Consider the following 54,844-nt stretch of genomic DNA (forward strand, 5'->3'; position numbering starts at 1 on the left):
TAGGCTGCCCAAAGCAAGCTCGCCAATAACTGCCGGATGGCAAAGCAGAAGATCGTTACCAATAATTTTTACAAGATCGTTATCACCTCGGCGGAAATGATCAATCCAAATGGAAGTATCTGCTAGTATCACTTATTCACTGAGCTCCGACGGCGGGGGGCGGCTTCAGCGTCCGGCATGGTACCTCCAAGAGCGATAAGCCGTTTACCAGTCTCGACGCGCACGAGTGCTTCTAACGCTTGGCGGACCAAAGCGGCTGTCTCCTTTGTGCCCGTCAGGGATCTGGCTTTTTCCAAGAGATTATCATCAAGATTAATGGTTGAACGCATAAAACTACCTCCTGCAGTTGAGTTAATTTATCACCAAATGGTGCTAATTTCAACACTTGGGTTGTCACTCTGATTTACATGCGTGGCTATCGTAAGTTGTTATGAGGAGGCTCGGCATTCTCACACTTCTGACTGGCAATCTAATGGAAGAATTGGCAATCAGACGTGAACGCCTCAGACGCTTTCAACCCGCAAAACCGCTAGGATATTCTATCCAAGAACGGAGTTGATGGCCGCTGCGACTGCTGAATTGCTTATGGGCTTGCGCACGATGGTTACGTCGCGAAGCTTTTCGGGGATGAGCACCCTGTCGCTATAGCCTGTCGTAAAAAGAAAAGGGATTTTCAGCTTTAGAAGCAATTCGGCGATATTTTCCGAAGTACGGTCTCCCAGATTAAAATCGAGAATTGCAAGATTGGGTTTGGAACGTTCAATCATCTCGAATGCCTCAGGCGCACTCGAGGCAAGATGAATATGCTCGGCGCCCAATTTTCGTAAGGTGTTTTCCATATCAAGGGCAATCAGGCTCTGATCTTCGACAACCAGAATCTTCATTCCATTGATGTGGGTTTTCTCGACAATGTCTTTTGGAATATCTGCCGTGATCAACTCGTCGTTTAATTGCGTCACATATACAGATGGAACAGAAAACTGCGCCTGAAGCCCATCCCGGTGGTATTCGATTTTGACTTTTCCCCGGAGGTCGTATTCGAAAGAATTTCTTATCAGCTTGCTACCGAATCCCGTTCGTGACGGCCACGTAACGGATGGCCCATTGGCTTCGTTCCAGAATACTTCGCAATCACCGGATGCTACCAGTTTCCACCTGATTTTCAGGCGTCCATTCGGAACCGAAAGCGCGCCATATTTCGCAGCATTTGTCATCATTTCGTGGAAGACCATGGCGATAACGCCAAATGCTCTTTGATCGAGATGGACCGGTGGACCTTCCAGAGTTATGCGACCGGGTGTGTCAATATAAAGATTGACTTCGGTTTTGAGCAAACTTGCTAGCGAACCGCCGTTTTCGCCGTCCAAAGACTGGTCGTGAGCTGATGCGAGTGCGCGTAATCGCCCTTCAAGCGTTTGAGCGTAGTCAGCAACATTCGCAGCGTTGGCTCCCGTCTGAAGCGCAATCGACTTGACCAGAGAAAGAATGTTCTTAACGCGATGATTGAGTTCGGCGTTCAAAACCCGACGTCGCTGTTCAGTTTTCGCTCTTTCCTGTTCAGACAGTTCATTTTGCCGAAGGATGACGTCGCGTAAGTAAGTGCCAATCGACTGCGCTACTGAGAGATCTGTAGTGGTCCAGGGCGTTGAACGCCCACGAACTTCTTCCCGCCAGGTATAGAAGCTGCCTCTGGGCGTTAATCGGGTACCGAAAGGTGTTTCGACAGTAGTCTTCACCGGCTCTCCCGCCCATTCGATGGCGTGGGCCTCCTCATTGCGGAACAGTACAAGATAATCACTGAACGCCATGGAAAGTGGAATTGCGAGCATGCCTGCAACGCTTCCGGCGTAGTCGGCCAAGTGGGTTCTGATTTCCTGGCTTGCCCAAAGCTCGCGTGGAGATTCATCGCCTGCAACTTTGAGTAGTTGGCGCGTTTGATGTTCGTTGAGCGTATCGCCACGTTGAAGCCACTGCCCGTTCATCAACAATGCAGCCCCGTTGCCTGCAACCAATTCGGGAAACCGGCTGAGTTGTTCCCCCAGACTGTCGCGAATTTCATCACCGATACTCAGTTGCGACACAATAGTGTCGAGCTTGGTTCGTGCGTCTGCTGTGATCTGCAGTGTTTTTCGTCTGTCACAATCGGCTATATGTAGCGAAAAATACTGCCCGAACAGTTCAGCTCCTATGCGCAGAGGAAGAGGGGTGACTTTCTGACTGTCGTGATGACAGGAAATCAGGCCCCATAGTTCACCATCAACAACAATCGAAATCGACAATGACGCGGAGACACCCATATTCTGCAGGTATTGGCAGTGGATCGGGGAAACACTGCGCAACTGCGCAAAGGACATGTCGACAGCAGGTTCGTCTGCTGCAAGTGAGGGACAAAGTGCAACGGGCTGATAGGATGTGTCGGAAATCATCCTGATTGTATTGACAAGATAGAGACGTCGAGCCTGGAGGGGTATATCCGATGCAGGAAAATGCTGTCCCATGAAGCTGCCAAGCGCGGGTGATTTTGCCTCCGCAATGACGCGACCTGCTCCGTTATGGAGAAATTGATAGATCATCACACGGTCGTAACCCAGCATGGCCTTGACGAGGCGCGCGCCCGTTGCAGCGACCCTCTCTACTGTTTCCTCGCGACCAATGCGATGGATGACGCTACGCGTGAGATCAAGTGCCTGCCGGGCACTTTGCCCTCGATCCGCGCAGGGCTCTATTTCGACAAAAGTCTTTCCCAGATGCGTGTGGATCACAGCGTCAAAAAGCGTGGATTTGCCTGGAAAGCGAAGCCCAAGTACCACTGAGGATAAGCCCGGCTCTCTCGCTTTGGCCGCGGCGTTACGGAAATCATGCGCATTTTTCTCGCCAACAATCAAAGAAATGTCGGTGCCAGGGATCAAATCCCCTCGATAGCCCGTTATGCATGGAATATTAGCAGAAGCAAAAAGGAAATTTTGGCCAGACTGATCCATAACGAGCATTGCGCCGTGCGGTTGGATCGAACCAGGAATGTGGATTGGTTCGAGATCACAATTGGTGAGATTAACAGGTTCGGACATATCCATTGCGGCAGAACTTTCCGGACTTAACCGTTCGTGAGCGCACCTTTTGCAGGATTGCTAAACTATCTGAGAGCTGAAAACGGCTAGACGTTGTGACCGCTGACAAACGAAAATATCCGTTGAGATGGTATTATCAACGATGGAGCATGAAAACAAACCCGTCTTTTCAATGGGTTAGGTTAATTGCGTCTAAAAGTAACATAGACCGAAAGGATCGTCCGTCCACTATTGGACACAACGGCCGCGAAAAGAGGAACTCGACTGTATGAATTTAACATCGACCCACGAGATGTCGGGCAATTTGCTTCTGATGATGCTCAATGAGGAAGACCGACAAAAGCTGCTGCCCCATACGGTCTTCTACGAACTTGAGGCGGAGGCTGTTTTGCAGAAGGCCGGAGACGATGTTGTTCACACTTGGTTTCCGTGCGGATCCGCGTTGGCGAGTTTTCAGCGCTGGGTCGACGAAGACAACAGCGCTGTCGAGATTGCGTTGATCGGGAGGGAAGGGGCTGTAGGAGGTATTGTGTCGAACGGCAGTTTACCCGCCTATGCCACTGCCATCGTTCGTAACTCGGGAAGTTTTATCAGGATCAAAACGGCTGCACTCGAACAGTTGAAGCTGGATTCCATCTCGCTTCGGCACTGGTTTGCGCGCTATTCCGATTGCCTGATGGCACAGGTATTTCAAACAGCTGCGTGTAACGCGACCCATACGATAACACAGCGAACCGCCAAATGGCTGCTGTCAGCGGCAGAACGAACTGGCACAGATCAGTTTGAAATGACGCACGATCAGTTGTCGGAAATGCTTGGAGTTGGCAGGACATTTGTAACGCGCATTGTCGGTCAATTGCGCAATGAGGGCATCATTGTCACCAGGCGCGGGTTATTTATCATTAAGGACAAGAGCGCTTTGAAGCGCAAATCGTGCAAGTGCACACAGGAAATCGAAGAGCATTACGATGCAGTAATGCATGGAATTTATTCATAAAGATAATATTTAGTCTTGGCCCGTGTAACGAATTATGGAAAATTTTGCTAATGAATCAACGCACCGTCCTGCAACGTCGTTGGGATTTGAAGGCGGCTACCGCTCCCTACCACGAACGGATTGACAGGCTTGTTTCGTTTTATGGCATGTTCATTTCGTTGGACGCCTACAGGAAATATCTGGAAGCCACCTGGCGTAGCAGAGTGGCGTTGGAAACATTGCTGGATGTCAGTGACCTGAGACGAGTATTCTCAGATTGGGACAATCATAAAATTCAATCTGAACTTCAAATGGATTATGCGGATCTGTCGGACGGGGAAGAACCGAAGAAGTCGGAATTGCAGTTCGACGCAGGGGCGCCTGTTGATCTGCCTTCAGCGATTGGTACGCTATACGTGCTTGAAGGTTCCGCTTTGGGGGCAACAGTGCTCATCCACAAGGCGCGATTGCTTGGTCTCGGCGCCGGGTACGGTGCGCGACACCTGGCAAAGCAGGTCGGAAACCTGGCCGGTTGGAAGAAGACGGTTGCTTTGCTTCAAACCATGTCGCTCGACAAAAAAGATGAAGAACGGTGCTTCGAAGCCGCGATTGACAGCTTTCGCACGTTTGAGATCAATTACGAGAAAGCGTTTGGTGAGCCATAAGATCGCGAGCAAAATAGGAGCTTGCTGAGCTGCTATGAATTCACTGAGCTGATGCGTGATTTATTGCTAAAAGGTCAGAGTTCGAGAGTGCTGCTTGCGATGACGCCCTACATTTGAAATCTGGTGTGATCCAGATTAAATCTGTTTGCGTATAATCCTGATGAACACAAAAGTTTCGTTCCTCTCGCAACAGTGGCACATGGAAGCTCAGCATAATTTACAGGTTCTGGCTTCGCTACATCTGAGCGGATGGGGTTTAATACGGATGAATGGACAGACCGCACCTGAAGATCAGCCCTCAATGGAGGAATTGATGCTGGCGGTCAGTTCCCGACGCGACGTGGACGCTTTCGAGGTGATTTTCAAGCATTTCGCACCCCGGGTGAAGACTTATATGGCCAAACTGTCTGCTGATACGCAAACAGCGGAAGAATTAATGCAAGAGACCATGATTGCAGTCTGGAACAAGGCAGATCAGTTCGATGTTGCCAAAGGAGCCTTGTCGACCTGGATTTTCACCATCGCACGAAACCAGCGCATCGATGCAGTGCGACGCGCCCGGCGCCCGGAGTTCGACCCAACCGATCCGGCCTTTGTGCCCGATGCGGAACAGCCCGCTGACTTGAGGATTGCCGAACGGCAATCCGCCAGCCAGTTGCGCGCGGCAATGGCTGACTTGCCGAAGGAGCAATCCACCTTGCTTGAACTCGCTTATTTCGAGGAAAGCACGCATAGCGCCATCGCAAAGAAGCTGAACCTCCCGCTTGGCACGGTTAAATCCCGCCTGCGGCTGGCATTCAACAAATTGCGCGCTGCGCTCGATAATTCGGGAGCGCACTGATGGATATCAAGCATCATCTGAGCGACGAACTCCTTTCAAGCTATGCTGCAGGCACGTTGGCCGAGGGTTGGAGTATCGCGGTCGCCACTCATATTGCGCTCTGCCCGGCCTGCCGTTCAAGGCTCAAGCAGTTTGAACAGATTGGCGGGCAGCTTCTTGACGCGGTTGAGCCACAGAAACTCGAAGCATCCACATGGGATAGTTTCAAGGACAGGTTGCAGAAGACACAGCAATCAATGGAACATTCGGCACCGCGCTTCGAGATAAAGCAGCCTGCCGTGATACCGGAACCGCTGCGATCCTATGTCGGTGGCGATTTGCCGGACCTGAAATGGAAATCGCTTGGCCGGGGTGCCTATCAGGTGCCAATCGAGACAGGCGACAGCGAAACGCAGGTTCGCCTTTTGCGAATTCCAGCGGGGAAGCCGGTGCCAGAACATGGGCATGGCGGTCGCGAACTGACATTGGTGTTGAGCGGTAGTTTCTATGATGGAACCGGGCTTTTTGCGCGCGGTGATATTGAGGAAGCGGATGCTGATCTCGTGCATCAGCCGATTGCCTCACCGGATGGCGATTGCATCTGTCTTGCGGTGACTGACGCACCGCTCAAATTCCAGAGCTGGCTTATGCGGCTCGTGCAGCCATTGATCGGCATCTAAAGAAAAGGCGGCATATTTGCCGCCTTTTTCATTAGTTCAACACGACAATTGCCGCATTCAACGCTGTCGCCAGCGATAGCCATATGAGGTATGGCACGAATAGCAGCGCCGAGATGCGATCTGGTTGCCACGCGCGAATGATAAACAAAAGCACGCAAAACCAGACGCCGATGATTACGACAAGCCCCAGCACGGTCATGTGAGCGCCGAAGAAAATAGGCGTCCAGATGAAGTTCAATACCATCTGGCCAAACCACAGTCCGCGCCGCTTCCACCCACGATCGCTTATCCATGTGTGCCAGCCTGCAATGGCAATGAAGATATAAAGTATCGTCCAGATGGGGCCAAAGGCTGCGTTAGGCGGGGTAAACCAAGGCTTTTGAAGCGCTGCATACCATTCGCCCGGCGGGAAACCGATACCGATTGCCATTCCTACAACAATGATGACGAAGACGAAGACGGCCAAAAGACCCCATCTTTGCATATGCTTACTCCAACCTAGCCGCTGCTCCGCGACGTAACCCAATAGCCAATATAGGCTGACGCGGCAGACAGGACAGTGCCCCAGACCACGTCTGCGATTGTCAGGGTCCAAGACCAGTTTTTCAAAGTGGCCTGATTGGTCAGATCATAAGTCGCATAAGCGACGAATCCGAGAAGCGCACCGTGAACGAGCGTGACTGTACCACTACCGGCCAGAAGTCCGGGCTTGACCGCAAAGAAAACCAGTCCAAACACGAAAATCACATAGAAAACGACTGCTGGCGCGAGACGAAAACCTGGCGCAAGCATGTCGCCCATGACAGGGCGGTAAAACACGTTCGCCATGTTGGATAACCACACGGAGTCGATTGCCAGAAATGCAACCGCTGTCACCACATAGGCTATGAGATAATCTTTCATCGATAACTCGCTCTTACTTGATTCGGGTCCAGCCCACATTGCGACACAGGAGGCCAGCCAGAACGCAGCCATTGCTCGTCATGGTATCGCCGTCAACTTTCACGCTGATCTTGTAGGTGAGGTTACGTTGCGGATCGAAAGCTGTGCCAGAATATTGTCCGTTCGCAGTTTCGTTGATGCTCATCACCAGCCGGTCGCCGGTTTTCTCTTTTGGTGTTCCGGGCTTGATCCAGGTATTGGTGGCGCAGATATCCTCGCCGCATTCAGCAATTTTCACTCGCGCATTCCCATCCCCGCGCACCCAGTTGCCGTTGATCTCAGCCGCCTGCGCTGTGAAGGGAAACGACACTGTCATTATGCCAATCGTCAGTATCCATTTCATCGACGCTTCCTCCGTTAGTGGGGGGGTGAAGCCTAAGCATGTTCAATCGTGTAGAGCCCAACATTGATTGCACCTTCCTCAAACCCACCTTCGCAATAGCAAAGGTAGTATTCCCAAAGACGTCGGAATTTATCGTCAAAGCCAAGCTTCGCGATTTCAGGCCAGTTGGCGATAAAGCGCTGACGCCATTCGGCAAGCGTAAGCGCGTATGAATGGCCGAAATGCTCGGTCTCCTTTAAAACCAAACCGGCCTTCGTAAGGTCGCGCTCAAGCACTTTATCTGACGGCAGAAAGCCCCCCGGAAAGATGAATTTCTGGATGAAATCGGCCTTGCGGCGATAATTTTCGTAGCGCGCTTCTTCTATTGAAATGACCTGCAGGACTGCTCTGCCGCCGGGCTTGAGACAGCGTTTCAGGGTTGTGAAATATTCCGGCCAATAGGCTTCGCCAACGGCCTCAAACATTTCGATTGATACAATGCGGTCAAACTGGCCCTGAACATCGCGGTAATCTTGCAAGCGAAGGTCAACGGCATCGCTGAGCCCTCCGTTTTCAACTGCGGCTTTTGCCCAAGCGAGCTGCGATGGCGACAGGGTTATTCCCGTCACATTGGCATTGTGACAGTTTGCGAGATAGCCCGCCAGGGCACCCCAGCCACAACCGATTTCAAGAATTCTTTCGCCGCCCTCAAGCGCCAGTTTTTCAGCAATACACTGCAACTTCTGCTTCTGCGCACTTTCAAGGCTATGGGTCGTCTCATTCCAGATCGCAGATGAATAAAGCATCGAAGGGTCGAGCCATCGGGCATAGAAATCATTGCCGAGATCGTAGTGGGCTTCGATGTTGCGCCGGCTGCCGCGGCGCGTGTTTGCATTGAGCAGGTGGCTGATACGGTTCAGCACCCGCATCCAGCCAGATCCGCGTAATGTGGATGTCAGCGTAACGCGATTGCGCGCCGCAAAGCGGATGACCGATGTGAGATGGGGTGATGTCCATTCGCCTTCGATATAGGATTGCGCAAAGCCAATATCCCCGCCCGTCAGCAGGCGACGCAGGCTGTTCCATTTGACAATTGCAATTTTGGCTTCCGGTCCGGGCAATAGACCATTAACAGCAATGACCTCACCGCCGGGCAGTGAAAGCACCAATCGCCCATGCTGGACCTGCTTCAGCAGCCGTTTCAACACGATAGTCGAAGGGCTGAAAGCTGGTCGTTCAGTCCGGCTTGATGCCGATAGTTGATGATACTCGTCGAGCTGGCTCATGCGGCCTTGTTCCTCTGCTGGGCGGTCTCGTTACGAACAGATGTGATGGAAATCTCTGGCCCTGCAGGTCTTCTGCGTAAACCGATGCCCTTCAACCATATTTTCAGCGCCTCCCAGTGAATGCCGCCAATCACTTTCAAGGTGAGAAACGGAATTGTAAGAAAGGCGCGTAGCAAGGCGGCGTCGCTCAATTCAACCCGGCGCGCCAGATGGCGGGCAGTCAAAAGCAGGCCTTCATCGTCAAAACTGTTGATGCGGATGGAAAGCCAGTCTGCGGGAGGCGTGACTTCAAACTCATATCGCAGCTTCATGTCCATGAAGGGCGAGACGTAAAATGCCTTGTCGCAGCTTTGTACGATGCGTCCGTTAACGCAGTTATGGACCGGGATCATATAGCCGTGGCGCTGGCGGAAAGTGTTATCAACTTCCCAAAGGATTGCCACAAGCTCACCGCCACAATTATAGCAGAAGAAAACACTGAGCGGGTTAAATGCCCAGCCCGCAATACGCGGCATAGTGAGCAGGCGGATCGCACCGCCATCAGGCAGTATTCCGGCTGCCTCCATGGCACGTTCCACCTGCTCACGCAGCGGCAGAGCCGATCCATCGCCTCTGTCTTTCCTGTAGAAAGAAAACAGATTGAAACGGTCAAGTGAAAACAGCTTCAATTTGCGATCGAGGGCTTCCAGTTCATCAAGGTCGAGCAGGAGCGAGTAGATTTTATAGGCCAGTTTGTGAACCTTCGGTCGTAAACGCGCATGGGTCACATGACCGGGAAACAGTGCCGACTGGAAGCTCTCGGTCATGCCAGTGCCCTTTCCCGGAGAGGCAAACTCTGGCGAACGATGCGCCCACTTTCCTGCTCGACCAGCCATGGGCGGCGCATACCGCCCAGATCTTCTGCCACGGCGAGACCGGCCTGAAGGCCGTCCTCATGAAAGCCGGAGCCGAAATGCGCGCCGCAAAACCATGTCCGGCGCTGCCCTTGCAAGGACCAGATTTCTTTCTGCGCACGATCCGTTGCCATGTCGAAAATCGGATGTTCATAGATCTCGCGACGGATCACCAGTTCCTCGCGCGGTGCACGACAAGGATTGAGCGTAACAAAAGTCTCAGGCGCGTTGCCCAGCGGTTGCAGGCGGTTCATCCAGTAAGTAATGGATGGTTGCGTCGGGCCAGTGGCTGCGTTGGTAAGGTAATTCCAACTGGACCACGCCGCGCGACGTTTGGGCATCAGTGAAATATCGTTGTGCAGCACCGCTTCATTTCGTGAGTATTGAAACGCGCCAAGAATGCGGCTTTCATCCCCGCTCGGATCGGCCAACATCCGCAAAGCCTGATCGGCATGCGTGGCAATCACAACATCGTCGAACACATGGGAAACGCTGTTTCCGTCGATCAACTCGACAGAATGCTCGGCACGTCGCACGGATTTGATCGGTGTTGAGAGCCTGATCCGGTCCGCGTAGGGCTTGGTGATCCGCCTTAGATATTCTCGGCTGCCGCCGGTTACCGTACGCCAGATTGGTCTGTCACGAAGAGCAAGAAGACCGTGATTACAGCAGAAGCGGACGAAGCTGGCAGCCGGATATTGCCCCACTTCCATGGCAGGGGTGGACCAGATCGCTGCCGCCATCGGATAAAGATGATCTTCACGAAAAGCCCGGCCATAACCATTGCGTGCAAGATAATCATCAAGCGAAATACCGCCCATGATACTCAGGTCTTTGGGTGCATTGCGATAAAATCGCAAGAGATCGCGGATCATCGACCAGAAGCGCGGGCTGACCAGATTGGAGCGCTGGGCAAAGAGGCCGAGGCCGGTACCGCCGGAATATTCGTAAGCGCCATTTCCGACTGAAACGGCAAACGACATGTTCGACGCGGCGGTTGGAACTTCAAGCGCGCGAAACAGGGCGGTCAGATTGGGATAGGTCACTTCATTATAGACAATGAAACCGGTATCGACGGCCACAGGACCGTGACTGCTCTCAAATTCTACAGTGTTGCTATGGCCGCCGATGCGGTCCGATGCTTCAAATAAAGTCACGTCGTGGCGTTGCGAAAGCAGCCATGCAGCAGACAATCCGGAAATCCCGCTACCGATAATCGCGATGCTGAGATGCTTAGGGCTGCCCGGACTGTTCGTGATATCCATAGTCCCTCTCTTCACCGCGGGTTGAGCTGCGTGTGTGCCGCATTTTCATCGTTTTACGTTTTGAGAAGAAGTTTGGTTCAGTCGGCGACCAAACTTTTTTAATTTTTTGCGCCGCTTAAGAAACCAACCAGTCAAAAAGAACGTATTGCATAAGGAAAAGCAAACTCCCCATTAAAGGTCCGCCATGCAACCCGGTCTGCTTTTAATTGTTGCCATCAGCCTGTCTGCCATCATGGCATTTGCCTGGGCGCTTGAACGAAAGACCGGCAAAAACGGCTGGATCGATGCCATCTGGTCGTTTTCGGTTGGGGCGGGCTCAATCATAGCCGTCATGCTTGCAGATGCGACCTGGCAACGGCGTTCAGTGATACTGATCCTCATTCTGGCGTGGTCTCTTCGCCTTGGCTTTCACATCGCCAAGCGCAGCATGGGCCATGGTGAAGACCCCCGTTATGCAAGGCTGATAAAAGAATGGGGCGAAAACGCATCCGTTCGCCTCTTCTGGTTTTTGCAGATACAGGCTCTCGCAGCCTTCATACTCGTTCTGGTAGTCTACATCGCAGCTGTAAGTCGCCCCGGTTTTCCATATTTCTGGGATATGGTCGGGATCGCAATCGTCGCCATAGCACTGACGGGGGAAGCGCTATCTGACGCGCAGCTTTCGCAGTTTCGCAAAACCTCGGAAGCCAAAACTGAAATTTGTGAAACCGGCGTTTGGGCCTATTCCAGACATCCAAACTACTTCTTTGAATGGCTGTTCTGGTGTGCGTGGCCGCTGATGGCAATCACCGCATCGTCATGGAGCTGGCTGTCGCTGCTTGCTCCGATCCAGATGTACTGGTTGCTGGTGCATGTCTCCGGCATTCCCCCGCTTGAAGAGCACATGCTGAAATCGCGCGGTGAAAAATTCCGCGCCCTGCAACATCGCGTCAATGCATTTTTTCTCGGGCCGCGAAAAGGCAAGGGAAGATCAAGGCGCTCGACATGAATATAGTGGCATCTGCGCGTCCGAAAATACGTTCTCCAACACATAAACCAAGGATCATTGAATGACCGCGAAAGCGCTTGTCTGGTTGCGCAACGATCTGCGCCGTGCTGACAATCCTGCCCTTCATGCCGCGTCGAAGCTGGGGGGGCACGGTCACGGCCCTTTTCGTACATGAAACCAATCCAAAATTGCGTGCACCCGGCGGCGTTGTCCGTTGGTGATTGGAGCAGAGCCTAAACTTGCTCGAGAAAAGCCTCAACCAACGAAATGTCGAATTGATTGTTGCCGATGGCGAAGCGCTCTATATCATCGAGCAGTTAATCGAGGAAACGGTTTTGATACCGTTGCCGGAACCGCCGTTATGCTCCTCAGGAACGTGAAGTCGATGTGTGCTCATCAAATTCATCTTAAAGGATAAAGGATTCCACATGGAGTCCTTCGCGGGCAATCTGCCGGCGGAGCCCTGGGAGATTAAAACCGGCAACGGCGGTTCTTATCAAGTTTTACTCCATATGCCAAATCGCTGCGCAGGCACGTCGTGAGCAAACCACTACCCTCACAAGACCAGTTGGTCGAGACATCGACCGTCAAACACAAGCCCAAGAGGGAAATTTACAATGAGGCAATCTGGGCTGGGAAGATGAGCGGTCTTTGGCGAATAGGCGAATCTGTTGCAAATGTTTCGTCAATGGGAATTGATATAGGGTTTCCAGCTTCTAAAAAGCTGGATTGTTCGATGTTCAAAGGCCGCCATTTCGATAAGTCCGTCATCCTTTTGTGTATTCGATGGTACCTGACTTACAATCTGAGCCTTCGCAATCTGAAAGAAATGATGGCCGGGCGCAGCATCGCGGTGGACCATTCCACGGTGCACCGCTGGGTTCTGCATTTCAGCCCCATGCTGCTTGAGTGTTTCCATCGAAGGAAGCGTCCAGTCACACGCAAATGGAATCTGGATGAGACCTATGTGAAGGTCAAAGGTGAGGGGCTTTATCCGTACCGAGCCATCGACAGCAACGGCGATACAGTCGGGTTTATGTTCAGCAGAAATCGCGACCTGAAAGCTGGCAAACGCTTTATCCGCAAGGGGCTGGCCCAACATGGCAGGCCAGAGAAGATCACAATTGACGGCAGCCAGACCAATCGGATGGCCATCATGCAATGTGATGCAGAGAACCGGTTGCGACATGGTGGCAAGCTCATCACCATCTGCTCGAGCAAATACATGAACAACACCATCGAGCAGGATCATCGCCGTGTCAAACGACGGATACGATCCATGCTCGGCTTCAAGGCTGAAGCCGCTGCCAGCATCACGCTCGCCGGTGTCATGCTCGTTCATATGATGCGAAAGCTGCAAGGCAATTTCGGATCAACCGCACCGCTTTCACTCAAACAACAATTCACAGCGCTTGCAGCATAGTTGCGTCCAACGGTTCGCCACGCTTTGCCTCACCGAAATTTTTGCAACTGATCCACCAGGAAGATAGAGAAGATCATGGGGCGGTTCAAATCGCCCCGCCAAGCACAGCGCTTCCTGTCAGCCCACGATCAGATAAATACCGTCTTTCGTCCCCGCAGCTACCACCTCCCATCCCACTCCTGGCGACACGCCAGGGCAGATGCCTTCTGCCTTTGGTCCGACTACGCCGCAGAAATGACGGCTTGAAAAGGCAACCGCCGCGCGCCCGTGCAACCAATCACAAACAGCTTGGCAACACCGTTTCCAGTATCTTGTCGTCAATGAGGTGCTCGCCAGTTCAGTGCGTATCGGGTGAATCGAAGCTGACCGCTGCGTATCAACGCGCCCTTGTCGACCAGATCCTGCAAATCGCGGGTGGCGGTAGCGCGTGAGGTCTTTGTTATGGCCAGATAGTTCTCGGCACTGAGGCCACCGATAAAGCCATCCGGTCCCGCTTCGAACAGACGCGCAATGACTTTCTCCTGTCGGGGATTGAACGCTCCCCTGAACCGGTCGTAGAAATGTGCCTTGGCGATGTAAAAGCCGACGCGATCCAGCGTAGTTTGTTGAGCAGTCAGCACGGTTTGGGAAAACCATACCAACCATTCGGTGACGTCGAGGGTCCGCTGATGGGTTTCCAACTGATCGTAATAAGCCTTCCGTTGCTGTTCGATGGTGAAACTGAGCATGATCAGGCTCGGTTGCCCCAGCGATTGGCCGAGCGCTTTCTCGGCCAGTGCGCGACCAAGTCGTCCATTGCCGTCTTCGAACGGGTGAATGCTTTCGAACCACAAATGGCTGAGCCCGGCGCGGGTAAGCGCGGGGAGGGGCGTACTGCCTGTCAGAGCACTTGCGTTGAACCACGATATGAACTGATGCATTTCCTCTGGTACCTGCGCTGATGGCGGCGCCTCGAAATGAATCGTCGGACGGTCCAACTGGCCAGAGACGATCTGCATAGCGTCGGAATGGCTGCGATAAGCACCTATACTTTCCAGATGCCGACTGCCTGTCATCAACATCGTATGCCACCGAAACAGAGTGGCGTCATCAAGCGGCAGGGCATAGGTGCCATAAACGTCGACCGTCATTTCCGCGATCCCGTGTTCACGCGGTTGCACCGAACGCCGGTCCGTGTCCAGGCCGAGTTGTCGCCGCAGTGATGACTGGACGCTCAAGCGGTCCAATGTTTCGCCTTCGATCGCGCTCGTCTTGATCGCTTCGTCGCTCAAGAGTTCGATGCGCAACCGGTCGCGGTCGTCGGGATCGATGTGACGCACAGCGCCGATGACTTCGCCGGAGGAGAGCAGAAATCGCTGTTCCAGTGCCGCGAGTGCAGACGCGTCATAGCGAAAATGCGGCCAATCAGGCTGTGTCCAGTTCCAGGGCATGAGCGATAACATCCATTTCTATCGCTCACTATATCAGATATTAATGAGTAATAGAAGTCGCCCCTGATACTCACCGCCCTGTTTGTGGAGAATATGTTGTGCGTCCGCTTTGCGCTTTTTTCCAGACATTAGCGTAGCATTCTCACGCGTTCCAGAGCCGGTCGTTCCGCTTTTTTGCTGCTAACTAACATGATGGGGTGGGAAGCGGATGAGCGGGTTTAGGGTTCGAGTCTTCGTAAGCGGACCTTTAACTGGTCGGTGGCCGCGGCAGACTTGAAAGCGCATTGCATATAATGACGTTCCAGGGCAGCTGAAAAACCCACTTCGATCTAATTGGGACGCAGCGCCTCAAAACTGATAATCTCGTCGTCCCTATGCGGTGCTCTTCCATGCTGGTAGTTGCCTGACACCACTATATCGACAAAGCCCGTGCGCTGCAGCGCCATCAAGAACTCTTCGACTCCCCACCACCGCAACTTAAACAAATCGAGTTCGGATTTCACAAGATTTCCATCTCGCCAGAGTTCATAGCGCAGATGGGTCAGTGTGGTTTGCGCGATATAGTCGGTTTCAACCCGATGATCTGTGAGTGTTAGCAGATCTCCGTCCTGGGTTTTCCAACTTCGGACCGAACCGGTCGGCCCAAGAAAACCGCCTATGGGATCGAGATCTATGATTAATTTTGCCCCTGGGACCAGGCAATCATAGAAGCGCCTTAGCACGCCGGTCGCCGATGTCAGATCCGTGACCAGCTGAAACGACCCCGCCGGAATGATGACGGCAATAAAGCTTTTGCTATAAGAAAACTCTTCGAAAGTCTGTCGTGTCACGCTTGCGTAAAGGTTTCTCTTCCTGCATTCGTCCTGGCAGTAACCAAGCATCTCGTCAGACGCATCGAACCCCTCTATCGAAAACCCGGACTCAAGCAGCGGCACATAAACACGACCGTTGCCGACAGCAGGTTCGAGGATCGGACCTTCGGACCCAGCGAGCCGTCGCTGATAATATTCCACGTCGCCGAATGAACGCCCGACCGGTTTATCCAGATTATAGACCCAGGAAGCCAGTTTTCCGTAACGATTATTCATTCCAGCCTCGTAGGATCGATTTAGCCGTAGCACTTTCACCATATGCGAAATCAACCGCGATATATTTAAAGGAAACGATCCTCGCAAGTTTTAAGTGACTAGAAGGGGCTGGAAACCCTGTCGGTGAAGCGGCCACTCTGGGTTTAAGCTACGTCCAATTCTTGACACTGCGTAATCTGATCTGCGCGTTTGCGAGGTGGTTCCCTGAAGAAGTTATAGTGGACGCAGACAGTCGAGCACGCACAACTCAACCGCGTCTGTTGTCTGACGCAATGGATAAATTCAATTAGCGACAATTACAGCGTTTTCGAATTCATGTATTCTGTATGTGTTTGTCGTCAATCGCCATTTAATTGTTCTTCTCATAGCTGGGATCGTGACATTGCAGAGATTGATCGTAACGGGCCCAAATGGCGCGGGAAAAAGTTACCTCGCGGCAAAATTGTCGGCAGTTCGTCCCGATGTGCCAATTATCTCCTTTGACAACATTAAGCTCATCAAAAACTGGGAACAACGTTCAAAATCACAAATTGAGGTCAAACTGATTCAGGCATTGCAAAGTGACGCATGGATATTGGAGGGTGGTCCAAGTTTATTGCCTTACGCAATACCATATGCTGACAGTCTTGTCTGGCTAGACCCACCCAGATGGGTGCGAGCGTGCCGTTTGGCCATCAGACCGTTGCTAAACTTCGGACGGGCTCGTCCAGAGCTTCCTGCAGGCAATATAGATTGGCCATGGGAACAATACCGTTTTGCAATCCGTAGCCTGAGACATCAAACCAAGTTTCAAGAAAACATTGCTAGCCAACTTGCTGTTGTCGATAATATACATGTCTGGCGCGTCAGGAAATCAAGCGAAATTTCCGCTGTAATCAATGCATGGCGAATGGCAAATGCTTAAATCACTCTTCGGATATTACCGCCATCCCGCCTGAACGTCTTCTGAATACGTTACTTAAATAGCAATCGCGGGGTACGGTTGCCGTAAGGCAATTTTTTGGAACGATATCTGGACCAATCGTCGACCGCATTTTCCGAGATGTGCCAAGTCACCTAAATAGTTTCACGGATGGCTGCTTCGGAGGTTGGACGAAGTTCGGAGAAGGTCTGCAATCAAGGTCGAAAGTTGTCGGTCTGTAATGTGCCGTCTTATTCCGCTGTTGAGACAAAGTCTCGCGTACGCCTGTAATCAGTCGGTTTGCTAACTGTTCCATGTATGTCCGTGAAGCGTCTTATTCCGGACATTAGCTTAGCATTCTCAAGCTTTCCAAAGCGGTCATTCCGCTTTTTCTTACTGCTAACGACCATTATGGGGTGGAGAGGGGCCTAAGCACTTCAAGCTGACAACCCGCACGAAGCCGGCAGCCTTGAGATCGAGGTCGTCAACGAAGTCCTCGATGAAGCGGACCAAGTTTTCCGGTCCCACATAATCATCGACTGCTCCCGGCAGAAGCAGTAATTGCGAGCGATCTGTTGCAGAAAGATGTGACATAGTAAAGTATAACCATCAGCCGCTATCTTAAGGAATCCACATTGAGTTTTCAGACCGGGGAACCGCATGGGACATTTTAAGCTTGTTTATCAGAGCTATCCGCTCGACCTTCCAGTCGAAGAGCCACGCATCACCTTGCGGGCCTCAAGTGGATCTTGGCCTGGTCAGCAGCTGGATGACTACGTCGTCTTGGATTTAGACGTGAAATCTCCGAAATTCTTCTTCGATCCTGACAATGACCCCGAGGATGACGTCTCCCAGTGGTTGAACCCGGGTCTGGATACACAGTGGCTCAAAATACCATTGAAGCGCTTCGAGAACGATGACTATCGCAGCCTCCAGGAAATCCGGGTCGACTTCCAAGGCGAAGGAACTCGAAACGCTTTGACGAGTGAAGATTGGTGGGAAGCCCCAGGTCTTATCACCACCTACAGCGATGAGTTTTTCGCTCGTGCGGAAATTTCCATCCGTCACGACGGTGGTGGCATGTTTTCGGTTCAGCTTTCAGGCGCCACCCAGTTTGCCACTGCCTTTGACATAGCCTTTAGTGCTCCCCTGACCGTCAAGCTGGTCGGATATCGCAACTCGTCGACCAAAGATGATCTTTTAGGCTGGTTCAACAGCTTTCTCAGAAAAGACGACTTCATTTTCACGCCGCTGCAGCGAGGTGAAGATCTCTATCTCAATGGTGCGGTCAAGTAACAGCCGCGCCAATCGCGCTGAATGCTTCGAGAATGACCGTCACAGCACTGTCCCGCTTGTGGCTTCATTCGGGTGTACCCGGCTTTGTTGATCATCATCGCTTCTCTCCTTCGGGCTGGCGCCCCTGTTGCGGCGGCGCGCCGCCGTGCAGTCCTGGGTAGCGATCAACGGGGATCGCCGGTTCAGGGTCAGAACATCAGCCCCCCTTCACGTAGCCCAGACCCTCGACGATCTTTCCGTCACGGACGCGCATAATATTGACGTCTCGACCCCGGTCCGCTACCCGGTTGCTCCAACGAAGTTGCCAACGGATGATTCCGCGATCGCCCATCGCGGAGATTTCCTCTGCTTTGAAGACGAGGTTGTCGGATGACGCGACGCCCTTCCAGAAAGCAAGGCAGGTCTCACGTCCTTCGTAGCGCGCGCCATCCGGGGCCGGCGCCGTATTTTCGAGAACACAGCCGTCGCCGATGAGGTCATCGAGGTCTTCGGGGTGATGCTGCTCGAATGCGTTGTGGAAGCGTTCCACAATTTCATGAGTAATTTTGCTGTCACTGGTCATCTTCTCACCTCATTGAGCGATGGAGCCGGGTCTATTCCGCGTAGACAGATGAACCACGGCTCGATTCGAACGGATATCGTCGGCTTGGTTCTCTCTCACGTGCTTTGCGACTGGCCGCATGCGACCGTCATTCCGGCAGCGGCGCCGACTCACCAGGCATCTTGGCGTAGGCCAGGGCTTCGATGATCCGCCCGTCACGAACACGTATCAGGGTGACGCCGCGGATCGAGCCGCTGTCGCCGAAATGGAACCGCCAACGGATGTTTGCGCGGTCACCCATGACGATAGTGTCTTCGACCTCGAAGCGGTTGACGCGGTCTGCGGCCATGGCCTGCCAGAACGCCAGGTTGACATCGTAGCCTTCGTAGCGCGTGCCGTTCGGTGCCGGCTGGATTGACTCCATGACGCAATCCGGCGCGACCAGGTCCTCGAAAATCTCGGGATCGTGCTCCTCAAACGCCTGGTTGAATCGGTGGATGACTTCGGCTGTGTCTTTCGCATGCATGGCTTCCTCTTATACAGACAGGTCTGTCTATATGTTGCACTATACAGACCTGTCTGTTAAGGTCAAGCGATGAAGCAGAAAAAATCTGAAACCCAGTCCGAAGCGGGTTCCGCGCGTCGTCGTTTGCTCGAGACCGCGACACGGCTTTTCTACGAAGGAGGCATCCATGCTGTCGGCATCGACCGCATCATTGCGGAAGCCGGCGTAGCCAAAGCGACCTTCTACAATCACTTTCCATCGAAGGACGACCTCGTCGTCGCCTATCTCCAAGAGATCGATAGGGTCGGGCGGGCAGCGGTGGCTGCGCTTCCGAAGCAATCGCCCCGGAAAATGATCTCGGCGATCATGGAGCGCATCAGCGAGACTGTGACTGCGGGCCCTTGGCGGGGATGTCCGTTTCTCAACGCGGCAGCCGAATATCCAGATCCGGCCAGCGCCGTGCGCCAGTCCATCGATGCGCGCCGCGTCTGGTATCACGATAGCCTCCAGAGCCTTCTCGCAAAGGACGGCGATCCGGCTCCTTCCGTCACCGCGTCCCTCCTCGTCGCGCTTTCGGACGGTCTCCTCGAAAGTGCCTATCTGGATGACGCCGAACGTGTCCCCGCCCTTGTCCGCGAGGCGGTAGCCAGACTGCTCGATCGCCGATGAACGCCACTCGCCAACAAAGCCGAACCGGTCTTCGCCAGTTCCTCGATTTCGAGCAACAGCGCGATTGGATGGAAGGCAAAACGATCCTGCGCGACGCCGAGGAGCGCCTGGAATCCCTCGAACTGCGTTTCAAATACGCCGCCCGGTTCGAGAAGCTGCTGCGCATGCCACAGGCTCCAGAGGTTCTGGAGATTCTTAGGCGCTACGGTCGCGACTGCATCCTGATCCCGCGCCGGACCGAGCGGCATTACTGGTCGATTTCCTGTCTGCCGTCGACCCCCGGCAAGGCGCTCGTCCGCATCAATGCGAGCTGGATGGAGTTTTTCTCGCTTTATGCGGATGGCGACGATATCCGTGCGCTTTTCGTGGTGCATCTTTCCGATTTCACCACCGACCATTCACGCGATCACGGCCAGGTGGACGACGCTTTTCTGGAACGTTGTGTCGTGGCCCCTGAAGACGTCAGCTATTTTTTTCCCCGCGGAGAGGACATGTTTGGCGTCAAGGTCCGTGGCTTTCCCTCAATTGGCAAATTTCTCGCGGCGAGCCGGGCGTTGCGGGCCATCCGGGCATTCAATCTGACGCACATGAACCGGGGCCGGAACGCCTATCAGGCGAGCCACTGTTGCAGTCTGGCCGATCACATGCTGGGCGACGAGGGACGCTGAATAACGGATCAGAACATCCGAGCCGGCGACGGCCATGTCCGGCTACGGGTGAAGACTGCTTTCCCGCTCTGCCTATCCGTAATCGAACAGGCCGCTCGCGGCCCCGAAGTCCCCCGGAAGCGCATTGCGAAGGAGTTGGACAAGTCTACAATTTATAGTCGGCGCAGCGGTCTCCACGTATTGGCATTGTAAATATGGATGGCCGCGAACCGCCGTTGAAAACTGCAGTTTAAATGGCCAAGGAATCATTGCTAGCCACGCAGCCCAGTCTGAGCTAGCAGCGCTGGTATTACAGCCTTATTTGCTTTCTTCTTACATAAGGCGCATGGTGGTCATCGATAGCAATTGAAACGGGTGCTGTCATTCGGGCTTCAAATGCCTGACCCGCAACAAAGGAGGACATAATGTCTTCCATCGCCTTGAATTCCAGAAACATTACTATGATTTCGCGCCTTCTTAGGGAGGCTCGTAAACCTGGCGACACGCAGGATTTGCGCACTGACGCTGCACGATATCTTGCACGCCGGTTTCAGGAGGGAACTCGTGATGAAGGTCGCCTGCAGATCGCCCTGAAACAGTTCATCCAGAAGCATAAGGCAATGGCAAAGTCCGCTGATCGCTATGATGATGGCGGCGGCGCGGTAGAAAGAGAAAAATAAGGTCCCTTTCATTTCCAGACCTAGCAGAAGTTTCGATGATTTTGAGGTCGGCGTAGGCTTTGTCAGCTACGACGGAATGACCTCGGTTCCGTTTCTAATCGATAAAACCGTACTGTAGAAAAATGGCGTCATCGCAGCAATGGAATTTTCGCTTCTTGCTGCTCCGACGTCTCGGAAACTGATCTACAATGTTGCCCGCGAAGTTTTTGCCCAGGCTCGGCAAACTTCTTATCGGATCGCTGCTGATGACATGAAGTAGCTTCTTTTGCAAATCTTGAAGTAGTAGGTGAACCTATCTGCCGTCACATCCCAGCCTCAGTTGCTTTGCTCAAAAATAAGGCGCATGGTGCATGTCTCGACAGCTTTTGAAACGGGCGCTGTCGGTTGCGAGTGCAGACTCCAGCCCCAATAAAAGGAGGATGAAATGTCTTCCAAAATTATCAAGCCCTACTTTGGACCTACCGACTTTCGAATGATGCGCGAAATATTGCGACGCGCTGGCTATCGGCTTTACGATACCGCAGAAAACCGAACCGCTCACCTAGTCGCAGCAAAGTTGCTCATTCAAGAGTTCCAATCTGGACGCTCGCAATCGCGACGACTTTCGAAGTTTTCTCGGCGTCATACAGTTGAGAATGTGGATGGATCTCCAGCCGTGATTTGAACCATCAACGGATTGGTCCGATACCCAAGGAATAATTAATCCTGAAAGACAGGAGGTTTTCAAAATGCCCCGCGGTCAGAAAAGAAGTAACCGAGAAATAAGAAAACCAAAGCAAGACAAGTCCAAGGCGAAAGTTGCGTCAACTGAAGTTGTTGCAGGACGCTTCCCTACCTCTACCAATGACTTGATCAAAACCAAACGGCATTAGTTATAGCTGTGTCGCCTCACCAAGAGAGACGAGGCGACAAGCTTCTCTGGAAACGCACTCAGTACGTTCATCTATAGCCCCTAAACACGAGCCGAACTCGCTTTCTCTCGTACTCCCGCTTAAACTGCAGCGCAAAAGACGTAATACCCCGCCGCTGCCTCATACTTCGTTCAAACTTCGAAAGTTGCGGCTGGTCGGAAGTTGTAAATCTCGACGATCCAAGTCCAGATAATTTGGGGTGCTTCGTTATCTCTTAATCTAATTAATTATTATTCATAATATCGCAACATCCGTTTGAGGATATAATCATGTCAAGCTCTACTTTTAGTTCAACAGGCAATCTGTATTGCGAGGGAAAGAATATTGGGTCTGTTCACTACAGCATCTCCCTGCTCACAGAAGGCGAAAAGACGTTTACAACAGGGACGATGTGGGCGAGCATGGAGATGCTCCGGCAGGCTTATTCAGGTGAGCTGGTTCAGTTATCATCGGAAAAAGGTGATGGCTTGCTGAGTGTGGACGTACGAAACGTCAGCATCCATGGAAGTGCAGACTTCATTCTGGTGGGAAAGCACACGCTTTAGAACCCTACTGTTCGAACTTAATAGATATAGGAACCCAGCACCCATGCCATCAATCCAATATCGATGCATATTATGAGAGTTGCGATCAAGTAAACACTCATTTTACGATCCACAGATTTGTGGGCTGACATTTTCTCCTCGCCAGATTGATCACGTGTCATTGAGACGATACCAGCCCCGACATACCCTCACGAAATAGGCCGCTCGGTCCCGATGCGAACTCGCCGCATTGGAGCTCAAGTAGGTTTTCAACCAGGGTAAATGCGTTGAGGGCATGTGTTTGGCCAAACACCTTGCACTGAACGGCTCGCGGACCCTATGTTCTATCCGCACAATATTCCGGATCGCGGGATAGAGCTGTTTGGAGCGAAATCCAACCCTTTGCTCGCTTAACACAACGCCTGATATTGAGGTACGCATAATATCAAGCCAATCTCAATCGGAGCTTCTTTCGAGGTGGCCATCGCAGGACCGAGGGCTTTGCCGCAACTTGCGGAGCGGTGTAGCCGCCTTCATTTTCCCAGGTTTCCAGTTCTCTTTGATTAGATTGCGACAAGCGTTGGGCGCGAACTGCCAAAAGCATGTCCAGCATTTGCACAGGAACATGGCGCCCGTCGCTGAATATCTCACAAAGGTGTTTGGCGGCTTCCAAGCGGGTCTCTGGTTTTTCGCACCCCTCCAACGAATATCCGGAGCGTTGCATGAAATCGCGGAGCGAAGGGAAATCTTCGGGGCCAAAGTAGGGTAGGTGTGAAGCGGAAGACATCCTGTGTCCCCCTTCATTTTTGGGGCAGGAGATTGTTCTCTCCCAACGACAGCGCCCGTTTCAAAAAGCTGTTGATGATATACCGTGCACCTTTTCGGAATAAATCACAAGCTAACATTTGATGTTTATTTAGGAATAAGCGGATCAAGAATCTTGGAATACTATCGTGAGCCGACGAAAATCAACGCGTCGCCTTATACTCTTGCATCCTCTCAATTTCATGAATGAATTGTTCCGCATACTGCGCTGTATTAACGTAGTTCTGTTCATTGGAGCCAAGAATATGATGGCGCGTGAATACCGCTTTTAGTCGATCCAGAAATTTGGGTTCAGTTTCAGCTAGATGCCCAATGAGAACCTGAAGTATTTGCTCGTGTGCAAGAACCTTTCGTTCCAGAGCTGTGGTGTCATTAGCCATTGCGTTTACTCCTCGGTGAAGAATGGCGCGGCGAGCGGGAACGTGAGAATCCGCCGCAAGAACGCCGAAGAATGTTCGCTAGCTGCGTCCAATCCTTTGATGGTGAGCTCATCTGTTCACGAGCATTTGTGAGATCACTTCTGCTAGCCGTCGTGTCCTCATCATGCCGCGGACGTACAGAAACAGTTTCCAATGCAATGTTACGGTTACGTTGTTTTTTCATTACAGCCTCCTCATTCAGCTTCCCCGCCCTATTAAAGCGCCTTAGCGAGTTCGTTGCCGCACGCTGTTGCCAGCGCGGCATTGGGTTGCTCTGCACCCAACGGTGTTGCCCACCCTGACTTCTCGATAAGGCTACGGCGAGAGTAAGCTGGGGCGGCCTTAAACTCAGCCAGGATGTTCACAACGGCCGGGTCGTTTCTTGATTTTTCAAGACAGTAAGGCGTCAGGGCAAGCGCCACCCCGTCGGACATGTTGGATACAATCAGGCGCTCAGAAGTACCGTGCGTGACCCAACCTCCGACGGAAAACCCGATAGCAATTGCCGCAATGGCGCCAATCAATGCTCCGCCGAGTGCGGGCTTTAACCATTCAAGCCTGTTCATGATGGTATCCGATCTTCAACGATCGAACGCACATAATTATGCGTTGGATTTTGAGTATAGCACCATTGTGATCAATTTCCGCGAGAATTCTTCTAGTTCACTAATTTAAGTTGCATGGCTGGATGTAGTTTTCGTACTCACCTAATTTTCGGAACAAACACATTTTCTGCAAGTAGGGTGTGCGGCGTCTGTAGCGGCTTGGCTCGCTTCGGCAGGCGCTACCCTCGTCGGTCACATTCTGGCCGGCGAGGACTTTGCGGGTTGATTCGGTTGGAGTCATCCATATAATTTCATGACGCATTCATTGTTTTGGGGGCGTTGCTTTGGCACTAGCTGAAGGGAGGCCACTATGCCGCTATTTAACGAAGCGAGCCGCATATATAACCCATTGGAAGTCAATTTTATGCGGAGTTGCTTTAGCAATGCAGCAATCATGCTCGAAGAGAGCGACCGCGACTATTCTCCGTCGGAATTAGCATCGAGCATCATCATGTTGTACGAGAGCGGGTTGAGAGACCAATTGTACATCTGTGAGCTAGCTGCCCGTCTTGCTCATCAGCGATATCAGACTCGACACGACATTCAGAGAATTCCAGCGGCAAACAACAATGGCTCGGCGCAGGCTGTGCCAACTGTTCCCACGGAATATAATCCGTTTGCTTGACGTGGAACAAAAATCTCGCTGGCGTAGTATCTCACGAGGCGATGACAGCCGCCACGCGCCAGAAACTCACTTAACACGGGGATATGGCGTAGCCCTACCCAGCTCGTCCCTAAGGCAGGGCATCTTTCCAATTATTCGCTGGGTGCGTACGAAGCTCAGCGGATAGAACGCTGGCAAGGACATGCACCACATTTGCCGACTGCTGCCCGGGATGTACCTGAATGTCCCGGGCTTTCTGTTGAAAACTTAATTCGGTTTGCCGGCATCGGAACATAGCCACCGCACGTTTGTTATACTGAGAATGAGAAAGCTTTGGGTGCATGCCAGAACGACCAAACATTTACCAAACCGCTAGACGTTTTGCCACCAGCGTGAGGCGTCGTGATCTTCCCTCACAAGCAATCGCAGATGCATTGAAAGACGGATTGATGATGACATCCTCCAACAATAACGAAGATATTTTTTTTGAACTTTTAGCGCGCCTCGAAGATACCGAGAAAAAACAGAGCGATTGAAAAGGTTCTTGATTTTCAAGTTTCCCTGAATAAAATTTGAATGCAGGCATATGATAACCTTCCAGCTAGCCCCGCGCGATCCCGCTGCGGGGTGCTTTTTATGTGGGGCTCGATTTCTGAAGATGAAATCACTCAGGATGTGTCAGATCGAGTATCCTGCCCCTAAGTGACCTTAATTGTTCGCTTGCTATCAAATCACAAACAGTCCATCCTAAATTGTCAGTGAATTGATTGAATACGGGCTCTGCTGACGTGGGTCGAATTACCCTTGCCCGCAATTTGAAAGGAGGACGCCATGTCTTCCAATATCTATAATGGCGATTTTCACTCAAACCATCGCATTCTGAAGCAGATGATTATTAAGGCCGGCTATCTCACGTCCAGGATGAAGCCCCTCCCAGGACCCCATTATAATGAGTCAGCGTTGATTCTGAAGAGTTTTATGGCTGGAGTAATGGGCGACATTCAAACGGACCCAGGTCCACAGACGGAAATGTCTTCCGCCTATGGCACGGCTTAACAATTATCGTTTGAGAGCGCCCAAACCGGGCCTCTCAAATAATAAATTTGAAATCGTTATTTCACTGTAAAAACAATGAAAATATTAAGCGATTTAAGTATTTTTCGTCAATTTAATGAACCAAAATATATTAATAGTTTGACAAATTTTATTTAAACAACTAAAATAAAACCATCGAGATTTTCTTGCTGAGCTTTGATCCCTGCGCGATTAGCACCGTGCGCTGAACGAAAACTCCCTTTAAAAAATCGTTTCATCTCTGCGTTTTTCAAACGCAGCTATCAATATTGCTAGGAAAGGGGTTCACATGAACACCGGCACAGTTAAATGGTTTAATGCAGCAAAAGGCTTTGGCTTTATTCAGCCTGACAATGGCGGCTTGGATGCATTTGTTCATATTTCTGCAGTTGAGCGCGCAGGCTTGCATACGCTCAATGAGGGCCAGAAACTGACTTATGACCTGGAACAGGATCGCAAGTCTGGGAAAATGACTGTTTGTAATTTGCAGGCAGCGTAAATGAGGCTTCTTCTTTCTTGTGACCACAGATGTACTGGCACAAGCGAAAAAACTAGCTTTGGGCCAAGCAATGCTTGGCCTTTTTATTTTTCTCATAAGGAACTTCTCACTTGACGGAAAATTCCCTGATTGCTTTTACGAAAGATACGCTTTTCAAGCGAATTCCATCGGGCAGAGAGTCGGTCGCCTCACGCACAGACAAAGCTGTACGTTCTATCTTGGACGCTGAGGTAAGTGAGCGGGATGCCAAGACTCTCCGCTTGCGAAAACAACGTCTTGAGAGAAAGAGCATTATGCCGTCAACCTCAAAAAGGGTGGGCGCAACGGCCGGTAGCGTTAAGCTCACAAGTTCATCTATGATCAAGGACAAAGGGAATGACACCAAAATGACCAAAGCGCGGCTCATTGTTGTCGCGGCATTCGATCGTAATGATGCGGGTGAATTAGTTGCTGCATTCGACCCAATGGCTTTTGAAACCGAGGGTCGTGCTTTACGCGCAGCGGCGGAATTGCAAGGAAAGCACATTGGAGTTGTAGCCTGGAGCCGCGAAGCAGATCCTGATATTGGAGAGTATGGCCCGCCCGCAATTTTTTTCCAGTATGGCGATATCCCAGATATGGATTAGCGCTCTTTAATTCAAGAATGGCCATACATTCAGCTTGCCAAAAATCGATAGCAAGTCGTGGAGATGTCGGCGAGCGCGAAGGCCATGCTTTTGTGCTTAATTGGGCTTTGTTGATAAAGTAGGTTCTCGCATGCCGAAATTATCAGCTATGTGGCTCATATATTCAAGTAGGACTGGCTCAGGCATCGGATTACCTACATTCGCCTGGCGGCATTAACCGAACGAGATGACCGTCCGGTTCCTTATATGAAAGCGAAAAGCTGACCGACAGTTCCCAGCCCCACGCAACGAAGCTTGAATTTGCGCGTTCTTCCACCGGCCAATGGTGGCCGAAGGAGAACTCAAATGGGTATCGCACAATATGATCCTGCTGCACTGGGCGCTCCGTATGGAACGCTGGCAGGAAGGCTTACTTAAAGAAGCCGCTCAAACAGCGGCAGATTTAGGCAGTTCGTTTCTTTCTTGATAGAGAGGGGCGGATGCGAGACCGAGCGTTGTTCGATCTCGCGATCGATAGCAAGCTACGAGGCTGCGATCTAGTTAGGATCAAGATCGGAACTCTCTTTACGGGCCAGAATATCCGAACACGAGCAACGGTCATACAGCAGAAAACCGTACGTCCTGTACAGTTCGAGATTACGGCGGAAGTCAGAGCAAGCTTGCTCTCTTGGCTTCGGCGGAGAGGCGGCACCATAGATGATAGAGGTGGCTCGGTTTGTTTGGACAGTTTCGGGCGTCTCGTTAAGTGGATTTCCGCCTCGGTTATGCCGCCACCATCATCGGTGCCAGCGCGTTGAAGTAAGCCTGATCCGGCGTCTGCCGGTCAAGAGATGAATGTGGACGTCGAGTATTGTAAAAGTTCAGATAACGACCGATCCCCGCGCGGGCCTCCTACACGGTCTTGTAGGCGTGGAGGTAGACCTCTTCGTATTTGATCGACCGCCAAAGCCGTTCGACGAAGACATTGTCCCGCCACGCGCCCTTGCCGTCCATCGAGATCGCAATCTCAGCTTTCTTCAGCACCGCCGTGAAGTCGATGGATGTGAACTGCGATCCCTGGTCGGTGTTGAATATGTCCGGCTTTCCATAGCGAGCCAGCGCTTCCTCGACCGCTTCGATACAGAAGTCCGCCTCCATCGTGATCGATAATCGCCACGACAGAACCCGACGGCTGAACCAGTCCACGACGGCGCAGAGGTAGACAAAACCACGCGCCATGGGGAGTGGAGTAAGAAGCGCGGGTGCGCTTCTCCTCCCCGAACCGTACATGCACCTTTCAGCGCATACGGCTCTCCGTTCAAGCTTGGCCCATGGCCATAGCAACGTCATGATAGTGCGACGTGACGGTACTGCGGTCTTCAAGCCGGAAGATGTATGGGTTTCCCTCCGGATTGCGCCACCGGAATTGCGCCTTGGGGCTTGAGACAAGCCGTTGCAGTGCTTTCCCGACAGGGTCACCGCGTTCACTGCGGCCATACACGAACCAGGTTTTCGCTTTGCCCGGTTCCGGGACCCTTACCCATTTCCGCATCAAGGGTTTGATGCGCGATCGGTACTTGTGTCCCAGCCAATGCGCCATTTTCCAGAACACGACATGGTCGATGCGCCGGAAGACGTACGCCGTGAAGTCAGTGAACTTGTAGAACGCCGCCCATCCCACCAATTGGCGGTTCAGGCCGGCGATCATGTCGACCGTACTGACACTATGATTGCCGGAAAGGGTTTCGGTGAGCTTGCGAACAAACCCCTTGGCCTTTTCCTTGGGTATCGTCGTGACGATGGACATCCGTCCATGCGCCCCACGCTTGCGGATGATCCGGTGCCCCAGAAAGACGAAGCCGTCATTGACGTGTGTGACATGAGTTTTCTCCATGTTCAGCGTCAACTTCAACTCACCTTCCAGAAACGCCCGGCATTCCTCACGGATTTCCTCTGCCTGAGCCTTGGTTCCTTTTACGATCACGACAAAGTCGTCGGCGTATCGGCAATAGGCAACGGCCGGTTTCCATTGCCGGTTCTCGCGAACCGTGATGGGGCGGCCCTGCTTAATGCCGAAGTTCCATGCCCAGCGATCCTTGCGGGCCTTGTCGCTCAGATATTTCGCCTCCAGCCACATATCAAACTCGTGGAGCATGATGTTGGACAGGAGCGGTGACAGAACGCCACCTTGCGGAACGCCCTCGCTTGAGGCTGTGAACAGGCCACGGTCGATGTGGCCTGCCTTCAGGAAACGATAGAGAAGATCGACGAACCGTCCATCCTTCACCCGTTGCCGCACGCATCTCAGAAGTAGCCGGTGATGGACAGTATCGAAGTAGCTGGCCAGATCACCTTCGATGATCCAGCGGCCCCTCGTCGTGTCGGCACCATCTTGAAGCTGTATCCTCACGGTGCGGACGGCATGATGCACGCTCCGTTCCGGCCGGAAGCCATAGGATAAACGATGGAAATCGCTTTCCCAGATAGGCTCCATGGCCATCAGCATGGCGCGTTGAACAATGCGATCCGTCAGGGTCGGAATACCCAGTGGTCGTAGCTTGCCGTTTGATTTTGGGATATAGATGCGCTTGACCGGCTGGGGGCGGTAGCTCTCCTCCAGCAGGCTTTTCCGCAGGTCGTCGAGATGCTGATCCAGTTTGACCTGCAGTCGTTGCTTATCCATTCCGTCGATACCCGGCGTTCGTGCGCCACTTGATGCAAGAACCATCCGAGCGGCCTCGGCAAGCCATTCCCGATTGGCAATCAGCCGAAGAAGCCGATCAAACCGCCGGTTTGGATCGCTCTCGGCCCATGTTGCAAGCTTGTGCTGCATTTCGCTGATTATCATAGGTCTTCACCTCGTTCGGTCAGGTAATTTGCACTTCAAGCAGTTTGAACTGTTCCCCTTCGCCATGTGGCAGGCTTTCCCTGCCGCGGACTACTACGGGAACTCCGCCAACATGATGGACATCAGGGTCAACTCCCTTGCGACGCAGAACATCGTGGGCATTCCATCATGCCTTCCCTCGTTCATATGCTGGACGTCTTCGTATTGGTGAGGCTGCCGGTCGCAGTCTTTTCCCTTGCTTTCCGCAAGTCGATGCCGATGCCATGGTCTGGCTGCATTCTCCCCATGGCTCCCACGAACAGCCTACGTATTCGTCCGTGTTGGGATGACGCTGGCATACATCTCAGGCGCCATCATCAGCATTTCGCCTGTTAAGCCGTGTAGGCGAAGGCGACCTTTCAGCCCTCAGATGCGGGTTAACCGGTTCGTGTTCCTCAACCTTCCAATACTTCAGCCTCGGGAACCATCTTGGCGTAACGGCTTCGCCTCAATCCCCTTTACCTGCGGGCTACGTCACCCTGCCAGTTGACGGCAGGTCACCGCCGCTTGGGCTCATGCCCCCTTACAGCAGAGGGCAGGCAGTTCTTCGCATCCTCCTTTCTCTCTGCATTCCAGTCATAAGCCTCCCCGATTGGGGCGAGGCGCACTATAGGTCAGGTCCATCGCCCATACCTGATTGGGCCGGGTAACCGCCAGCTTGCGCAGGAGGTAGGGATAGATTTTGTGACCTGGCGCTGGTTTTGACGTGTTCGGGCGACGATAGATCGCCTCGATACCCATCTTCTTCATCAGCGTGGCGACGTGCAGCCGCCCAGTTTCCAGGCCTTCTCCCTTCAAAAGCCCTTGCAACATCCGACTTCCCGCGAACGGATATTCGAGATGCAGCTCGTCGATCCGGCGCATCTGGGCAAGATCGCCATCAGATACTGGACGCGGCGAATAGTAGACGCTGCCACGGCTGAAGCCGAGGAGCCTGGCCTGCCTCACGACCGACAGCTTGTGCTCGCGGTCGATCATTTCTTTCCGCCCAGCAATCCCGCCTTGCCGAGCGCACTGGACAAAAAATCGTTCTCCAAGGTCAGTTCGCCGATCTTGGCGTGAAGCGTTTTCACATCGATGCTCGGTCCGGCCGGTTCCGCCTTCACTTCATCACCGAAAACGCCTGTCGCACCCTCAAGAAGCTGGTCTTTCCACTGCTTGATCTGATTGGCATGCACGTCGAACTGCTGGGATAATTCCACCAGTGTCTGCTCACCTCGGATCGCAGCAAGCGCCACTTTTGCCTTGAAAGCCGGGCTGTGGTTCCGGCGCGGTCGTCTCGTCATGGTATCTCCTGTTCCTGGCATCTAAGCCGAACTCAGGCAGAAATTCCACTTATCCGAGCTGTGCAGATTTCCCGAGCCACCTCTGTGCGGACACAGCAGAAAGTCCCTCGATGGTTTGAAATGGGCGGTCTGCGGCTTGGCTTGGGCCTCGATTTTTATTGTATCGATCAGCTTGATTCTTCCGGGTTGGGCGAAATGCGCTTTACTGCCGTGGTTTCGTTCCAACTACGTTTGCCTGTAAGCTGACATCAACGAAGCAACTTCAATCCTGTGAGAATCGCGACGCCTAAAGCGGCAGTAAGAGCCAGAATAGTGAGGCTCCAGCTCGCACCAAAGTTCGTTATACTGGAAGCCATCGCTAACGGTGCAGTGGCGGACACGATTAATCTGGCTGATATGATTTTGCCCTGCATGGCACCGTAGCCATCACTGCCGAATAGCGACAAGGGTAACGTTCCGGAGACAATACTGAAGAGACCGTTCCCGAAGCCAAAAAGACAGGCAAACATCATCGTCGCAATAATGGATGGAGCACCGAATAGCAGAACAATGAGGGCTAAACCCATCAAGGAGGCAGAGATTACTGCCAGACTGATCGGAGCGAGGTTTTTGCCACCGAGCATGTTGATCAGGCGGCTGGCTACCTGAGAAGGTCCGAATATCGCTCCAATAAAAGCTGCAGAACCTGTAAGACCGAGCGCGCCCAACATCGGCACCATATGGACCAGAATGGCCGCTGCAACGAGAGCCTGCGTCGAGAATGCCACGAGAATAAGCACGAAACCTTTGCGCCGTTGATGGGCAGGCAGATCACCTGAAGAGGCAGTTGCGACTGTTCCATTTGTTGATCGCTTCTGACCACTCTTTGCAATCGAACGCGCGAGCATAAGGTGTACCGGCACGCAGAGAAACAAATGGAGGCAAGCGAACAGCAAATAGGTCTGTTGCCAGGTCAGCCAATGTTGAAGGGTTGTTGTAATGGGCCAGAAAATTGTCGAGGCAAAGCCTGCAATCAGTGTCAGATAGGTGATGCTACGCTGGGCAAAATTTGGCGCTAATTGCACTAATAATGCAAAGGCTGCTCCATATTGGACGAGGTTTGCGGCGATTTCGATGATCGTTAGCGCACCTGCAAACACCAAAGCATTTGGAGAAAGCGAACACAGTATGAGAGAGACGGCGGCCAGTATCGAGCCTATCGTCATCATGCGACCTGCGCCATAACGATCAATCCATTTGCCTAACCAGGGAGCCAGAAAGCCTCCTGCCAGCAGGGCAACCGACAGCGCTCCGAAAATCCATTCGTTGGAAACGGAGAAGTCCCCCGCCATGGACGGCGCGAGAATGCTGAAGGAATAATATAAAGTGCCGTAACCGATATTCTGGGTCAGTCCGAGACCGGCGATGGCCGCAATGGGAAGCCGTTCAGCGCTCATATTGATTTCAACGAAACACGCTTTTCGAGTTTGGCAGCTTCTTCCTTGCGCTCGCTATAACGGTCTGTGAGATAATCCGAGATGCCACGCGTAAGAAGTGTAAACTTCATTAGTTCTTCCATTACGTCCACCACGCGATCATAGAAGGATGAAGGTTTCATCCGTCCAGCGTCGTCGAATTCCTGCCACGCCTTTGCGACGGATGACTGGTTTGGAATGGTGATCATTCGCATCCAGCGTCCCAGAATGCGCATCTGATTGACAGCGTTGAAGCTCTGCGATCCGCCGGATACCTGCATCAATGCGAGAGTTCGGCCCTGCGTCGGACGAATTGCACCACCCGGCAATGGAATCCAGTCGATCTGCGATTTCATGACAGCGCTCATGGCTCCATGACGTTCGGGACTGGTCCAGACTTGCCCTTCTGACCAAAGCATTGCCTCACGCAATTCTTGCACCTTCGGATGCTCTGCTGAACCATCGTCTGGCAAAGGAAGACCATTGGCATGAAAGACACGCGTTTCAGCACCCATCGCATCGAGAAGGCGCTGCGCTTCCAGCGTCAGAAACCGACTATAGGAACGATCACGAAGTGAGCCATAGAGCAAAAGGATGCGAGGCTTATGCTTTGAAAAGTCGGCGCGTAATGCATCCAGGTCGGGCAATGCGAAGGAATTCTGATCGAGGTTCGGCAGGTCCATGTCAGCGCGACTTTCTTTCATAGTTTATGACTTCTCCGTCCTCTTTGGTGAATGACGACACCGGGTTTTCCAGAATATCGAGAACCAGTTCTGACGGACGGCACAGTCTGGTGCCAAGTGACGTTTCCACGATTGGACGATTGGTCAGGATAGGATGCGCCATCATGAAGTCGACCAGTTCATCATCGGTCCATTTGGGATCGGACAATCCCAGTTCGGCATATGGCGTGCCTTTCTCGCGAAGGATTTGGCGAGGCGTCATCTGCATTGCTCGAAGCAATTCGACAAGTCGTTCTCGCGATGGCGGATTTTGTACATACTCAATGACGACAGGCTCTTCGCCGCTGGCACGGATCAAGGCCAATGTGTTGCGAGAGGTGCCACAGTTCGGATTGTGATAGATCGTAACTGACATCAGAGTTTTCCTGTTTCGGTGACTGGCTTTTGATTGGCACCGCGTTCGTACCAGCCCTTGGAGCGGTTCACGATCCAGACGACCGAGAGCATGACCGGCACTTCCACAAGAACGCCAACCACTGTTGCGAGCGCCGCACCAGATGAGAAGCCGAAAAGGCTGATTGCGGCTGCTACTGCCAGCTCGAAGAAGTTGGATGCGCCAATCAAAGCTGAGGGACCGGCGACGCAATGTTGCTCTCCTGAAATTCGGTTCAACAGATAGGCGAGGCCAGAGTTGAAATAGACCTGGATGAGGATCGGGACGGCTAGCATCGCAATGATCATGGGCTGTGCGATGATCTGCTCTCCTTGAAACCCGAATAGCAGAACAAGTGTCGCCAAAAGCGCAATCAGGGACAGCGGCTGTAGTGTCTTCAGTATTGCATCGAAAGCTCGTTCTCCACCGCTGGCGAGAATGCTTCTGCGCAGGATTTGCGCGATAATCACCGGAATGACGATATAGAGGACAACCGACAGAACGAGCGTGTCCCACGGGACAGTAATTGCCGACAGTCCGAGCAGTAGCCCGACGATAGGGGCAAATGCCACAACCATGATCGCATCGTTCAGTGCGACCTGCGACAGAGTGAAATGCGGTTCGCCCTTGGTCAGGTTGGACCAGACGAACACCATTGCTGTGCAAGGTGCGGCCGCCAGAATAATCAGCCCGGCGATGTAGGAATCGATCTGGTCTTCAGGCAGATAAGGGCGAAACAACCAGCCGATAAATAGCCAGCCGAGAAGCGCCATAGAGAATGGTTTGACGGCCCAGTTGATAAAGAGCGTGACGCCGATGCCACGCCAGTGCTCAGTGACCTGTCTCAATGCGCTGAAATCGATCTTCAGCAACATGGGGATGATCATGAGCCAGATGAGAATGGCGACTGGAATATTGACCCTGGCGACTTCAGCAGATCCGATTGCATGAAATACTGTCGGAAAGAAATGGCCGAGAGCTACGCCTGCGACAATGCACAGAGCCACCCAGACAGTCAGATAACGTTCGAATGTGGACATCAGTTATTCTCCACGTTTGTCTGTGTGCTACCTTCCATGGTGCCGATTTCTTTCAGATGATTTTGAAGCGCCATTCGGTCTATCGTGGCGTGGGGAAGGTTCAGGAACACTGATACCCGGTTCTTCAGAAAACGGGCGGCTTGTGCAAAGGCGCGCTGTCTTTCTGCTTCATTTCCTTCAACAGCGGCGGGGTCCTCAATGCCCCAGTGGGCTGTCATAGGATGGCCAATCCAGACAGGGCAGGCCTCTCCGGCAGCGCTGTCACAGACCGTGAAAATGAAATCCATCTGAGGGGCTTCGGTACCTGAAAACACATCCCAGCTTTTTGAACTCAGGTTCTCCGTGGAATAGCCAAGAGCATCCAGTTCCTTGATTGCGAGAGGATGAACGTCGCCTTTTGGCTGACTACCAGCCGAATAGGCGTGAAAACGTCCTTCGCCATCCTTGTTCAGAATTGCCTCGCCCAAAATTGAGCGTGCGGAATTGCCCGTGCACAAGAAGAGCACGTTGTAGATCCGATCCGTCATTTTATCAGTCCGTTTATGGAAGGCCGAATTCAGCGGCCTTGTGTTACTGGGCGACCGTCTTCGGTTCGCAACAGGGTGTCAGGCTTTTTATAAGAGGTGCGCAGAGCTCGGCACTGCCGCCACAGCAGTCCTTGATCATGAAAAGGGTCAGTTCTCTAAATCGGTCGAGATCAGCGCGATAGATGATCGAGCGGCTCTGACGTTCGCCGTTCACAAGCCCAGCACGAGACAATGTTGCCAGATGTGCAGACATCGTGTTCTGCGGTACATCCAGAATACGCGCCAGTTCACCGGCGGGGATTCCCGCTGGTTCGTGCTTCACCAACAGCCGGAAGGTATCGAGCCTTGTCGATTGGGCGAGGGCGGCCAGCGCCGTAATTGCGTCTTCATTTTCCATGTATCCAGAATAATGGATATATTGGTGCTGTCAATTCGAAATTTGGATGCTTAGCGGCATTTGGGCGCTTTCTGAAATAGGGCTGTTGATTATGGAATGGCGCGCCCCTTAGCGACGTTGACCAATGCCGTCGAGGGATTTGCCACACAGGTGATTTGTCAGGCAAGGGATATCGCGACAAAAACAGGAGTCACCGCTGTTGAAGTGCGGACGGTCTGGGGCGATCCGGCGGAGGTGATCCTCGAAATGGCCTTTCGCGATAATGTTGATGCCATCGTTGTGGGGCGGAGGGGACGTGGCAGACTAGCGGGCCTTTTGCTTGGCGGCGTTTCGCAGAAGCTGGTGAGCCTGGCTCCCTGCACAGTGGTTGTTGTGCCGTAAACTCGACCCGATGCCGATTAATGTCAGTTGATCGGCGCGGCCAGGATGCCGGATAGGATATCGGCGGGGCTTCGGTCGGCATCGAAGCGGCGCCAGGTAATCTCACCTGCGTTCCTTTTCAGCTGTCGAGAGAGGATGTCGACCGTTGCGTCAGACGGGCCACCGCGCCGTTGGTCGACGCGGCGCCACAGCACGTCGGGAGAGACATCCAGCCAGATGCCGATGAATGGCACATGCTGTTCCATCGCAACTTTTTCGATACGAGTGCGATCCGCCGGTCTATCGAAGACGGCATCCGCGAGGACGGTTCCACCCCCGGCGAGGATGAGTTCTGCACGCCATACCATCTCACCATATACTCGGTCGGAGACTTCCGGCCGATACGCCTCCTCCGGCAGGCGCGTTTCCGGCGGTACTCCGTGCAGTGCCTTGCGGATGCGGTCACTCTCCACGATGCGGGCTCCCGGCGGCGCTCCGATATGGGCGGCGAGCGCCTCGGCGATCGTGGTCTTGCCCGAACCGCTCAGCCCGCCAATGGCGATGAGGCGGGGAGGGCGCTTCTCGAGCAATTCCATGGCAAGGTCGAAATAGGCACGGGCTTCGGCGCGCAGGCAACCCGACAGATCGCCGCTTTCCTCGATTTGCGTGCCGGTGACATGGGCGCGCACTGCGGCCCTTATGGCCATAAGGAAAGGCAGGAGGGCGAAACCGTCCTCGTTGTCCGTCTCATCTAGATACCGGTTCATCACCAGATTTGCGAGTTCCGGGAAACCACGGTGACGCAGGTCCATAAGCAGAAAGGCCAGATCGTAGAGCACGTCCACCGTCGCGATCTGGTCGTTGAATTCTATGCAATCGAACAGGCAGGGCTGGCCGTCGAGCAAGCAGATGTTGCGCAGGTGCAGGTCGCCGTGGCAGCGTCGCACCTTGCCGCCCACCTCACGTTGGTTCATAACATCGGCGTGCTGCGAAAGCGTCTCTCGGAACACGCCGTCTAGAATAGTAACTTCCTCTTCGCGGAAGCAATGGCTGGTGGCAAAGCCAGCCTTGTTGATGTCGAGTACGCTCGCGAGATTTTCGGAGCCGCTGCCGCTATGCACAGCCGGGGCTTGGGAGTGAAAACGGGCGATCATGCGCGCAGTCTGAGTCATCAGTTCGGGCGTCAACTTTCCGACCGCGGCCATGCGATCAAGCAGAAGAGACTGGTCGAAGCGTTTCATCTCGATCACTGCTTCGACCAGTTCTCCGTCTCCATCCAGCGTAAGCCGACCTTGCATATTGCGCACAATGCGCCTGACACCGACATAGAGCCCCGGCGCCGTGATGGAGTTGAATTCGACTTCCTTCAGGCACGCCGCGAGCCGCAATTTTGGCGTCGAGAAGTCGACATAGGGTAACTTGACAGCGCGCTTGATCTTGAAGGCGCAGTCGCCAGCAAGAATGATCCGGGAAATATGCGTGTCGATGATCTCGACGGACTCGGAAACTCCAGGCTTGCCGATATCGGTCAACAAGGCGATTGCATCAGTTTGGTTTGAAATACCCAAGAACCTCTCTCCAACGTTAGGGGCTGCCAGCACCGCATGCATCTGACATCCTGCAAACTGATCGCACTGATATTTTTTATATCGTCCGCGCTTTTTTAAAGTTTAGCATTGTCGCAGGGGAGGGCATTGACCCCGGTCAAACAGCAGGAAAGCATTTATCCACCATATGGCGGACAGTTTTAAAGCTGCCTCCTACGTTGCAGGCCTCCCGATCTAGGGCAGGGACAAACAGAGCCCCTTCCTCAAAAATCCGTTGATCACGGAAAGGTTCTTCATTTCGGGTGCTTACGGCTTTCGGCTTGATTGAGCGAACCACGTTTCTCTGAGTGCCGCCTGACCGATCGTCGGTGGTATGGATCTTCAGCTTTCGTCAACTCTTGTCCCTTGCATTTAAAAGAAGTGTTTTCAAAGCCTCACTTGCCATAAATCAGAGGCTTGCAATCCGCTGTCAGCACAATGCCGCCCTTAAGTGGCCTGGGCGGGATAATTATGATGCAAGCGACTTGGCGAGCTAGCGTGTGCCGGTTCCGAGGACGAGCATCTTGGAGCCAAAGTGCGGATGCGGCTCGTCTTTTTACCAGTTTTTGATCCGCGTCAAGGAAAGAGGGCGCCAAACGGGGTTTGCTGAGGCCTTTGTTGGATTGAACTGGATCGGGTGAAGCCAGGCGAACGAAGCGTTTTCAGGCGCGACCGGCCAAGTGATGGACCCGGATCGGCGAAGATATCCGACAGGCGGTTCCACTGTCCTCTTGCTCTAGTGCCTCCGGAGAGACCCTAAGGTTGAAGGGGCGTAGGCAGCGGTTCCTGCGAACATTTGTTCAACTCCAAGGAGATCAGCTATGGCCGAAGCTGCCACCAAACTACCTATTACCAAATCCGCTGCCCCCGCAACGACCGGAGAGCGGATGCCCTTCGAAAACCTGCGCCGCGAGATCGATCGGCTTTTTGACGATTTTCGGCCGTTCGACTGGCGCCTGCCGTCAAAGGTTCTGGGTTTCGAGGTGCCGCGCATCTCCCGCGCCGAATGGCAGATAGCTCCTGCGATAGACCTCGTTGAAAAGGATGATGCTTATGAGATCACGGCGGAACTTCCTGGCCTCGACGAAAAGAACGTCGAGATCAAGTTGTCCAACCACACGCTGACGACCAAGGGCGAAAAGAGCGAGAGAAAGGAGGATAAGCAGAAAGACTACCATCTGTCCGAGCGCCGATACGGTTCATTCCAGCGCAGTTTCCTGCTTCCCGACGGTGTCGATAATGACAAGATCGACGCATATTTCGCCAAGGGCCTTCTCATGGTGAAGTTGCCCAAGACCGTCGAGGCGAAGAGGGCGGAAAAGAATATCGCGGTTAAGGGAGAGTGATTTCGTTTCCATGGCAGCGATGCGATCCGCCGACGCGCCGCTGCCATGGTCCATGTTCGCAAAAAGAGGAGATGCCAAATGGGCGCTACATCAATCGTTAATTTCACGCAGGCTGCACAGCAGGCACAGCAATGGGTTAAGGAGCTTGCCGATCAACTGAATTGGGATGAACGCCGAGCCTATCGTTTGTTGCGATGCGTTCTGCAGACGTTGCGCGACTGGCTTCCACAGGAAGAGATGGTTGATCTTTCGTCCCAGCTCCCCGTCCTTGTCCGCGGTGTCTATTTCGAGGGCTGGAAGCCGCTCGAAACGCCCGTGTGGGAGCGCAAGAAAGCTGATTTCATGGAGCGTGTGCAGGAAGCCTTTTCCGACGATCTCCTGAACGATCCAGACCGTGCGGTTGCGGCCGTTTTTCGGCTGCTGGACCGGCATATTTCGCATGGGGAGATCGTCCAAGTCCGGAACTCCATGAAAAAGTCTCTGCGCGAATTGTGGCCAGCAGATTGAAATCATGTTCCGGGACCGCAACGAAGCAGGGCGAAAACTGGCCGGTGAGCTTGCCAAGCTTAAGCTTGTCGATCCAGTTGTACTGGCGCTGCCGCGCGGAGGCGTTCCTGTTGCGGTCGAGATCGCCAATGCGCTGAAAGCGCCGCTCGACCTTATCATTGTCCGAAAGGTGGGCGCGCCGGGAAACCCCGAACTGGCGGTCGCTGCGATCGTCGACGGCAATCCACCCGATGTCGTCCTCAATCGAGAGATAGTGGAAGCTTACAACCTCGACGATTCCGAATTGCGGATGCTCGTCGATCGCGAACGCCCCGAGCTGGAGCGCCGCAGGATCACCTATCTCGGCGGGCGTGAGCCAGTACCAATGACAGACAAGATCGTGATCCTTGTCGATGACGGCGCGGCAACTGGAGCCACTATGAAGGTGGCCATCCGCGCGATCAAGCGGCGCTCGCCTCGTGAGATCATCGTTGCGCTTCCCGTGGCTCCGGCGGACACACTGGCGGAACTGGCAGGTGAGGCGCACACGGTTATCTGTCTCAGCAAACCGGCTCGCTTCTTCGCTCTAGGGTATCACTACCACGACTTTCCCCAAATATCGGAAGAGGAGGTCATCAGCCTTCTCAATAGTCACGCAACCGACAAGCCAGCGTCGGCGAACCAGCCCAAGCGACTTTCCTGACCGGAATGGCGGTCGCGGCTCTGAAATCACGTCTCGCTCAGCTAACGGAACGCGAGCGCCAAATCTTGGCGGCTGCGTGGCCGGCTTGCCAAACAGGACCATTGGCTACGATCTCGCAATCAGTCCTCGTACAGTCGAGATTTATTGCGCGAACATTATGTCCAAAAATGCAGGCTCGCAGCCTCCCCGAACTGGTGCGTATGACGATCTCGCTGGGTGTCGTAGGCTAAGTTGCAGCCACGTAAGCCGAATCGAATTCGTTAACATCGAGAGTGAAGTTGGATCGGTCCCAAAGCAGCATCCGCCGATGGCGGAGGATATGATTTTGATCGGGTCCAAACGGAGCAAGGTCATAGGGGCCCCCGATATGTTCGAACAACATATCATCCTTGTCGCTGTTCCCGGTGCAGGTTCAGGCATTCCATCCAATTTGCCCTCGCAAACGAACGATTCAGGACCTACGCCTACCGCTATAGCCTGTCAATGAATGTTCCATGAACCTCTTGGCCGCCAATGACGGCCAGGATTCAACCCATTTCCACTGGAGCTTTGACCGGGATCAAGGCCGATCGAGAAATGCTGGTGCAGATTCCTCCGGTAAGGCGGTCAATTGGAGTTCGCCCAGAACAGTGAGGTAAATGACAATGAACGACGGTACATTGAGACAAGACATTATCGATGAACTCGATTTCGAGCCCAGTATCGACGCCGCCGACATTGGCGTGGCAGTGGAGAATGGGGTCGTCACACTAACTGGGCATGTACCGACTTATGCCCAGAAGGCTACGATCGAGGATGTCGTGCGCCGGGTGAAGGGTGTGAAGGGCATAGCTGAGGAGATTGAAGTCCGGCCTCTCGGCGCCAATCACACGGCTGACGACGAGATCGCCAAACGTGCTATAAACACGATCAACTGGAACACGTCCGTGCCGGATAACGCAGTGCAGGTAAAGGTCCAGAAAGGATGGCTGACGCTCACCGGCATGGTCGAGTGGCAGTATCAGAAGACCGCCGCCTCCAACGCGGTGAGGGATCTTTCGGGCGTCGTCGGTGTCACAAACCGGATTGATATCAAGCAGCGCGCCTCTGCTTATGACGTGAAAAAGCGGATCGAGGATGCGCTGAGGCGCAACGCGGAAATCGAGGCGCAGTCGATCAGCGTCAACGTCCTGGATGGCGGCAAGGTCAGGCTGGAAGGCCGGGTGCACGCCTGGTCCGAGCGCAGCGCGGCAGAACGGGCGGCGTGGTCTGCAGCGGGCGTAAACACGGTCGAGGACCGCATCACTGTCGGTTGATGCGTGGGGTTCCCGCTCGTGCACGAAAACCTGTGAGGCGGCGGGTAAGCTCTCCGCCTCACGCTCTTTCAGGCATGTTTTGCGTGGAGGCTTCAATGAAAGCGATGGTGCTCAAGATGCCAGGAATGCCCCTGGTCATGGAGGAACGGCCCAACCAGGTGGCGGGGTGGGGGCAGATCATGCTGAAGATCGAAGCCTGTGCCGTCTGTCGCACGGACCTTCACGTTGTTGACGGCGAACTTGATCACCCCAAATTGCCGCTCGTGCCGGGACATGAGATCGTCGGCATCGTCGAGGCCGTCGGGCAGGGTGGCGATACTTCCAGGCTCGGTCGTCGCGTCGGCGTGCCTTGGCTTGGCCACACCTGCGGAGCCTGTCCCTATTGCCGGTCTGGCGCCGAGAACCTCTGCGATGCGCCGCTCTTTACCGGCTATACGCGCGATGGCGGCTTTGCGACTCATACGGTGGCCGATGCAAGCTTCGCCTTCGATCTCGACCCAGAAGCCGATCCAGTGGCCTTGGCGCCCCTACTGTGCGCGGGGCTGATCGGCTGGCGCTCGCTCAGGAAGGTGGGGGACTGCAAGCGCATCGGCCTTTACGGCTTCGGCGCGGCCGCGCACATCATCGCTCAGATTTGTGTTTGGCAAGGGCGTGAAGTCTATGCCTTTACCCGCCCAGGCGATATGAAAGCGCAACGATTTGCGTCGAGCCTTGGCGCGGTTTGGTCAGCAGGATCAGATGAAGTGCCGCCGGTTGAGCTCGATGCCGCTATCATCTTTGCGCCTGTTGGCGAGCTCGTGCCAGCCGCATTGCGCGTCGTTCGCAAGGGGGGGCGTGTCGTCTGCGGCGGTATCCACATGAGCGACATTCCGTCCATGCCCTATGCGATCCTGTGGGAGGAACGTGAACTCCTCTCGGTCGCCAACCTGACGCGCAGGGATGCGGAGGAGTTCTTTCCAATAGCCCACGCCGCTCGGGTTAGGACCCATACCATCATCTATCCGCTCGAGGGCGCCAACGATGCCCTAACCGATCTCCGCTTGGGCAGTCTGAGCGGAGCGGCTGTGCTCGTGCCCTGAGGCCGACGAGAGCTATCGATGCGCCTCCGTTCTCTTCCACAGCCCTTGCGTGAAAGGAATTCTACAATAGCCCGCTTCACACAGCATCGCGAAAGCCGTCTTGTTGAAAGAACCGGCTGATTGAATGCAGCGCTTCTGAGAGCAAATAACGGCATCCTCTCGACGGTTGGCTTCATAGTCGGCCTTGCGGCTTCGGTCGCTTCTGCCAGCTGCATTCTTGTCGCCGGCATTGCTGCCTTATCGCGGGTTCGGTGTCCATAGCTGCTGGGGAATATGTTTCAGTCAGTTCGTAGGTCGATCCGAAGAAGGCCGGCATTCCCTTCGTAACCACACGCGGCACCAGTGGCCCTTGAGCGGGTATTGGCGAATCTACCCTTACCCGCCTCCGGACAGGCGAATGCAACGCCTAAACGCATCACCAGTTTCAGAAAGGCTTTCAACGAAGCGGGTATGGTTCCGAGCCAAAGCGGAAAGACAAAGACGATCTGCTTGGCAATCCGTGATCGCCTGCGCGGCGTTCTCAAGATTAACCGGCATGGGCCACTCCCCCGACTCCTCCATCATATGCAGAACAGGAAACTCGAGCGTCGCAGTATCGATGATCTTGAGACTATGCCCGACCGAGCGTGCGTCCTGCACAGGCGGTTCGCGTTCGGGTTAGGATGACCGAGAAAGACGAGAATTCAGCTGGGCATCGGGTTTCTCTCCGGCGGACGGTCCTTTTCAATGGCCATTGCGAAAACCATGGACTTGATTGCAGTCAAAGTCATAGCGGGCGGCTCGTCAACTGCAGAAGCCGTGAAATCCAGGAGGAAGGTTGGAACATGGTCCAGGAGGATCAACAGGGTGACCAGCCTAGCGCGGTTCAGCGTTGCCACTCGTCAGGTACGCTTTGTTGCTTGCCGGCGCTCTCGGACGAAGAACCAGTGTTTGGCTGCTTCCGATGCGGCCAGATAAGCAAGCGTGATGATGACCAACCCGCCGACGACAGTGACCGGCAGCGGTGCGAAGCCCAACCAGTCCGCGCCTGGCAAATAAGGGATGGCGATGGCAAAAAGGGCGAGGACCAGCGTGAGCCATGAAAGCAGCGCGCCTGGGCGGCTTCGCCAGAAGGCTTTGCGGGTTCGCACGATTAGCACAATGGCGAGTTCTGTAATCAGGGATTCGACGAACCAGGCGGTCTGGAATATCTGCGCGGTCGCGTTTGCCACCAGGAGCAGAAAGGCGAAGGTCACGAAATCGAATGCCGAGCTGACAAGACCGAAGGTGACCATGAAGCGACGAACGTACCCGATATCCCAGTGGTGCGGCTTGCGGACCTGATCTGGATCGACATTATCGGTTGCGAGCGCCAGCGAAGGAACGTCGGACAGGAAGTTGTTGAGAAGAATTTGTGGGGCCAGCAGTGGCAGGAAGGGCAAGGTGATCGAGGCAATTGCCATGGAGACCATGTTACCGAAATTGGCGCTGGTGGTGATGGCGATATACTTCATCGTGTTGGCGAATGTTTTGCGTCCATCGTCCACCCCGCGCAGCAGCACGCCAAGGTCGCGTTTGAGCAGGATCATGTCGGCGGCCTCGCGCGCCACGTCTACGGCGCTGTCCACTGAAATGCCGATATCGGCTTCGTGCAGCGCCGGAGCATCGTTAATGCCGTCCCCAAGATAACCTACGACATGGCCGCGTTTGCGGAGCGCGCCGATGATGCGTTCCTTCTGGTTCGGGTCGATTTCGGCGAAAATGTCGGTGCGGGCGACGCGACCGAACAAGGCCTCCTTGGTCAATTTGCTCAGTTCCGTACCTGTCAGTATCTGCCGATAGGGCAGGCCGATGGATGCGGCCAGATGCGCGGCGGCATAGCGGTTGTCGCCGGTGACGACCTTCACCTTGATGCCGCGCGCCGCGAGTGCCTTTAGTGTTTCTGCCATGCCCGGTTTTGGCGGATCGAGGAAGAGTAGGAAGCCGGCGAAGGCCAAGCCGGTCTCGTCTTCACGAAGGTATGCGTCCTGTCGCGAAAAGCGGCGCATCGCGAGAGCGAGCACACGATAGCCCTGCATGCTCCATCCGCGCAACCTGTCGTTGATTTCCCTGACCTGCGCTTCGTCCAGCGGCAGGGTCGAGGTCGCATTGATGATCGACGTGCAGGCCTCGACGACGTTCTGGACGGCCCCCTTGCAGATCATTAGATCCTCTGCCTGGTTCGACTGGCGTATGACCACCGATAGCCTCTTGCGGACGAAGTCGTACGGTATCTCATCGACCTTGGAATATAGGCCAAGGTCGTCCCCTTCGCTTTTGCCGGCGGTTATCGCCTCGTCCAGCGGGTTCGCCAGTCCAGTCTGGAGCGAGGCATTGAGCAGCGCCCACAGACGCACCTGCGCGGAAGCCATCCCGTCGATCCCGACGCATGCGTCGAGATGAATGGCGCCCTCGGTCAGGGTGCCGGTCTTGTCAGTGCATAGAATATCCATGCTGCCGAGGTTCTCGATGGCGTCGAGGCGGCGCACGATAACGCCGCTCGCAGCCATGGCGCGCGCGCCGCGGGCAAGCGTCACGCTGATGATCGCCGGCAGTAGTTCCGGCGTTAGGCCAACCGCCAGCGCGAGGGAAAACAGCAGGGAGTCGACGGTCGACCTGTGCAGAAGCAGATTGACGAAAAAGACTAGGATCACGATCACCAGCATGATCTCTGTCATTAGGTAGCCGAAGCGACGGATCCCGCGTGCGAACTCGGTTTCTGGCACGCTGCGAGCGATTGTCGCGGCAATGGAGGCGAATTCCGTATGCTTGCCGGTATTTACCGCCACTATGGTGGCGGTGCCGCTGCGCACCGATGTGCCGCTGAAGACCGCATTGCTTCGCTGGCCGATCTGTGCATCCGGTGCAGAGACGCCGGGCGCCTTCACTACCGGAAACGTCTCGCCAGTCAGCGCGGACTCGCTGACGTTGAAGTCGCGTGCTTCCAGCAGGATACCGTCGGCCGGGATGAGGTTTCCTGCCGAAAGTCTGACGATGTCGCCCGGTATGATTTCCTCGACCGCAACCGACGCATCTTTCCCGTCGCGTACGACCAGCGCCTGGCGCGCGATACCCACCGTTAGTGCTTCCATGGCGCGAGACGCGCCATATTCCTGCGTGAAGGAAAGAACGCAGCTCGCGAGCACGATAACGGTGATGATTACAGCTTCGCTGCCTTCACCGACGAAGACCGAGACCACAGCGGCGAAGATAAGTATCAGGATGAGCGGGCTGCGGAACTGCCTTGCAAAACCGGTGACGGCCGATGCGCCGCCCTTGCGACCGATCGCGTTCGGACCGGTATCGTGCAGTCGAACCTTTGCCTCTTCGGAGGAAAGACCGGTATTCCGGGCCTGCAAATCCGAGAGAAGCCGCTCCGCCGGGATGGACCAATAGGCCGTCTTGGCTGCGGATTGCTGCAATGCTCGTCTTTCCTGCATGGGGCTCCCCAAGCGCCTGCATTGATACTCTCATTTTTGCGGATAGCGTGACGCAACCATCCAGAAGCGAAGATTGAATCCAGCTTAACTCGGCATGAAGCGATCGAGCCTGGTTTCGTCAAGCAGCGAGCGCGTTATGCCGCCGATGGCCCATTCCCGGAAACGGCTGTGCCCATAAGCTCCCGAAACCACCAGATCGGCATCGCTTCCATCAATAAAATTGAAGAGTTCGATGTATTCGTCCGGACCTTCGATCAGTTTGGGCTTCGCTTCAATGCCGTGTAAAGCCAGAAAGGCGACCACGTCGGTTGGACCGTCGCGAACGCAATCGTCGGCTTCTGGGACAACAGTGACCACGATCACCTCCTTGGCGGTTACCAGCAGCGGGATAGAGTCAGCCACAGCGCGCCTGGCCTCACGTGTGTCTTTCCAGGCAACGACGATCTTCTTCGCCTGCACATGTTCGGCCCTGTCGGCAACGACCAGCAAAGGGCGACCTGCACGCAACACGACATTGGCGGGATCGGCAACACGATAGGCATCTCCTGTCGAAGCTCCGTCGGATGCCGCCGTAACAATGAGATCGGCCGACCGCGATGCCTGGACGAGCGCATGGGTAGGGTTTTTCAGGCTCTCGCCATTCGGTTTTTATAGCGCCGGCGATCACCCGGTCATATTCCCTATGGACTTCCTTGAAGCGCTTTTCGATGTCGTTCCGCATCTGCTGCCATGTTTCCGCAGCGAGAGCTGCAGCCTCCGGTCCGACCATCGGCATCGGTGCGTCGGCGGAACAAATACCGATCAGCTTCGCTTCGTGGCATCGGGCAAGTCCTGTTGCCGCCTGCAGGATCGGTACAACGGGACCGTTGATGTCTATATTTACAAGAATGGGTTTGTAGCTCATTTGCGCGTCCTTCCTCAGGAATTCAGCTGTGCCGGAACAATACGAGATAAGGCAAGAATTGCCTTGACGTTGATCAATCCAATGCAGGCCATGTTGACTGTCCGCTGGCGGGAAGCATCTCGTCGGCCAAAATCAATGTGCCCCGGTTTCCGGCGACAATCTCCACCGCGTCCTCAAGCCTGCCGATTGCAGCGCGACGGTCAGAAGCATAGGTGAAATCCACCGCGGCTTCCACCTTGGGCTGCATCGATCCGGTCGCGAAGTCGTTTATCGAAAGATCGGACGCTTTCACATGGCCAAGCGCGCGTGCCTGTGGCGTGCCCCAGCCAACATAGACGGCGTCGACATCGGTCAACATGAGCAAAAATTCTGCCTTGAGCTGCCGTGCAAGGAGTGACGAGGCCAAATCCTTGTCGATGACCGCCTCAACGCCCGCGATGCTTCCATCGTTCAGTTCGATGACAGGAATGCCTCCACCGCCAGCGCAGATGACGATAACGCCTTGCTCGATCAGAAAAGCAAGCACCTGGGCCTCCAGGATCGCCAGCGGCTTTGGAGAGGCGACGACACGACGCCACTTGTCGTTGTCCTGCCCGATCTGCCAGCCGCGCTCAGCGGCGATCCTGCGGGCAGTCGCCTCATCATAGCTCGGGCCGATCGGCTTTGTTGGCTTGCCGAAAGCAGGATCGTCCGGATCGACTCTGACCTGCGTAAGCAGTGTGGCGAAGAGCTGCTCCTTCATGACATTGCCGAGTTCCTGCTGCAGGACGTAGCCGATCATGCCGGCGCTCTCGGCGTCAAGCACATCCAGCGGAAAGGACTGCTCTGATAAGGCTGCCGCCTGCAGCGCGAGCAGACCGACCTGCGGGCCGTTGCCGTGTGTGATCACCAACGAGTGCCCAGCGGCTACAAGCTCGGCGAGCACCGCAGCGGCACGCCTGATATTAGCGCGCTGGTTTTCGGCCGTCATCGGTTCGCCCCGCTTGAGCAGTGCGTTGCCGCCGAGCGCCACAACGATACGCATGTCAGCTGCCGATCGTGGCGACGAGGATCGCCTTGATCGAGTGCATGCGATTCTCAGCCTGATCAAAGACAATGGAGGCTTCGGATTCGAAGACAGCATCCTCGACCTCCATACAATTGATGCCGTATTGGCACTCAATGTCGGCTCCGACTTCTGTCTCTGTATCGTGGAAGGCAGGCAGGCAGTGCATGAACTTCGTATAAGGATTGCCGGTTGCTGCCATCAGTTCGCTCGTGATCCTGTAGGGTGTCAGCAACTCGATACGCTTGCGCCAGCCGCTTTCGTTCTCTCCCATGGAGAGCCATACGTCGGTGTAGATGAAATCTACGCCTTCAATGCAGCCCTTGATGTCCTCGTCCAGCCTGAAGCGGCCACCACTGCGTTCAGCTATTCCTTTCACATGGGCGCAGAAACGGTCTTCAGGCCACAATTCCCGGGGGGATGCGATACGTATGTCCATGCCGATCTTGGCGGCGCCAATGGCAAGCGACTGGGCGACGTTATCGCGTCCTTCGCCGACGAAGGCAACCTTCATGTCCGACAGATGTTTGTGGGTGAACTCGCGCATCGTCATGAAATCGGCGAGGACCTGCGTGGGATGCGCCTCGTCTGTCAGCCCGTTGTAGACCGGCACGCCGGCATAGGCTGCCAGCAATTCGATCTGGTGCCCCCTGTACTCGATCGCATCGTACATGCGGCTGAGTACCCTTGCGGTGTCTTTCATTGATTCCTTATGGCCGATATGGCTGCCAGAAGGCCCGATATAGGTGACATTGGCTCCTTGGTCATATGCAGCGACCTCGAAGCCTGAACGGGTGCGGGTGGAATCTTTCTCGAAGATCAGCGCGATGTTCTTGCGTGATAGCCGCTGCACTTCCGTACCTGCCTGCTTCGCGGTCTTCAAATCCGCGGCAAGCCTGAGCAGATAGCGGATCTCCGCTCCGGAAAAATCGTCGAGCGTCAGCACGTTGCGGCCATGTAGGTTGAAGGGCATGTCAATTTTCTCCTTCCTCAGATTGGATCGCGTGCAATCGGACAGGTCATGCAATGACCGCCGCCACGGCCACGGCTGAGTTCGGCACCCTCGACAGTGACGACCTCGATTCCGGCGCGGCGCAGCAGTGTGTTGGTGTAGACGTTCCGGTCGTAGCCGATGACCACGCCAGGCTCGATGGCGATGACGTTGTTGCCGTCGTCCCATTGTTCGCGTTCGGACTCGTAGGAATCGCCGCCAGTCGCGACGATGCGCAGCGTCTTCAGTCCGAGAGCTTCCTTGACCACCTCGACGAAAGGTTTCGTCTCCTCGACGACGTCGACAGCGGCGGTGCCTTCGCCGGGTCTCAGCGAAAAAGCCCGCAGCCGCTCGACCACCGGGGGATACATCGTGACCAGATCGCGGTCACAGAAGGTAAAGATCGTATCGAGATGCATGAATGACCTGTCGCGCGGCATTAGCGCAGCGATCACCCGTGTCGCCTCGCCGGCGGCGAACAGGCTGCGGGCGAGCCCGCCGACAGCCTGCGGCGTGGTGCGCTCGCCCATACCGACCAGCACCAGGCCGCCACCCACCGGCATGACGTCTCCACCTTCCAAGCTAACGCCGGGGCCGGGATTGTCGGGGGACACAAAGGTCAGGCCGGCATCGCGAAAGCGCGGATGGAAGCGATAGACGGCTTCGACATTGGCCGCTTCCGGCTTGCGCACCGGCCAATACATGGCGTTGACCGACACCGAGCGATAGATCCAGCAGGAACTGTCGCGGGTGAAGAGCTGGTTGGGCAATGGTGGCAAAACGAAATCCTGCGGCAGTAGGGTCTTGCCCGTGAGCCCGCCCGGCTGGAACGGCAGTTCGGCGCGGGCGATGCCGCCCACAAGCAGCGAGGCAAGCTCGTCGGCAGGCATCTCGTCCAGCCATCCGCGCATTTCGTCGACCATGTCGTAGCCGACGACCGAATCGTCGACGCGGCGGTCAAGCAGCCAGTCGCGGGCTTCAGCGATCGCCATGGTCTCAGCCAGCAATTCGCCGAACAGATGCACTATGACCCCGCGCTCGCGAAGCGCGTCGACGAAGACATCGTGCTCCTGCCGCGCCCGTTTGACCCACAGCACATCATCGAACAGCAGCGCCTTGCAATTGTCGGGGGTGAGCCGACGCAGGCTGAGATCGGGCCGGTGAACGATCACCTCGCGCAGCCGACCGACTTCGGAATGAGCGCCAAGAGCAGTCATAGGATGTTCCTTTTTGAAAGAGCGGTTTGGCTCAGAGCGCACTGACCGCTCCCGTCCACATTTCATAAGCGGCGTAGAGACTGACCGCGACAAGAGCGGCGGCAAGGACGGCTTCGACCGGGTGGAAAATGCGCTGCCCATTTTCGCGACGGGCCCAGATGAAGAATATGATGCCTGGGGCGTAGAGGATTGCGCACATGAACAGGAATGAAAGGCCAGCGGCATAGACAAGCCAGAGGCCGTAGATCGTCGCCAACAGACCGAGGAGCATTGCGCCATTGCGGTTTTCTCCGACACCATAGCTTTCGCCGGTGAAAGCGAGCTTCGCGGCATAGGCGCCCGAGAAGATATATGGCACAAGGATAGCAACAGAGGCGATAGAGAAGAGTGCCTGATAAGTGCTCTGCGCGAACAGTGTGATGATCAGAAAGAGCTGGACCAGAATATTGGTGATGAGGAGCGACGTGGAGGGGACGCCGCGTTCGTTCTCGTGACCGAAAAATTTCGGCATGGTGCCGTCGTTGCCTGCCACATGTGGAACTTCGGCGGCGAGTAGCGTCCAGCTCAGGAATGCGCCGACTACCGAGACGACAAGCGCCAGGTTGATGACAATCGCCCCCCACGGACCGACGATGGCTTCCAGGACGCCCGCCATGGACGGGTTCTTGAGCGCGGCCAGTTCAGGCTGGCTGATGATTCCGAGAGACAATAGCGATACGAGCGCATAGAGTGCTAGACAAGCCGAAAAACCGAGCACGGTAGCTGTGGCGACGTCCTTGCGTCGTTCGGCCCGCGCTGAGAAGACGCTGGCGCCCTCGATGCCGATAAACACCCACAATGTCACCAGCATGGTGCTCTTCACCTGATTCATGATGGAGCCAAGGCTGGCATTGCCGAGTCCAGTGAAATCGGCGTTGAAGATGTCTACCTTGAAGGCCACGGCGACGATGCCGATGAAGAGCACGATGGGTGCGATCTTGGCCACGGTGACGGCCAGATTGATGATCGCCGCCTGCCGCACGCCGGCCATGACCAGGAAATGGATCACCCAAAGCAGGATGGATGCACCGACCACAGCCTGCCAGGTGTTGCCATCTCCGAAGGACGGGAAGAAATAGGACAGCGCGCTGAAGACGATCACAGCGTAGGAGACGTTACCGACCCAGGCGCTGATCCAGTAGCCCCAGGCGCTGTTGAAGCCAACGAAGGCACCGAAACCGGCCTTGGCATAGGCATAAGGTCCGGCGTCCAGTTCGGGTTTGCGGGTAGCGAGCGACTGATAGACGAAAACCAGCGCCAGCATGCCGACGGCAGTGATGCACCAACCGATGATGATGGCAAGCGGTCCGGCTCCGGCGGCCATGTTCTGCGGCAGGCTGAACACGCCCGAACCGACCATCGAGCCGATGACAAGGGCGGTCAACGCGCCCAGGCGCAGCTTGCCCTCTTTTGATGCTGGAAGAGAAGGTGCGGAAGCCGATGGAATATCTGTAGAGGCCATAGTGCATCTCCAAGAGTTTGGGGCCATTTGGTTGAAGAATGGGCCGGTTTCGCGCATTTGGCTTTGACGCGCGTCAAAACCTCCAAAAGGGGTCGAAAATCCCGTCAGGGCATCCCTGACTTGAAATGAATCACCTCGCCATCGACCGAGAAGGCGTCATAGCCCCGATGGTGTATAGTCTTTGGATCGACCTGCTTCGGGTCGATCCATGCCTCGACGACCTCCAGCACGAAGAGATTGTGTCTGTTCACCATCCTGGTATCGACGACCCGGCATTCGAAATTGGCGAAGCATTCGGCGATCAGCGGTGGCGAGACTTGCTCGGCCGGAAGCGGCGTCAATCCGAAGGTCGCGAACTTGTCGGTGTCGCGGCCCGAGCAGTTGCCGACCTTTACGGCTTTTTCGGCTAAGTCGACGCTCGGTATGGCGATCACGCATTCCTTCGTTGCGCGAAGCGCGATGAAGCTGAAATCGTTGCTGGACACGATGCAGGCGATGCGGGGTGGGGTGAACTCCATCATCATGTGCCACGACATGGTCATGACGTTCGGCTGACCCTTGTGACTGGTCGTCAGCAGGATGACCGGGCCGGGTTCAATCAGCTGATAGACCTTGGAAAGCGGCAATTTCTTCATCGACGGAACCTTGATGACTGCGAAAGGCGGAAGCGATCTTCCAATTGCGTAATTTTTTATCTGGCCCGCGGGCTGACGCATTGACCGGGGGCAAAGTTGCCAAACTTCCGTTGATGCAAGATAGCCGCAAATTCGAAGGCGGCATCTGCCGCGAACCAAGGAGAAATCGGATGAAAGCTCTCGTATAGGAAGGGCCGGGGACAGAAGTCGCTGGAAGAACTGCTCATACCGAAGATCGAAGCCGCGACCCATGCGATCGTGAAGGTGACCAGGATCACCATCTGCGGCATCGACCTACACATCCACAAAGGTGGTGTGCCGACCTGCACGTCAGACCGCATCCTCGGCCATGAAGTTGTTGGCATCTTGGAAGAGACAGGCGCCGACGTGATCAGCTGACACCAGCCTCTATCAGATACCCTACGGGGCGGATGAGGAAGCGTTGGTTATGCTGAGCGATATCCTGCCGACCGGCTTCGAATACGGTGTGCGGAATGGCAAGGTCCAGCCGGGTAGTACTATTGCCATCGTCGGTTCCGTGCCAATTGGGCTGGTGTCGCTGACAATGGCGCGGTTCTATCCACCGGCCCAGATCATCATGGTCGACCTCGACGAAAACCGCCTCGAGTAGCCAAGCTATTCTATAGCAACCAACCACAGCTGGCCGTTTCGTCGAACGCCAAGCAGTAAGATTTCGGTGGGACCGGTTGCAGCTTGCAAAAGCATTGATGGTGAACTGACGTCGTGCCGGTTGACGCTCACTATTACGTCGCCTGTCTGGATACCTGCTCCGGCGGCTTTTGAACCCTCATCAACAGAGACGACAAGTGAACCTCCGTTCGGATCTGCGGAAAATGCAACTCCTGTCAGAAAGCCTTCTCCAATAACCCTATTCGTTGCTTCCGCAGGCTCGGTTGACAGTTTATCTTCGCTCAAAGTCACGCCGATGGACATTTGTTGCCTTCCGCGCAACAAAGTAATTTTCACAGTTTGTCCTGGTGGGGCGAACCCCACAATATTTCGAAAGCCGGTTGCTCCAGTGACGGTCATTCCATCAACGGCAATGATAACATCCCCTGATGCAAGCCCGGCGAGGTCTGCGGTTGATCCTTTGGCCACTTCACTTATGACGGCTCCGTTTCTGACTTGCACATCAAGCGCTTTAGCAAGAATTGATGAAAGATTCTGAACCGTAACTCCAAGACGCCCGCGTCGTACGACACCCTCGCTTATGAGCCTTTCCATAACCGTCCTGACTATAGAAACAGGAATTGCGAAGCCGACGCCAACATTTCCGCCAGCTGGCGCGATTATCGCGCTGTTGACACCGATCAGCGCACCATCCATATCGACCAAAGCGCCGCCGGAATTCCCCGGGTTCAACGATGCATCCGTTTGAATGAAATTTTCATATGGTCCCAGCCCAAGCTCGTCGCGCCCGAGCGCGCTGACAATGCCAAGCGTGACCGTAGGCCCCAGATCAAATGGATTGCCCACGGCGACAACGTAGTCACCAACCTCAAGTTTTGCAGAATCGCCGAAGGTTATCTCAACGAGGTTAGTGGATCTTACTTTTAGTACTGAAATATCGGTTTCCGGGTCGCTTCCGACAACCGTAGCACGCAGTTCCTCTCCTGTCGGGAGCACTACCATCAGATCTGCAGCGGCTGCGATAACGTGGTAGGTCGTTATGATATAGCCACGGTGGGCATCTACCACAATTCCAGATCCAGAAAGCTCGAATCCAGGATGCTCAGCCAATGGAGCGGTCTCTCCGGCTTCGGGTTCACGTGCATTCGGCGGTATCTGCGGCGACGCGACTTCATCTTCGCCTCTTGCTTTAACACGCAAGGTGACGACAGATGGGATGACCTTTTTTGCGATTGGCGCGATCGTTTCGCGAACTTCAGCCGGAGCATTTCCAATGAAGACCAGAAAGAATGACGCCAATAACAGGCACAGTTTGTTGCAACTCATCTTTAACTCCCGGACTAACATGCTCGCGGTTTCGCGGGGGGGGCATGAAAATCACTCCCGCCTATGTAGCAAGTTAACTAAATGAACTGGGAGTGAGGCCCTGTGCGCTTTTAACGTGGCCATTATTGCAGAAGATTCTCGAGTGTGCGTTGATATGCGTCAACTCTCATTGTTGCAGGGGGTAGGCCTAAGCGGTGACCTGAGGTGTCAGTAAGCCCTCTTGGGTGGTTAAGGAAATGTCTGAAATGGACGAAGAAAGCATATGCTGAGGTCAGTGCGGACGGTAACTATGGAGCCATAAAGACGTTTCATGATTTTGGAAAATGCAAGGTGCTCAATATTATAAGTATAAGAAAATTTAGATCGCCTATAAGGCCGGATCTTGCATAGATAGTTGAGTTGT

59 protein-coding genes and 5 pseudogenes (1 of these 64 cut by a window edge) are annotated in these 54,844 nt (G+C 54.4%); 28 read left to right on the forward strand and 36 right to left on the reverse strand.

All coding sequences use genetic code 11. From position 1 onward, the window contains the following. The 3 genes from CES86_RS20440 to CES86_RS20450 all read right to left on the reverse strand — a co-directional run. Nucleotides 1–132, reverse strand: the start of a protein-coding gene (locus CES86_RS20440; RefSeq protein WP_010660356.1) for a type II toxin-antitoxin system VapC family toxin. It extends 246 nt beyond the left edge of the window; only the first 132 of its 378 coding nucleotides appear in the window; its start codon is at nt 130–132; its stop codon lies off the left edge, out of view. Continuing rightward, nucleotides 129–329: a type II toxin-antitoxin system VapB family antitoxin gene (locus CES86_RS20445; protein ID WP_010660355.1), complete on the reverse strand. Its 201-nt coding sequence runs from the start codon at nt 327–329 to the stop codon at nt 129–131. The genes CES86_RS20440 and CES86_RS20445 overlap by 4 nt, the downstream gene beginning before the upstream one ends. 210 nt (nt 330–539) lie before the next feature. Further along, nucleotides 540–3,074 (reverse strand): HWE histidine kinase domain-containing protein, encoded by a 2,535-nt coding sequence (locus CES86_RS20450; protein ID WP_010660341.1) that lies wholly within the window; start codon nt 3,072–3,074, stop codon nt 540–542. A gap of 286 nt (nt 3,075–3,360) precedes the next feature. On the opposite strand from CES86_RS20450, the gene CES86_RS20455 reads away from it, so the two are divergent. The 4 genes from CES86_RS20455 to CES86_RS20470 all read left to right on the forward strand — a co-directional run bounded on the left by CES86_RS20455 (nt 3,361) and on the right by CES86_RS20470 (nt 6,209). Next, nucleotides 3,361–4,065 carry a Crp/Fnr family transcriptional regulator gene (locus tag CES86_RS20455; protein ID WP_235819963.1) on the forward strand — a complete coding sequence of 235 codons (705 nt, stop codon included), beginning with the start codon at nt 3,361–3,363 and terminating at the stop codon, nt 4,063–4,065. 50 nt (nt 4,066–4,115) lie between these two features. Further along, the gene (locus CES86_RS20460) at nt 4,116–4,709 is read left to right on the forward strand and encodes a biliverdin-producing heme oxygenase (RefSeq protein ID WP_051686662.1); all 594 of its coding nucleotides are present in this window, start codon (nt 4,116–4,118) and stop codon (nt 4,707–4,709) included. A 265-nt stretch (nt 4,710–4,974) separates the two neighbouring features. Beyond that, on the forward strand, nt 4,975–5,550 hold the full coding sequence (locus CES86_RS20465; RefSeq protein ID WP_226622780.1) for a sigma-70 family RNA polymerase sigma factor: 576 nt from the start codon (nt 4,975–4,977) through the stop codon (nt 5,548–5,550). Beyond that, nucleotides 5,550–6,209, forward strand: coding sequence for a ChrR family anti-sigma-E factor (locus CES86_RS20470; protein ID WP_010660337.1), 660 nt, complete (start codon nt 5,550–5,552; stop codon nt 6,207–6,209). Before CES86_RS20465 ends, CES86_RS20470 begins: the two co-directional genes overlap by 1 nt. Nucleotides 6,210–6,240: 31 nt before the next feature. Here CES86_RS20470 and CES86_RS20475 read toward each other — a convergent pair whose 3' ends face one another. From CES86_RS20475 to CES86_RS20500, 6 genes are read right to left on the reverse strand one after another with little or no spacing between them, the layout of a single operon-like run. Further along, a complete protein-coding gene (locus CES86_RS20475; protein ID WP_010660336.1) occupies nt 6,241–6,693 on the reverse strand; it encodes a TspO/MBR family protein in 453 nt (150 codons plus the stop codon). A 14-nt stretch (nt 6,694–6,707) separates the two neighbouring features. After that, nucleotides 6,708–7,112, reverse strand: a complete 405-nt coding sequence (locus tag CES86_RS20480; protein WP_010660335.1) for a DUF2177 family protein — start codon at nt 7,110–7,112, stop codon at nt 6,708–6,710. 13 nt (nt 7,113–7,125) lie between these two features. Next, complete coding sequence (locus tag CES86_RS20485; protein ID WP_029928465.1) at nt 7,126–7,494, reverse strand: DUF2147 domain-containing protein; 369 nt, start codon at nt 7,492–7,494, stop codon at nt 7,126–7,128. Between the two features lie 32 nt (nt 7,495–7,526). Continuing rightward, the gene (locus tag CES86_RS20490; RefSeq protein WP_029928463.1) at nt 7,527–8,759 is read right to left on the reverse strand and encodes an SAM-dependent methyltransferase; all 1,233 of its coding nucleotides are present in this window, start codon (nt 8,757–8,759) and stop codon (nt 7,527–7,529) included. Beyond that, nucleotides 8,756–9,565, reverse strand: a complete 810-nt coding sequence (locus tag CES86_RS20495) for a DUF1365 domain-containing protein (RefSeq protein ID WP_029928460.1) — start codon at nt 9,563–9,565, stop codon at nt 8,756–8,758. The genes CES86_RS20490 and CES86_RS20495 overlap by 4 nt, the downstream gene beginning before the upstream one ends. Continuing rightward, a complete protein-coding gene (locus CES86_RS20500) occupies nt 9,562–10,917 on the reverse strand; it encodes an NAD(P)/FAD-dependent oxidoreductase (protein WP_029928458.1) in 1,356 nt (451 codons plus the stop codon). Before CES86_RS20500 ends, CES86_RS20495 begins: the two co-directional genes overlap by 4 nt. Nucleotides 10,918–11,101: 184 nt before the next feature. Here CES86_RS20500 and CES86_RS20505 point away from each other — a divergent pair, with 184 nt between their 5' ends. From CES86_RS20505 to CES86_RS20520, 4 genes and pseudogenes are all read left to right on the forward strand, one after another. Beyond that, nucleotides 11,102–11,905 carry a DUF1295 domain-containing protein gene (locus CES86_RS20505; protein WP_029928457.1) on the forward strand — a complete coding sequence of 268 codons (804 nt, stop codon included), beginning with the start codon at nt 11,102–11,104 and terminating at the stop codon, nt 11,903–11,905. 61 nt (nt 11,906–11,966) lie between these two features. Then, entirely contained in the window at nt 11,967–12,080 is a 114-nt protein-coding gene (locus CES86_RS27950; RefSeq protein WP_235819964.1) for a deoxyribodipyrimidine photo-lyase, read from the forward strand. Between the two features lie 561 nt (nt 12,081–12,641). Beyond that, nucleotides 12,642–13,328: an IS6 family transposase gene (locus tag CES86_RS20515; protein ID WP_094515271.1), complete on the forward strand. Its 687-nt coding sequence runs from the start codon at nt 12,642–12,644 to the stop codon at nt 13,326–13,328. Between the two features lie 54 nt (nt 13,329–13,382). Then, nucleotides 13,383–13,574: pseudogene (locus CES86_RS20520) on the forward strand (IS6 family transposase); the annotation flags it as partial. 71 nt (nt 13,575–13,645) lie between these two features. Here the strand turns inward: CES86_RS20520 and CES86_RS20525 are convergent. Then, nucleotides 13,646–14,758: a Fic family protein gene (locus tag CES86_RS20525; protein ID WP_029928456.1), complete on the reverse strand. Its 1,113-nt coding sequence runs from the start codon at nt 14,756–14,758 to the stop codon at nt 13,646–13,648. A 329-nt stretch (nt 14,759–15,087) separates the two neighbouring features. Continuing rightward, a complete protein-coding gene (locus CES86_RS20530; RefSeq protein WP_029928454.1) occupies nt 15,088–15,846 on the reverse strand; it encodes a methyltransferase domain-containing protein in 759 nt (252 codons plus the stop codon). A gap of 376 nt (nt 15,847–16,222) precedes the next feature. On the opposite strand from CES86_RS20530, the gene CES86_RS20535 reads away from it, so the two are divergent. After that, nucleotides 16,223–16,750: a P-loop NTPase family protein gene (locus CES86_RS20535; RefSeq protein WP_235819972.1), complete on the forward strand. Its 528-nt coding sequence runs from the start codon at nt 16,223–16,225 to the stop codon at nt 16,748–16,750. Between the two features lie 396 nt (nt 16,751–17,146). Here CES86_RS20535 and CES86_RS20540 read toward each other — a convergent pair whose 3' ends face one another. Beyond that, nucleotides 17,147–17,341 carry a hypothetical protein gene (locus tag CES86_RS20540; protein ID WP_081861797.1) on the reverse strand — a complete coding sequence of 65 codons (195 nt, stop codon included), beginning with the start codon at nt 17,339–17,341 and terminating at the stop codon, nt 17,147–17,149. A 66-nt stretch (nt 17,342–17,407) separates the two neighbouring features. On the opposite strand from CES86_RS20540, the gene CES86_RS20545 reads away from it, so the two are divergent. Beyond that, nucleotides 17,408–18,043 carry a hypothetical protein gene (locus CES86_RS20545; protein WP_167387132.1) on the forward strand — a complete coding sequence of 212 codons (636 nt, stop codon included), beginning with the start codon at nt 17,408–17,410 and terminating at the stop codon, nt 18,041–18,043. 196 nt (nt 18,044–18,239) lie between these two features. Here CES86_RS20545 and CES86_RS20550 read toward each other — a convergent pair whose 3' ends face one another. Beyond that, complete coding sequence (locus CES86_RS20550; RefSeq protein ID WP_094515228.1) at nt 18,240–18,605, reverse strand: nuclear transport factor 2 family protein; 366 nt, start codon at nt 18,603–18,605, stop codon at nt 18,240–18,242. Between the two features lie 127 nt (nt 18,606–18,732). After that, nucleotides 18,733–19,110 carry a nuclear transport factor 2 family protein gene (locus tag CES86_RS20555; RefSeq protein WP_010660320.1) on the reverse strand — a complete coding sequence of 126 codons (378 nt, stop codon included), beginning with the start codon at nt 19,108–19,110 and terminating at the stop codon, nt 18,733–18,735. Between the two features lie 69 nt (nt 19,111–19,179). Here CES86_RS20555 and CES86_RS20560 point away from each other — a divergent pair, with 69 nt between their 5' ends. The 4 genes from CES86_RS20560 (at nt 19,180) to CES86_RS20575 (ending at nt 22,541) form a co-directional block, all read left to right on the forward strand. Then, a complete protein-coding gene (locus CES86_RS20560) occupies nt 19,180–19,758 on the forward strand; it encodes a TetR/AcrR family transcriptional regulator (RefSeq protein WP_029928448.1) in 579 nt (192 codons plus the stop codon). Then, nucleotides 19,755–20,426 carry a hypothetical protein gene (locus tag CES86_RS20565; protein WP_094515229.1) on the forward strand — a complete coding sequence of 224 codons (672 nt, stop codon included), beginning with the start codon at nt 19,755–19,757 and terminating at the stop codon, nt 20,424–20,426. The genes CES86_RS20560 and CES86_RS20565 overlap by 4 nt, the downstream gene beginning before the upstream one ends. A 404-nt stretch (nt 20,427–20,830) precedes the next feature. Further along, entirely contained in the window at nt 20,831–21,085 is a 255-nt protein-coding gene (locus CES86_RS20570) for a hypothetical protein (protein WP_029928444.1), read from the forward strand. A 1,180-nt stretch (nt 21,086–22,265) separates the two neighbouring features. After that, entirely contained in the window at nt 22,266–22,541 is a 276-nt protein-coding gene (locus CES86_RS20575) for a hypothetical protein (RefSeq protein ID WP_029928442.1), read from the forward strand. 424 nt (nt 22,542–22,965) lie between these two features. Here CES86_RS20575 and CES86_RS27270 read toward each other — a convergent pair whose 3' ends face one another. The 3 genes from CES86_RS27270 to CES86_RS20595 all read right to left on the reverse strand — a co-directional run bounded on the left by CES86_RS27270 (nt 22,966) and on the right by CES86_RS20595 (nt 24,330). Then, nucleotides 22,966–23,307, reverse strand: coding sequence for a hypothetical protein (locus CES86_RS27270; protein ID WP_143851093.1), 342 nt, complete (start codon nt 23,305–23,307; stop codon nt 22,966–22,968). A gap of 181 nt (nt 23,308–23,488) precedes the next feature. Further along, on the reverse strand, nt 23,489–23,725 hold the full coding sequence (locus tag CES86_RS20585; RefSeq protein ID WP_051686661.1) for a hypothetical protein: 237 nt from the start codon (nt 23,723–23,725) through the stop codon (nt 23,489–23,491). A 254-nt stretch (nt 23,726–23,979) separates the two neighbouring features. Next, on the reverse strand, nt 23,980–24,330 hold the full coding sequence (locus CES86_RS20595) for a hypothetical protein (protein WP_029928436.1): 351 nt from the start codon (nt 24,328–24,330) through the stop codon (nt 23,980–23,982). Between the two features lie 984 nt (nt 24,331–25,314). Between CES86_RS20595 and CES86_RS27275 the strand changes: the two genes are divergently transcribed. From CES86_RS27275 to CES86_RS28190, 5 genes and pseudogenes are all read left to right on the forward strand, one after another. Next, nucleotides 25,315–25,509, forward strand: a complete 195-nt coding sequence (locus tag CES86_RS27275; protein ID WP_143851094.1) for a hypothetical protein — start codon at nt 25,315–25,317, stop codon at nt 25,507–25,509. Nucleotides 25,510–25,804: 295 nt separating this feature from the next. Beyond that, a complete protein-coding gene (locus tag CES86_RS20605; RefSeq protein ID WP_029928432.1) occupies nt 25,805–26,029 on the forward strand; it encodes a hypothetical protein in 225 nt (74 codons plus the stop codon). 307 nt (nt 26,030–26,336) lie between these two features. Next, on the forward strand, nt 26,337–26,546 hold the full coding sequence (locus CES86_RS20610; protein ID WP_029928430.1) for a cold-shock protein: 210 nt from the start codon (nt 26,337–26,339) through the stop codon (nt 26,544–26,546). 110 nt (nt 26,547–26,656) lie between these two features. Beyond that, nucleotides 26,657–27,172: a hypothetical protein gene (locus tag CES86_RS28185; RefSeq protein WP_308669824.1), complete on the forward strand. Its 516-nt coding sequence runs from the start codon at nt 26,657–26,659 to the stop codon at nt 27,170–27,172. 345 nt (nt 27,173–27,517) lie between these two features. After that, nucleotides 27,518–27,873, forward strand: a pseudogene (locus CES86_RS28190) (integrase); the annotation flags it as partial. A gap of 61 nt (nt 27,874–27,934) precedes the next feature. On the opposite strand, the pseudogene CES86_RS20625 reads toward CES86_RS28190, so the two are convergent. The 9 genes and pseudogenes from CES86_RS20625 to CES86_RS20670 all read right to left on the reverse strand — a co-directional run. Further along, nucleotides 27,935–28,405, reverse strand: a pseudogene (locus CES86_RS20625) (IS3 family transposase); the annotation flags it as partial. 64 nt (nt 28,406–28,469) lie between these two features. Then, complete coding sequence (ltrA, locus tag CES86_RS20630; protein ID WP_192802337.1) at nt 28,470–29,999, reverse strand: group II intron reverse transcriptase/maturase; 1,530 nt, start codon at nt 29,997–29,999, stop codon at nt 28,470–28,472. 648 nt (nt 30,000–30,647) lie between these two features. Then, nucleotides 30,648–31,324: pseudogene (locus CES86_RS20640) on the reverse strand (IS3 family transposase); the annotation flags it as partial. Nucleotides 31,325–31,572: 248 nt separating this feature from the next. Further along, entirely contained in the window at nt 31,573–32,760 is a 1,188-nt protein-coding gene (gene arsK / locus CES86_RS20645) for an arsenite efflux MFS transporter ArsK (RefSeq protein WP_010660313.1), read from the reverse strand. Next, nucleotides 32,757–33,482 carry an arsenical resistance protein ArsH gene (gene arsH / locus CES86_RS20650; protein WP_094515232.1) on the reverse strand — a complete coding sequence of 242 codons (726 nt, stop codon included), beginning with the start codon at nt 33,480–33,482 and terminating at the stop codon, nt 32,757–32,759. Before arsH ends, arsK begins: the two co-directional genes overlap by 4 nt. Then, nucleotides 33,463–33,876 (reverse strand): arsenate reductase (glutaredoxin), encoded by a 414-nt coding sequence (arsC, locus tag CES86_RS20655; protein WP_094515233.1) that lies wholly within the window; start codon nt 33,874–33,876, stop codon nt 33,463–33,465. The genes arsH and arsC overlap by 20 nt, the downstream gene beginning before the upstream one ends. Then, complete coding sequence (gene arsB / locus CES86_RS20660) at nt 33,876–34,934, reverse strand: ACR3 family arsenite efflux transporter (protein ID WP_010660310.1); 1,059 nt, start codon at nt 34,932–34,934, stop codon at nt 33,876–33,878. The genes arsC and arsB overlap by 1 nt, the downstream gene beginning before the upstream one ends. Beyond that, a complete protein-coding gene (locus CES86_RS20665; protein ID WP_094515234.1) occupies nt 34,934–35,461 on the reverse strand; it encodes an arsenate reductase ArsC in 528 nt (175 codons plus the stop codon). Before CES86_RS20665 ends, arsB begins: the two co-directional genes overlap by 1 nt. A 43-nt stretch (nt 35,462–35,504) precedes the next feature. Next, on the reverse strand, nt 35,505–35,858 hold the full coding sequence (locus CES86_RS20670; RefSeq protein WP_094515235.1) for an ArsR/SmtB family transcription factor: 354 nt from the start codon (nt 35,856–35,858) through the stop codon (nt 35,505–35,507). Nucleotides 35,859–35,954: 96 nt separating this feature from the next. Between CES86_RS20670 and CES86_RS20675 the strand changes: the two genes are divergently transcribed. After that, nucleotides 35,955–36,239, forward strand: a complete 285-nt coding sequence (locus CES86_RS20675) for a universal stress protein (protein ID WP_094515236.1) — start codon at nt 35,955–35,957, stop codon at nt 36,237–36,239. A 23-nt stretch (nt 36,240–36,262) separates the two neighbouring features. On the opposite strand, the gene CES86_RS20680 is transcribed toward CES86_RS20675, so the two are convergent. Continuing rightward, nucleotides 36,263–37,780, reverse strand: a complete 1,518-nt coding sequence (locus CES86_RS20680) for a bifunctional aminoglycoside phosphotransferase/ATP-binding protein (RefSeq protein WP_235819973.1) — start codon at nt 37,778–37,780, stop codon at nt 36,263–36,265. An 845-nt stretch (nt 37,781–38,625) separates the two neighbouring features. Between CES86_RS20680 and CES86_RS20685 the strand changes: the two genes are divergently transcribed. The 6 genes and pseudogenes from CES86_RS20685 to CES86_RS20710 all read left to right on the forward strand — a co-directional run bounded on the left by CES86_RS20685 (nt 38,626) and on the right by CES86_RS20710 (nt 42,713). Continuing rightward, nucleotides 38,626–39,150 carry an Hsp20/alpha crystallin family protein gene (locus CES86_RS20685; protein ID WP_094515238.1) on the forward strand — a complete coding sequence of 175 codons (525 nt, stop codon included), beginning with the start codon at nt 38,626–38,628 and terminating at the stop codon, nt 39,148–39,150. A 78-nt stretch (nt 39,151–39,228) separates the two neighbouring features. After that, the gene (locus CES86_RS20690; protein ID WP_094515239.1) at nt 39,229–39,657 is read left to right on the forward strand and encodes a DUF2267 domain-containing protein; all 429 of its coding nucleotides are present in this window, start codon (nt 39,229–39,231) and stop codon (nt 39,655–39,657) included. A gap of 4 nt (nt 39,658–39,661) precedes the next feature. Continuing rightward, entirely contained in the window at nt 39,662–40,339 is a 678-nt protein-coding gene (locus tag CES86_RS20695) for a phosphoribosyltransferase (protein WP_094515240.1), read from the forward strand. A 20-nt stretch (nt 40,340–40,359) separates the two neighbouring features. Beyond that, nucleotides 40,360–40,569: pseudogene (locus CES86_RS27605) on the forward strand (LuxR C-terminal-related transcriptional regulator); the annotation flags it as partial. Between the two features lie 414 nt (nt 40,570–40,983). Further along, nucleotides 40,984–41,634: a BON domain-containing protein gene (locus CES86_RS20705; RefSeq protein WP_094515241.1), complete on the forward strand. Its 651-nt coding sequence runs from the start codon at nt 40,984–40,986 to the stop codon at nt 41,632–41,634. A gap of 95 nt (nt 41,635–41,729) precedes the next feature. Continuing rightward, nucleotides 41,730–42,713 (forward strand): zinc-dependent alcohol dehydrogenase family protein, encoded by a 984-nt coding sequence (locus CES86_RS20710; RefSeq protein WP_094515242.1) that lies wholly within the window; start codon nt 41,730–41,732, stop codon nt 42,711–42,713. A gap of 278 nt (nt 42,714–42,991) precedes the next feature. On the opposite strand, the gene CES86_RS20715 is transcribed toward CES86_RS20710, so the two are convergent. From CES86_RS20715 to CES86_RS20755, 8 genes are all read right to left on the reverse strand, one after another. Further along, a complete protein-coding gene (locus CES86_RS20715) occupies nt 42,992–43,237 on the reverse strand; it encodes an NAD(P)H-dependent oxidoreductase (RefSeq protein WP_255411959.1) in 246 nt (81 codons plus the stop codon). Nucleotides 43,238–43,594: 357 nt separating this feature from the next. Then, nucleotides 43,595–46,171 carry a magnesium-translocating P-type ATPase gene (gene mgtA, locus CES86_RS20725; RefSeq protein WP_094515245.1) on the reverse strand — a complete coding sequence of 859 codons (2,577 nt, stop codon included), beginning with the start codon at nt 46,169–46,171 and terminating at the stop codon, nt 43,595–43,597. A gap of 84 nt (nt 46,172–46,255) precedes the next feature. Next, nucleotides 46,256–46,678, reverse strand: coding sequence for a universal stress protein (locus CES86_RS27955; RefSeq protein ID WP_235819965.1), 423 nt, complete (start codon nt 46,676–46,678; stop codon nt 46,256–46,258). 470 nt (nt 46,679–47,148) lie between these two features. After that, entirely contained in the window at nt 47,149–48,099 is a 951-nt protein-coding gene (gene arcC, locus CES86_RS20735; RefSeq protein ID WP_094515246.1) for a carbamate kinase, read from the reverse strand. A gap of 1 nt (nt 48,100) precedes the next feature. Further along, on the reverse strand, nt 48,101–49,093 hold the full coding sequence (argF, locus tag CES86_RS20740) for an ornithine carbamoyltransferase (RefSeq protein ID WP_094515247.1): 993 nt from the start codon (nt 49,091–49,093) through the stop codon (nt 48,101–48,103). A 17-nt stretch (nt 49,094–49,110) separates the two neighbouring features. Continuing rightward, the gene (locus CES86_RS20745; protein WP_094515248.1) at nt 49,111–50,328 is read right to left on the reverse strand and encodes an arginine deiminase; all 1,218 of its coding nucleotides are present in this window, start codon (nt 50,326–50,328) and stop codon (nt 49,111–49,113) included. Nucleotides 50,329–50,359: 31 nt separating this feature from the next. Next, nucleotides 50,360–51,829: an arginine-ornithine antiporter gene (gene arcD, locus CES86_RS20750; protein WP_094515249.1), complete on the reverse strand. Its 1,470-nt coding sequence runs from the start codon at nt 51,827–51,829 to the stop codon at nt 50,360–50,362. A gap of 104 nt (nt 51,830–51,933) precedes the next feature. Continuing rightward, nucleotides 51,934–52,464: a flavin reductase family protein gene (locus CES86_RS20755; RefSeq protein WP_094515275.1), complete on the reverse strand. Its 531-nt coding sequence runs from the start codon at nt 52,462–52,464 to the stop codon at nt 51,934–51,936. Between the two features lie 258 nt (nt 52,465–52,722). On the opposite strand from CES86_RS20755, the gene CES86_RS27960 reads away from it, so the two are divergent. Further along, entirely contained in the window at nt 52,723–52,863 is a 141-nt protein-coding gene (locus CES86_RS27960; RefSeq protein WP_235819966.1) for an alcohol dehydrogenase catalytic domain-containing protein, read from the forward strand. A 49-nt stretch (nt 52,864–52,912) separates the two neighbouring features. Next, the gene (locus CES86_RS27965; RefSeq protein ID WP_235819967.1) at nt 52,913–53,095 is read left to right on the forward strand and encodes a hypothetical protein; all 183 of its coding nucleotides are present in this window, start codon (nt 52,913–52,915) and stop codon (nt 53,093–53,095) included. Nucleotides 53,096–53,100: 5 nt separating this feature from the next. Here CES86_RS27965 and CES86_RS20765 read toward each other — a convergent pair whose 3' ends face one another. Beyond that, a complete protein-coding gene (locus CES86_RS20765; protein WP_166942599.1) occupies nt 53,101–54,441 on the reverse strand; it encodes a trypsin-like peptidase domain-containing protein in 1,341 nt (446 codons plus the stop codon). Between the last annotated feature and the right edge of the window lie 403 nt (nt 54,442–54,844).

The sequence above is a fragment of the Brucella lupini genome (assembly GCF_002252535.1).
GTDB lineage: Bacteria > Pseudomonadota > Alphaproteobacteria > Rhizobiales > Rhizobiaceae > Brucella > Brucella anthropi.

What these genes read in the sequence shown, in the direction of transcription:
- CES86_RS20675 (WP_094515236.1), top strand. Translation starts at nt 35,955, where the DNA reads ATGGCGCGCCCCTTAGCGACGTTGACCAATGCCGTCGAGGGATTTGCC.
- CES86_RS20470 (WP_010660337.1), top strand. Translation starts at nt 5,550, where the DNA reads ATGGATATCAAGCATCATCTGAGCGACGAACTCCTTTCAAGCTATGCT.
- CES86_RS20480 (WP_010660335.1), bottom strand. Translation starts at nt 7,112, where the DNA reads ATGAAAGATTATCTCATAGCCTATGTGGTGACAGCGGTTGCATTTCTG.
- mgtA (WP_094515245.1), bottom strand. Translation starts at nt 46,171, where the DNA reads ATGCAGGAAAGACGAGCATTGCAGCAATCCGCAGCCAAGACGGCCTAT.
- CES86_RS20490 (WP_029928463.1), bottom strand. Translation starts at nt 8,759, where the DNA reads ATGAGCCAGCTCGACGAGTATCATCAACTATCGGCATCAAGCCGGACT.
- CES86_RS20505 (WP_029928457.1), top strand. Translation starts at nt 11,102, where the DNA reads ATGCAACCCGGTCTGCTTTTAATTGTTGCCATCAGCCTGTCTGCCATC.
- CES86_RS20530 (WP_029928454.1), bottom strand. Translation starts at nt 15,846, where the DNA reads ATGAATAATCGTTACGGAAAACTGGCTTCCTGGGTCTATAATCTGGAT.
- CES86_RS20745 (WP_094515248.1), bottom strand. Translation starts at nt 50,328, where the DNA reads ATGACTGCTCTTGGCGCTCATTCCGAAGTCGGTCGGCTGCGCGAGGTG.
- CES86_RS20610 (WP_029928430.1), top strand. Translation starts at nt 26,337, where the DNA reads ATGAACACCGGCACAGTTAAATGGTTTAATGCAGCAAAAGGCTTTGGC.
- CES86_RS20550 (WP_094515228.1), bottom strand. Translation starts at nt 18,605, where the DNA reads ATGACCAGTGACAGCAAAATTACTCATGAAATTGTGGAACGCTTCCAC.
- CES86_RS20570 (WP_029928444.1), top strand. Translation starts at nt 20,831, where the DNA reads ATGTCTTCCATCGCCTTGAATTCCAGAAACATTACTATGATTTCGCGC.
- CES86_RS20450 (WP_010660341.1), bottom strand. Translation starts at nt 3,074, where the DNA reads ATGGATATGTCCGAACCTGTTAATCTCACCAATTGTGATCTCGAACCA.
- CES86_RS20575 (WP_029928442.1), top strand. Translation starts at nt 22,266, where the DNA reads ATGTCAAGCTCTACTTTTAGTTCAACAGGCAATCTGTATTGCGAGGGA.
- CES86_RS20455 (WP_235819963.1), top strand. Translation starts at nt 3,361, where the DNA reads ATGTCGGGCAATTTGCTTCTGATGATGCTCAATGAGGAAGACCGACAA.
- arcC (WP_094515246.1), bottom strand. Translation starts at nt 48,099, where the DNA reads ATGCGTATCGTTGTGGCGCTCGGCGGCAACGCACTGCTCAAGCGGGGC.
- CES86_RS20495 (WP_029928460.1), bottom strand. Translation starts at nt 9,565, where the DNA reads ATGACCGAGAGCTTCCAGTCGGCACTGTTTCCCGGTCATGTGACCCAT.
- arsB (WP_010660310.1), bottom strand. Translation starts at nt 34,934, where the DNA reads ATGTCCACATTCGAACGTTATCTGACTGTCTGGGTGGCTCTGTGCATT.
- CES86_RS20545 (WP_167387132.1), top strand. Translation starts at nt 17,408, where the DNA reads ATGGGACATTTTAAGCTTGTTTATCAGAGCTATCCGCTCGACCTTCCA.
- CES86_RS20595 (WP_029928436.1), bottom strand. Translation starts at nt 24,330, where the DNA reads ATGAACAGGCTTGAATGGTTAAAGCCCGCACTCGGCGGAGCATTGATT.
- CES86_RS20685 (WP_094515238.1), top strand. Translation starts at nt 38,626, where the DNA reads ATGGCCGAAGCTGCCACCAAACTACCTATTACCAAATCCGCTGCCCCC.
- CES86_RS27950 (WP_235819964.1), top strand. Translation starts at nt 11,967, where the DNA reads ATGACCGCGAAAGCGCTTGTCTGGTTGCGCAACGATCTGCGCCGTGCT.
- arsH (WP_094515232.1), bottom strand. Translation starts at nt 33,482, where the DNA reads ATGAAAGAAAGTCGCGCTGACATGGACCTGCCGAACCTCGATCAGAAT.
- CES86_RS20445 (WP_010660355.1), bottom strand. Translation starts at nt 329, where the DNA reads ATGCGTTCAACCATTAATCTTGATGATAATCTCTTGGAAAAAGCCAGA.
- CES86_RS20565 (WP_094515229.1), top strand. Translation starts at nt 19,755, where the DNA reads ATGAACGCCACTCGCCAACAAAGCCGAACCGGTCTTCGCCAGTTCCTC.
- CES86_RS20695 (WP_094515240.1), top strand. Translation starts at nt 39,662, where the DNA reads ATGTTCCGGGACCGCAACGAAGCAGGGCGAAAACTGGCCGGTGAGCTT.
- arcD (WP_094515249.1), bottom strand. Translation starts at nt 51,829, where the DNA reads ATGGCCTCTACAGATATTCCATCGGCTTCCGCACCTTCTCTTCCAGCA.
- CES86_RS20585 (WP_051686661.1), bottom strand. Translation starts at nt 23,725, where the DNA reads ATGGCTAATGACACCACAGCTCTGGAACGAAAGGTTCTTGCACACGAG.
- CES86_RS20560 (WP_029928448.1), top strand. Translation starts at nt 19,180, where the DNA reads ATGAAGCAGAAAAAATCTGAAACCCAGTCCGAAGCGGGTTCCGCGCGT.
- CES86_RS27275 (WP_143851094.1), top strand. Translation starts at nt 25,315, where the DNA reads ATGCCAGAACGACCAAACATTTACCAAACCGCTAGACGTTTTGCCACC.
- arsC (WP_094515233.1), bottom strand. Translation starts at nt 33,876, where the DNA reads ATGTCAGTTACGATCTATCACAATCCGAACTGTGGCACCTCTCGCAAC.
- CES86_RS20500 (WP_029928458.1), bottom strand. Translation starts at nt 10,917, where the DNA reads ATGGATATCACGAACAGTCCGGGCAGCCCTAAGCATCTCAGCATCGCG.
- CES86_RS20540 (WP_081861797.1), bottom strand. Translation starts at nt 17,341, where the DNA reads ATGTCACATCTTTCTGCAACAGATCGCTCGCAATTACTGCTTCTGCCG.
- CES86_RS20525 (WP_029928456.1), bottom strand. Translation starts at nt 14,758, where the DNA reads ATGCCCTGGAACTGGACACAGCCTGATTGGCCGCATTTTCGCTATGAC.
- CES86_RS20605 (WP_029928432.1), top strand. Translation starts at nt 25,805, where the DNA reads ATGTCTTCCAATATCTATAATGGCGATTTTCACTCAAACCATCGCATT.
- CES86_RS27270 (WP_143851093.1), bottom strand. Translation starts at nt 23,307, where the DNA reads ATGTCTTCCGCTTCACACCTACCCTACTTTGGCCCCGAAGATTTCCCT.
- CES86_RS20690 (WP_094515239.1), top strand. Translation starts at nt 39,229, where the DNA reads ATGGGCGCTACATCAATCGTTAATTTCACGCAGGCTGCACAGCAGGCA.
- CES86_RS20670 (WP_094515235.1), bottom strand. Translation starts at nt 35,858, where the DNA reads ATGGAAAATGAAGACGCAATTACGGCGCTGGCCGCCCTCGCCCAATCG.
- CES86_RS20515 (WP_094515271.1), top strand. Translation starts at nt 12,642, where the DNA reads ATGTTCAAAGGCCGCCATTTCGATAAGTCCGTCATCCTTTTGTGTATT.
- CES86_RS20755 (WP_094515275.1), bottom strand. Translation starts at nt 52,464, where the DNA reads ATGAAGAAATTGCCGCTTTCCAAGGTCTATCAGCTGATTGAACCCGGC.
- CES86_RS20665 (WP_094515234.1), bottom strand. Translation starts at nt 35,461, where the DNA reads ATGACGGATCGGATCTACAACGTGCTCTTCTTGTGCACGGGCAATTCC.
- ltrA (WP_192802337.1), bottom strand. Translation starts at nt 29,999, where the DNA reads ATGATAATCAGCGAAATGCAGCACAAGCTTGCAACATGGGCCGAGAGC.
- CES86_RS20485 (WP_029928465.1), bottom strand. Translation starts at nt 7,494, where the DNA reads ATGAAATGGATACTGACGATTGGCATAATGACAGTGTCGTTTCCCTTC.
- CES86_RS27965 (WP_235819967.1), top strand. Translation starts at nt 52,913, where the DNA reads ATGCTGAGCGATATCCTGCCGACCGGCTTCGAATACGGTGTGCGGAAT.
- argF (WP_094515247.1), bottom strand. Translation starts at nt 49,093, where the DNA reads ATGCCCTTCAACCTACATGGCCGCAACGTGCTGACGCTCGACGATTTT.
- CES86_RS20705 (WP_094515241.1), top strand. Translation starts at nt 40,984, where the DNA reads ATGAACGACGGTACATTGAGACAAGACATTATCGATGAACTCGATTTC.
- CES86_RS20710 (WP_094515242.1), top strand. Translation starts at nt 41,730, where the DNA reads ATGAAAGCGATGGTGCTCAAGATGCCAGGAATGCCCCTGGTCATGGAG.
- CES86_RS20475 (WP_010660336.1), bottom strand. Translation starts at nt 6,693, where the DNA reads ATGCAAAGATGGGGTCTTTTGGCCGTCTTCGTCTTCGTCATCATTGTT.
- CES86_RS20555 (WP_010660320.1), bottom strand. Translation starts at nt 19,110, where the DNA reads ATGCATGCGAAAGACACAGCCGAAGTCATCCACCGATTCAACCAGGCG.
- CES86_RS20465 (WP_226622780.1), top strand. Translation starts at nt 4,975, where the DNA reads ATGAATGGACAGACCGCACCTGAAGATCAGCCCTCAATGGAGGAATTG.
- CES86_RS20765 (WP_166942599.1), bottom strand. Translation starts at nt 54,441, where the DNA reads ATGAGTTGCAACAAACTGTGCCTGTTATTGGCGTCATTCTTTCTGGTC.
- CES86_RS20460 (WP_051686662.1), top strand. Translation starts at nt 4,116, where the DNA reads ATGAATCAACGCACCGTCCTGCAACGTCGTTGGGATTTGAAGGCGGCT.
- arsK (WP_010660313.1), bottom strand. Translation starts at nt 32,760, where the DNA reads ATGAGCGCTGAACGGCTTCCCATTGCGGCCATCGCCGGTCTCGGACTG.